We start from the raw sequence: 57,671 nt of genomic DNA on the forward strand, positions 1-57,671 counted from the left end.
TTTATTGACGTCAATCGCTCTGATCTTCGTTGCGGCTGCGTTTTTCTTTATGGATAAGCAGCCGGTCGAAGTCGACAATAGCTTCTATACCGACATCACTCCCTATATCTGGAAAAACAACGGCAAAGTTCCCAAGCTAAAACAACGACCCAACGATTGGTTCTACGCCCAGCGCTCGCTCCCCTACGCCACAATACCGCCTGGCAAGCAGCTGGCCGCGGTGGAGGCAACCCAGGCAGCCAGAAAACTCGTGCAAAGCGAGGATAAGGTCATCTCCTGGACCGAAGCGGGACCGACCAATGTGGCCGGTCGCATTACTGACATCGCCGTACATCCATCGGAACCGAACACTGTCTATGTGGGTGCTGCAGCCGGCGGAGTTTTCAAGTCGTTTAATGGTGGCGTTAGCTGGACACCGATTTTCGATGATGTCGGTACGCCTTCAATCGGCGCCATCGCCATCAATCCCAGTGACGCCGGCACCATCTATGTCGGAACCGGCGAAGCCAATGCCGCAGCCGACACCTATGAAGGCACCGGCATATACAAGTCCACCGACTCCGGGCAGACATGGACCCAGATGGGATTGGATTCAAGCTACCACATCGGACGAATCGTCATCGACCCGCTACGGCCGGAAACCCTGTTCGTGGCCGTGGCCGGAAAACACTTCGGCGCAACAAATCCCGACCGCGGACTTTACCGCTCACAAGACGGCGGCGCCACCTGGGAACAGGTGTTGTATGTCTCGGATTCCACCAGTTGCATCGATGTTGTCTACGATGCGCCGTCGGGCACAGTGGTGGCGGCCATGTGGGAGAAAGTGCGCTATGTGGACATATACAAAATCTACGGCGGTATTACCAGCGGGATATATAGGTCGACCAATCACGGCGACAGTTGGACGATGCTGGATACCGACGACGGTCTGCCCGGTCCGATCGACAGTTGTGGCAGGATTGGTCTCACCATGGAGCCTAACAGCGGCACCTGCTATGCCATGTACAATAATCTAAACGGTTACGATTTGCTGGGGATGTATCGGAGCGATGACGTGGGCGCCAACTGGTACCAGGTCAATGACGGCTCATTGTATGGGACCTATGGCGGTTTCGGCTGGTATTTCGGCCAGGTGCGGGTTGCGCCGGGAAATCCCAACACTGTGTTTTCGCTGGGTGTACAGATGATGCGAAGCACTAACGGCGGCCTGAGTTGGTCGGAAGTTACCGGCGCCACTCATGTCGACCATCATGCCATGTGGATCAATCCGACCGACCCCAATCATATCTACAACGGTTGCGACGGCGGTGTGAATGTCAGCACCAACTCAGGCAACTCCTGGACGGTGCTTGAGAACATGCCCAACACGCAGTTCTATGCTATTACCATCGATCCCAACAACCCCGAACGGCTCTACGGCGGTACCCAGGACAACGGCACCAACCGCACCCTGACCGGAGCGCTCAACGACTGGGATCATATTTTCGGCGGCGACGGTTTCTACGTGGTGATTGACCCGCGCAATTCCGATGTCATGTTCTGCGAGTACCAGTGGGGCAACATGTACCGGTCCAGCGACGGCGGTTACAACTGGGAGTCGGCCATGAACGGGATTGACTATTCCAGTGATCGCCACAACTGGAATACGCCGATTGTAATGAACCCGGTCAACGCCGACTACGTGTACTACGGCTCCAACCGTCTGTGGGAATCAATCGACAACGGCCTATCCTGGCATGTTATCAGTGGCGACCTCAGTGGAGGACCTTATCCCGATAAACCGAGTTATGGAACCATCACTACTATATCGGTATCGGCCTACGACCCCGATGTAATCTGGGTCGGGACCGACGACGGCAAGGTTCAATATACCGACGCCGGTGGCGAGGACTGGTTCGATGTCAGCGCTTCGCTCCCCAATCGATGGGTGACCAGGGTTGTCGCCGATCCCTCCAATGACAATATCGCATACGTTTGCATTTCAGGATATCAATGGTCCGAACCTCTGCCGCGCATCTATCGGACAACCAACAAGGGCGCCAACTGGACGCCCATCCACGGTGACCTGCCCGATGTTCCAGTCAACGATCTGATTCTCGACCCGCATATTGTGGATCGGATATATATCGGTACCGACGTCGGCGTCTGGGCCACCGATAATCTCGGCACCAACTGGTACCCGATCGACAACGGCGCACCAATCGCCACCGTGCATGATCTGGATTTCCACCGGGGTACCCGCAAGCTGGTGGCCGGGACGCATGGTCGTTCGATGTTCATGACCACCATTGAGTGTCCCGATGTTACCGATTCCGACCTGGACGGCATTATGGACCTGTGCGACAATTGCCCGTCGACGAGCAACCCGGATCAGGCCGACGCCGATTATGACCAGGTCGGCGACCTCTGCGACGACTGTACCGACACCGACCAGGATAACTACGGTAATCCCGGATACGCCAACAACACCTGCCCCGACGATAACTGTCCGTATGCCTTCAACCCCCTTCAGGAAGACACCGACGACGACGGCGTGGGTGATGCCTGCGACTACCGCGTACCCGAGTGGGACACCGTGACCAGTTGCGGCACGCAGTTGATAGTCGGCGTCAACGGCAATTTCGGCAAACAGGGTCAGTGGGGCGCTAATCTGGACTATGCCAACTTTGGTGACTGCGAACCGTGGCAGGGCATCTATGTGTACGACGGCTCGCCGGTCGTCTGTCGGGACACCGGCGGCGTGGTGGCCGGTTGGGCCATATTCGGCGACAACCGATTCAGTCTGGTCGACGATCAGAAACTGCCGGTACCAACGGTTACAACTTCCGATTACGATATCTACGAAAGCGGTACTTTCATCACCCAGGATTCAGCTTTAGCTTTGGAGAAAACCTGGTGGGCGCCAAGGCAGGGACCCGACTGCAATTTTGTAATCCAACAGTTACGCCTCTACTCATATAATGGTCAAACCCACACCGGACTGGCCATAGGTGAAGCCATCGACTGGGATATCCCATCGGATAACGGCGCCGACAACACCGGCGCCTTTCACTACGACGGGCTTGATCGGCTGGTCTACCTCAGGGGAACCGACGACGGCTCCGGTTGTCAACTGGGCACCGACCGATACGGCGGACAGGCCTGGCTCGGTTCATACACTACCGATACTTGCGGTTTTTCCACCGACGGACCCTACGGCGCTTACACCGACCGCAACTCTGTGTGGGTCTGGCCCAACGGTAACTTCGTACCATCCGAGTTGTACAGCAACATGCAGCAGGCCGGATTCGCCGCTGAGCCGGCGGCTACCGATCAACACACCGTCATGACGTTCTTTGCCAACCACACTCTTGACGCTCAAGACACTCTAACTGTTTTCACGGCCTTGATCACCGTTCATGAGGGAGACTCGACCGATCTCTTTGCCAGTCTTGATGCCGCCCAGGCCTGGTTCGGTTCGCAAATCCAACCGAATTGCGGATGCTGCATGCCGCCGATTCGGGGCAACGTCGACTATGATCCCGGCGATATCATGGACATTTCCGATTTGGTGTACCTGGTCGACTACATGTTTACCGCCGGGCCGGATCTGCCGTGCTGGGCGGAGGGCAATGTCAACGGAGAGGGACCGGACTCCAGCGCCGGTATCGACATCTCCGATCTGGTGCATTTGGTCGATTACATGTTTACCGGCGGTCCACCCCCGGCCGATTGTCCGTAGGGAAATAGTAGGGCGTCCGCCGCCGCGGATTAGAGGTTCCGCCAACGGTGAGTGGCAGCCGTAGGTCGAAACCCCTGTTTTGTGCGTGGTGTACGTCCTCGTGCGCCACGTTAATCGATGTTGGATCAAGAGGTCGGCTTCTTCTTCGCCAGGAGCATCAATTTGGGGCTGAACAGCGAACTCTCGATAAAGCCGCCTTTGAAGAAAGTATATAACACCGCATCATGTACTTCCTGAAAGCGCATGAGCAGGTTCATGAGAAAGGTCTTGATCTTGCTCTTTTTGGGTCCGTAGATCAAACCGCAGTTCCAGGTGCCGATGAACTTGCACACGAGCACCTCAAATTGATCGGACGGACAACAACTGAGCATATTCTTCTTCTTCATAATATTAAGATTGTGCGCCTCAATTGCATGAGGAGCAAAAAACTTAATCATCAGATAATTCAACCATCGAAAATTCGGCACTGTCAATAACAGATAGCCATCAGGTTTCAATAGGTCGGTGTGAGCACGTATGACGTCGTCCATCTCGGTGAAGTGTTCGATTAGACCGTGCGACATGACAACATCAAACTGTTCTGAGTATTCACGCTGGAATTCCCTATCGAAAACATCGGAGTGAATTACGTGGCTTTCATCAAACCCGTGTGCGGCGAAATTGCGCCGGTTCAGGGCCGCGCCGGACTCGGTGTATTCCACGCCGTATGGGATATAGCCGAATCTACGATGCATGGCCAGCAGTTCGTTGCCGGGCGAACTGCCGACCTCCAGCACTTTGAGGGGACCTTCGGGCAGGTATTTGCCGCACTGAACATCGTACAGCAAGTACTTGACATAGCCGTCTTTGATTTTTCCGAAGAAGCGATCAGCCAACCCGGCTTTGAGACCGGACCGGGCGCCACTGGTAACCTCATCGGCGCCGGATTCGACCTCAACTTCCCAGTAGTCTTTTTCCGTCAGCTTCTTCTTGGACATCATCAATCCAGTTTAACAGTATCTGAGAGTATAGCCGGCCAATGCTTGACTGTCAAGCGGCTATCTTGCATGTACTCTCTGTCGGCAGTCAGGCCTGTTTCTTGCGCTTGGCAGTGATGAATCAGCCATAAATGGCTAACTTGCGCTTCGCGCGCCTTTGCTCCATGTTATGTCTCACCTGGGGTGGCCGTCTCAAGTCTTGTTTGGTGCGCTTACCAAGATTCACCCCCAAACCGGGTTTGAGGGTGCCACCCAGCCGGATCAAGTCCGGCATGACGAATGCATGAGATTGCCGCGCTCCCCCGCGAAACGCGGGATCGCTCGCAATGACTCAACGTGGAATTTCCTCTACAAATCCTCCGCATCTCTGCTGTGGCCAAGTCGACCGATACTCATCTTTAGTTTGCCTGTAAGCGACCGGCCGCTTTCTTTGCTGGTTGATCTTGAATCGTCGGCCGATTTGTTTGACAAACGGGAAAGTCCGAAAGATGCCGTCAGTAATCAGACTACTTATCAGAAATGTGTTCACCTCCTGGATGGGCATGGTGATCGCGCTGGTCATCACGTTCTTTTTCACACCTTATTTGATTGCGCAACTGGGCAAGAGCCAATACGGCGTGTGGTCGCTGGTGTTTTCTTTGGTTGCCTACATGCGGCTGGCCGACGTCGGCATGAATCAGGCGGTGACGAGATTCTTCTCCAGGTTTTACGCTCTGTCCGACTGGAAACAACTCAACGAGGTGGTCAGTTCGTCGGCTCGCATCTACCTCATAGTCTCGCTGGCCATAGTGGCGGCCACGGCATCGATTGCCTACGGCCTGCTGCACTATTTTCAGATCGACGCGGAACTGCTCCGGGTAGCACGCATCACCTTGGTGGTAATCGGCCTCAATCAGGCAGTTACCTACCTGATGATACCGTTCGCCGCATTGCTGCCGTTTCATCGCGCCGACATCGTCAACTACTTCGAGATCGGTACCCTGATTGTCCAGACGGCGGTGATCGTGCTACTGTTGGAACTCGGCTACGGTTTGGTGGCCATGTCGCTGTTGATTCTGGGCTTGAACATCCTCTCGCACCTGTGGCGCTATTCGATTCGTTCAAAGTTGTTCCCCCAAGTTCAGTTTTCCAGGGCGGGCATCTCGACCGAGAAGACCAAAGAACTGTTGAGCTACGGTGGTACTTCGTTGCTCATCGTGGCGGCATGGATTGTTATTTTTCAGACGGACAATATCGTGATCGGACGGTTCATTTCGATGGAAGCAGTGGCCGTGTACACGGTGCCGGCCATGATCGTGACACAGTTGCGCAATTCGATCAGCGCCATCTCCACACCGATCATTCCAACTATCAGCCACATCGAAGCTGAGTCCGACGAGACCCAGGTCATGCAAATCTACCTCAAGTCGACGCGCTATCTATATTATCTGTCCGGTTTCATCTGCATCGGCGTGCTACTCTACGGCGGACCGTTCATCCTGTTGTGGGTCAAGGAAGGATTCGCCGATTCAATCGACATTCTCTACATTCTCATCATACCGGCTTCGATCTACCTGCCGCAAATGATCGCCAACTCTGTGCTGTTCGGCGTTTCCAAACACAAGGTGCTGTTCTATATTCTGGCGGCCGAAGGGATCTCCAACATCGCCTTGTCGCTGGCCCTGGTCGGTCGTTATGGTATCATCGGAGTCGCCCTGGGGACAGCCATACCGCAGGCAATCATCTATCTGTTCATCTACCCGTATGTGTTTCATCGCGTCATGTCGGCCAAAGTTTCGGCCTTCTACCTTACCGCAGCAAGGTCGATCATCTGCGCCGTGGTTTTTACCTTGCCCGTGGCCTGGTTTAGCGTCAGAATATTGTCGCCCGATAGCTGGCCGCGACTGATCGGTGGCTGCCTGCTGGTATCAGTCGCCATGCTGATCGGTTTCTCAGGCTTTGTTCTTGAAACCGATGACCGCCGCAGGATTCTCGGGAGTTTGAAGGCTAAGCTGGGTAGAGGGTGAAGTAAAATGAAACAAAGATACCTCCGAAACTGGTAAACCTGTCGTGGGCGCCATGGGAAGACAGTACGTATCGGCACGATCGCTCTTGTTGGCGGCCTTAGTGTTTATATCGGTGGCCGGCGGCATCGGTGTCATCTTCCCACCGCACATATATCCGCTGGCGGTCGTGGTCGGGCTGATTGCGCTCGGCTTGATGATCTACAGCCCGATCTCGGCCCTGGTTCTCTACCTGGTTTTCTTTTTGGCCTGGCCACAAGAGTGGGCTCCCTATTTCAACCACTTGCCACCTTTCACCGAGCGAATCATCGGCTTCATGGCTATCGGCAGTATGTTGATATCGTTCATAATGAAGCAGCGCTCAAAATTCTACCTTGGTCGTGTCGGCTTCGGCCTGGTGGCTTTTATCGCAGCTCTGTGCCTGACGGTCTTCACTGCCTACTGGCTCACCGAGGTCAAGAACACTTTGGTGGACATGTTGCGCTTCCTGACCGTCTTCGTGCTGATTGTCCAAATCTGTGAAACACCCAAGAAACTGAAAGCGGTAGTACTCTTGTACTTCATCCTGACCGGCATTATGGCCACTTTGTCGGTAGTCAATTATTACAACGGGATATTCCAGTACACTATGGGCATCCAACGCGCGTTGGGACACGGGCTCAGCTACGCCGATCCTAATTCACACGCCGCCAACCTGGCCTACTGTCTGCCGGTCATGCTTTACTACCTGAAAGAAACCAAGGGCAAATGGGACCGAGCCCTGATAATTCTCATCGGCCTGATATGCGTATGGAACATCGTCCTCACTGGCTCCCGAACGAGCATGATTGGCACACTTTTCCTGGCTGGTGTGGTGGTGGTGCGCTCCAAGCGACGACTTGCGTATGGTTTTCTGGCCATAATTATGTTGCTGCTGCTGATCAACATAATGCCGGGACAGTACAAAGATCGCTTTATGACGGCCACCGAGGTCGTCACCGATGAGGGTCCGGACCAATCGGCCAAAGGACGCATCGAAGGACTGCGCGACGGCTTTTTGTTGTTCCTGAAAAGCCCAATCACCGGCGTGGGGGCCGGTTGCTACAAGGTGGCCAGAGGAGAAGAGTTCGGCGAGTGGGTTTCGTCACACTTCATGCTGGGCGAACTGATCGCCGACGGCGGCATCATCGGAATCGGCACCTTTGTGTTCTTCATCTATGCAATGTTCTGGTCCATAGGGCAAGCCCGGCGTTATCTGAAAAACCGACGAACCAGCAGCGACAACCGCTTTCTTATGGGTCTGGTGGAGGGTATCCTCGTTTCACTGTGGATTCTGTTCCTGCAAGGCATGGGTACCCACAACCTGTACCGCTTCAACTGGTACTTTTTCGCCGCCCTGGTGGCGGTGGCCCATCGTCTGACAGTGATCGCTCAGACGGCCGAGGAAACAGACGAGGCCGACCCACCGCCTGAGAAACTGGCTATTCAAGAGTCTTCCGGACCGTAGCACCGGTGAACTCGACCCACACATACAAACTTGACAAGCTTATCACATCACATAACCTTGGCAACAGTTTGAGCAGGCCCCTGATCGATAGTATTCTGCCAGTTCGTCATGGAGGTCGGTGGTCAGGAAGGTTGGTAACGGATTATGTCTAATCGCACGGTCTTTGTCGCCGGATTAATTCTGGCTATGCTGATGCTGGGAGTTTTGGTCGGACATTTCTACAGCTTCACGGTTGATGATGCTTATATAAGTTTTCGCTACGCCTCAAACCTGGCCGCCGGGGATGGTCTGGTTTTTAACCTCGGTGAGAGAGTGGAAGGATATACAAACTTCCTGTGGACGATGCTTCTGGGGCTGCTGATTCGTTTCGGAAGTGATCCGGAACTGGTTTCCAAAGTCCTGGGCATCCTCTTCGCCTTTGCCACCTTAGTGCTGATCGGAGACACCTCGCGCAAACTCATGCCCGATCGACCCTGGTTCAATACTATCACGGCGCTTCTGTTGGTGACCAGCCCTTCGTTCGCCATCTACGCCGTGTCCGGCCTTGAGACTGCGATGTTCGCCTGCTTGCTGGTATTGGCTATCCGACTCTTCCTTCACGAAGAGTCTTCACCGAATGGTATGCAGTGGTCCTGGTTGGTGCTCTTTCTTCTGACTTTGACAAGACCTGAGGGGTTGCTGTTTTTTGGGCTCTTTGCAGCCGCCAAATTCCTCCCGGAGCGCAAAGCTCGCCGATTAGCGGCATGGGCGCTGCCGTATCTGGCTCTTTTGGTAGCTTATCTGGCCTGGAAGTATGTCTACTTCGGTAACCTGCTGCCTAATACGTTTTATGCCAAGACCGGACGCGGGCTCTACCAGTTCATGGGCGGGCTTTTCTACACATATTCCTATTTCAAAAGCTACGGCGGCGTCATGACCATCATTCTGGTGTTGCTTCCCCTGGCCGCATGGCGCCACCTGAAACCGATGCAAAAGAAAGCAACGGGGCTTTTGTTGGTGTCGTTCGTTGCCTGGGTTGCATACAGCGTCTACAAAGGGCATGACCCCCTCCCTTCATTTCGTTTCTTTGTGCTGGTGTTGCCGGTGACGCTGCTGTTGATGACCCACGGCCTGGCCGTGCTGCAAGAAGCAATAGGAAAACTGAACAACGGTAACAGGTGGGGTAACTGGGCGGCCAGAGTGATGACGGTGTTGATAGTCGGGCTGCTGGTGTTTCAGAACCTGGTCGTGACCTACCTTTCGACTGCCGGCAAACCGCAGATGCGCGAGTACCAGATCCAAATCGCAGGCATGGATGCCCGGCACGAGTTTATTCCGATGGGTCGGGCCCTTGCCCAACTGGCCCCGGCCGATGCCCGGATTGCCGTGATTGATGCCGGCGCTATACCATACTACTCAAAACTATACACGATTGACCGCTGGGGACTGATCGACCCGCACATAGCGCGACGAAAAGGTGGCGGCAAAGTAGGTGAGAAGTTCGATGCGCCCTACGTGCTGTCCAAAAGACCGGAATTCATCCAGACCAAGATGTATCGGAGCGGCTACAGGAGATTAATGCAGCGAACGAGCGTCCACCTCGACGATTTCGACTGGCCCGGTGATATGTACCTGTTCCTCGACTCCGGCTTTACAGCCGACTACCAAATGTGCGACGAACCGGTTCTGGATGGGTTCTTCATCAGGAAGGATGTTCTCCCACCGTCAACCGACATCGACACGGTCCACAATGAGGAACCATAGCATCACCAGACTCACGGAGCCCGCATGGACCTGATCAGATTTCTGGCTCAACGTCTGTTCCTGCCACTTTCGCGACGACGCGAAGGATTCGACAGTTCGTCCATCGTGCGACAGTTGGAGAAATCGCAGTATCTGTCGCTGGAAGAAATCCGTGGCAGGCAGTTCCAACGTCTCAAGACATTGTTGGAAAACGCCTACGATCATGTCCCGTACTACCGGGCGCTGTTCGATGAACGCTGCATCGTCCCGGATGATATATCCTCATTCGACGATTTTGAGAAGCTGCCGCCCTTGACCAAGTCTGACGTCCGGGATAATCAGGAGCAACTGTTGTCGTCAAAGGACGATCGCTCGACCCTGATACCCAAGAAGACCGGTGGTTCCACAGGAGTTCCCTTGCATTTGTACTGGAGCCGGGATGCGACCGCTTTCAAACAAGCGGCCACACAACGTCACGACGCCTGGTCCGGCTATGCACCGGGTGAAAAACTGGCCCAACTGTGGGGCGCCGATGCAGGCCATGACACGCTACGAGCCCGGCTGTACAACTACCTGGTGACACGCCGCTTGCTTTTGGATACGCTTGAAATGTCTGAAAAAAACTCACTCGCTTTCGTTGAAAAAATCAGGCGCTACCGCCCGCCATACTTGCTGGGCCACGCCCACTCGGTGTATGTCCTGGCGCTTTTTCTGGAAGAGCATGGTATCGTCGACCTCGGTATTAGCAGTGTCATTTGCACGGCAGAAGTTCTGACCGACGGCGAACGACACAAGATCGAACAGGTGTTTTCGGCCGAAGTGTTCAACCGTTATGGCTGCGAGGAACTCTCGGTGGTCGCATCGGAATGCGAACAGCACGAGGGTCTTCATATCAACTCAGAAGGCCTCTATGTCGAGGTGATCGGCGGCGACGAAGAAAAGCCCGGCGAGCTGGTCATCACCGACCTGGTCAATGACGCTATGCCGTTCATTCGTTACCAGATCGAAGATACGGCTACAATCTATACGACACCATGCGCTTGCGGACGGGGGCTGCCGCGTTTGAAAAAACTGTACGGTCGCTCCTCCGACTTTCTCTACACGCCAGACGGCCGGATGCTCTCCGGGATTTCCATCATGGATCATTTCGCCATAGACATCCCCGGCGTGTGGCAGGTTCAACTTGTACAGGATGCGTTGGATCATTTATTTGTCAAAATAGTGCGCACCGGACAGTTCGGTGAGCCGAGTCTGGCCAAACTGGCTCAGACGGTTCCAGCGTTTTTTGGAAAGGCCATGCGCTACGATGTCGAGTATGTCAAGGAACTGCCGATGACGGCGCGAGGAAAGTATCAGTTTGCAGTATCCAAAATCGACAAACCTAATTGAACAACCATGAACGTCTTGATCCTCGACGAAGAATTCCCCCATCCGCTTAACACCGGGAAGCGGATTCGTACATTCAATCTGTTCAGCCGACTTGCGCTGCGTCATAGACTCACCTACCTGGCCTACGGCGACAGGGGATCGGATGCATATCAGGCAATTCATGACGCCGGTTTGAACACGCTGGCCGTGGCCCGCTCACCCCGTCCGAAACGAGGGGCCGGGCTGTACCTCAGACTTATGCCGAATCTCTTTTCAGCGCAACCCTACTCGGTATCGAGTCATTGGACCAATGCGTATGAAGACACTCTGGCCAGGGAACTGGCCACGACCGATTACGATCTGGTTGTTTGCGAATGGACCCCTTACGCCCAGTTCATGCGAGGACGACCCGACGTAAAGACGCTGGTCGTGGCGCACAATATCGAGTATCAGATATGGCAGCGTTATGTTGAGAATGAAACTCAGTTCGTGGTCAAAAAGTACATGGCCATGCAAGCCGGACGGATGCGCCGCTTTGAAGAGAACACGTTCAAGTCGGTTGCCGCCGCAACGGCTGTTTCAAATGCGGACGCCGAGGTGATTCGTTCGATCAACCCCGATCTTCCCGTTGAAGTAGTAGACAACGGTGTCGATCTCGAATACTTCAGGGATTATGGTCAGCCGACGGCTGACGATGCGCCCGGTCTGGTTTTTACGGGCTCGATGGATTGGCGGCCCAATCAGGACAGTGTCGAGTATTTCGTGCGTGAGATTCTGCCGCTGGTTAGGCGCACTCATCCCGATATAAAAACGGTGCTGGTCGGTCGCAACCCCCCGGCCAGGATACTCGAACTGGGCAACCATGAAGGCGTCACGGTGACCGGCACGGTCGACGACGTGCGACCGTACATCAAGCGAGCCAGTCTGTTTATCGTGCCGCTTCGTATCGGCGGCGGGTCGCGGTTGAAAATCCTGGAAGCAATGGCTATGAAAAAACCGGTCGTGTCGACCTCGGTCGGCGCCGAAGGTCTGGATGTTACCGACGGTCGCGAACTTCTTCTGGCCGACAGGCCTGAGGATTTTGCCAAACAGATCGACGTGCTCTTGTCCGACGCGGCAACAGCCCACCAACTGGGTGAGGCCGGACGCTCTTTGGTGGAGCGACGTTACGGATGGGATGCGCTTTCGACCAAGCTCGAACAATTCATGCAACGATTGGTGGCCGACCGATGACCATCCTTCATTTGCGCGCATCCAATTTCTACGGCGGACCGGAGCGGCAGCTCTTTCATCACGCTCAAGTGATGGGTGGGAGCCGACATCGCGTGGTCATCGCATCGTATAAAGAGCATGGTCGAAATCCTGAGCTGCTCGATGTGGCCGAGATGGCCGGGATCGACAACCTGCTCATCGACGTTAGCTCTGCCTATGACTTCACGGCTGTAGGCAAAATCAGGAAGGCGCTTTTGAAGGAACGTGTCGACCTCCTGTGCACACACGACTATCGTTCGCACTTGTTGGGACATGCGGTTTGTCGCAAATCCAAAGCCAAACACATTTGCTTCGTGCGCGGCGCCACCAAAGATGATTTGAAAGTCCGGCTGTACCAGTGGCTGGACAAGATGACTTTGCCATGGGCCAACCACGCAGTCACTGTTTCCGATCAACAACGCCGGACCATGACTGACTCGGGATACCCCCAGGCACGCATTTCGGTCGTGCACAACGCGGTCAGTTTGAGCGACCTCTCAGAGATAGAGCCGGTCGATCTCAGGACGGTTTTTGAACTGCCGCCCGACGCCGTGGTCGTCATGGCCGCAGGTCGCTTTAGCCGGGAGAAAGGGCAGCGTTTATTGGTCGAAACAGCGGCGCGAATTATCGAGCAGGATCGTAGACTGCACTTTGTACTGTACGGAGATGGTCCGGACCTGGGACCAGTGAAGAGACAGGTTGCCGGCTGCTCCTATCCGACACAGATAAGGCTGCCCGGATTCAGTGCGATGGTGATAAGCTATCTCAAGTCTGCCGACATCCTGGTCAACCCATCGTACTCGGAAGGTCTGCCCAATGTTGTGCTGGAAGCGATGGCTGTGGGGACGCCGGTGGTGGCGACGGCTGTCGGGGGCGTACCGGAGTTGATCGTGAACCGGCAGTCCGGGCTGTTAGTCCCGGCCGGCGACTCAAACGGACTGGGTGAGGCCATCCTGCTGTTGGCTGAAGACCTGCCCATCCGAAAACGACTGGCCGAAAACGGGCAGCAGGTGGTCCGGCAGAGATTCACTTTTGAGCAACAGGCAAAGAAACTGACTGAAGTCTATGAGGAGGTGGCGGCGTGATAAACATAGCTTTTGTCATCGACACCATCGAATCCCCCTACGCCGGAACCGAGAAACAACTCCTGGCGGTCATCAAACACCTGGATCGCTCCCGCTTCCGCCCCCACCTGGTTTGCCTGCGTTCGAGCCAATGGCTGAAAACCGCCGAGCCGGGATGCAAGGTGAGCGTGATGAACTTCGGATCGTTCTTCTCGATGAGTTTTTTTCACGGTCGCCGACGTTTCGTAGAGTTCTGTCGGGAGCACAAGATCGACATGGTCCAGACATTTTTCCGAGATGGTAATCACGCCGGTACTTTGTGGGCGCATAAGGCCCGAGTCGCGGTCATTATAGGCAGCCGACGTAACGTGGGCAGCGGCTACTGGCACAATCGCCGTGAGATAGCTATCCTAAAGTTTCTGAAACGCTACACCACTCACTATATTACGAATTCGGAAGCGGCCGCCGCGGAAGCGCGAGAGGTCGAGGGCGTGGACCCTGCTCACATCTCGGTTGTGCGCAACGGTCTGGACATGAATGCCTACCCACAGCCGAGTGCCGAGATGGCGGTTGAGGTTAAAAAATCCTGGGGCTTCTCAGAAGATTCCACGGTGATCGGCGTTGTGGCCAACCTGCGACCGGTTAAGAACCTGGAGTTTCTCATTCGTAGAGCGAAAACGATTATTGAGCAGCGTCCCCAAACAAGGTTTGTGGTTCTGGGTGAAGGCCACTTTCGCACAGAGTTGGAGCAAATGATCGTGGACTATGATCTGACCGGAAAGTTCTTGTTGCCGGGACGGTCGGATAATGTGGCCCGTGATCTGGCCGGGTTTGATGTTGCGGTTCTCTGTTCGCACCGGGAGAGTCTGTCGAACTCGCTGATGGAATACATGGCCACCGGCCGCGCAGTGATAGCTTCCGACGTCGGCGGCAATCGGGAACTGATCTCGCAGTCTGACTTGGGATACCTCTACCCTGCCGACGACAGCGGGCAGTTTGAACGTCAGGTTCTCGGACTCCTGGACGATCCCGAATTGCGCAATCGCATGGGAGCTGCCGCGCGTGAGAAAGCAAGCAACTCCTTCTCATACGAAGCGATGATCGGCCAACTCGAAACCGTATATGAATCGCTGATGCCGACCCATCACACCCATCGCGAGGAACGAGCGGAACAGTCATGAGTTTTGTATCGAGAACGAAATTCAGACTCAAGGACTTCGCCCGTTTTAACCCGACCTGTCGGCTGATCGCCTCAACGATTATCGAGTGGCGCGACCGGATGTCGCCCCCGCACGAGGCTGTTGGAATTGCTCGTTCGGTGATCAACCTGGCCAAAGCTGCCCGTATCTGCCCATCACCGGGAAGACTGCGCAGACTTGAAAGCAAACTCAGGCAACGTATCGATCGGATGGACCCATCGCAACTCGAGTGGGATCAGATCTTTCCCCACAGCAGTCCGCGCCAGATTCGCAAAGGAGTCATCCTCAAAAGGCCGGTGTCGGACCGAGAAAAGGGTGTGTTGTTCATTGCCTTCGAGGACCACTGGCTCAGACTCCTGCGCTATGCCGACCTGAAGGCCCTGCATCGTAAGTACCACTTGGTGCTGGCCCCGACCTGGTCACCACCCCATGATCTGCCGATGACGCTGGCGGCAAAAATGTGGCCGGGTACCCTGTTCAACATTATGAGCGCCGTTGTCGATCATGAAGCCTTTGCCCGCCTGGCCGACAACCTCGTGAGCATCCCTTTGATATCATCCAACTGGGTCAACCCGGACGTTTTTGCCGGGGACGACGATGTACCGAAAGAGTTCGACATCGTCATGCTGGCCAATTTTGCCGTGTACAAACGGCACTGGCTCATGTTCGATGTCCTGTCCAGGCTACCGCCGACCACGAAACTGCTCCTGTTGGGACGTGGTTGGGAGGGTCGTTCGGCTGAAACGATTATGGCCGAAGCACGCGCTTTCGGGAGTGAAGATAAAGTCATCATGAAAGAAGGGCTGTCCGACGCCGATATGGTGCGGGCCATCAAGTCGGCCAAAGTCAGTCTGATTTTCTCCGGAAACGAAGGGGCCTGCGTGGCGGTGGTCGAGGCGATGTTCTCAGGAGTCCCGGTGGGACTCTTTGCCGACGCCATCATAGGTTCCAAGGCGTATGTGAACGAACAGACCGGTTGCCTGTTTACCCGTTCAAACGTCGTTCGAAAACTGAGCGAATTCATCCAAAACTATCGGCAATACCAACCACGAAAATGGGTACTTGAGAACGGGGTATCATACGTCGAGAGCACCAGGATTCTGAACGAGGCCATCCGCTCAGCAGCGTTGGACATGGGTGAACAATGGACGTTGGACATTCATGAGCACCAATGGCGGCCCAACCCGACCTATCTCTCAGATGACATCTGCCGGGAGATGCGCCCCCACTACGACAGCTTCGAAAGTGCGTTCGGGATACCTCTGATCACGGCTGGCGTAAATGACGACGATCCCGCCCCAAACAAGGTTTGAGGCGGCCACCCAGCGGACGACGACTCGTAGGGCAGGACCCCTGTGGTCATGACAAGAGTCGGGACCCACAAGGGGGTTCCGACCTACGGGGCTACGGTGCTGGCTGATGATGAGTTGGCGGGTCCACGCCGCGGCGCGCAGGCGAAGACGGGGCTACCCTACGATTCTTCGCCCGTTTGCAACCTCACCCTGAGCGGAGTCGAAGGGTGAACCCTACCCTAGTCAAGGTTTGAGGCGGCCATCCGCCAGTTAGTCGTGTCGGGTGCCGTCAGGTGACTCGCCTGACGGCCTTTGAGCAGCGCTGTAGGTGTCGGGCGAGGTCGCCCTACACCACCTCAACCCTTGAACCCATACCCATAGTAGGTCAGGACCCTTGTGGTCCTGACAATTGCGTCAGGTCCATAAAGGACCTGACCCACAAGACTGGCTGATGATGAATTGGCGGATCCACGCTGTGGCGGGCAGGCGAAGACGGGGCTACCCTACCGAAATCCGTCCATGGCGGAACCGCTAAGAGGGTACCGCTTTGGTGTTCTTGGGTAGACGCGAAGGGCGAGAAACACGGCTTGACCGTGCTGTTCAAAAAGTAACTCCGATCAAAACTTGAACAATCGGCCAATCGATTGAATCAATGTTGGTTACCGGAAATCCGGCTGGGATAGCATCTTTTGTCACCATAAGACATGCCATAACGTCTACCGAGGACTCCCTGTACTCACAGATCAAGCCGCCGGGTCCCTTGACCTTAGCAAAACTGTGCAAAGAGGCCTCTTTGGGAACGGTTTTTGTTTGTTTGGGGGCGGTTAAGATAGTATAAAGTCAGGCAGAGTGCCGATACTTAGGGTTTAAGGGGCACTCGTGCGGAGCGCCTCAAGAGGCGAATTAGGAAGAGGATAATCGATGGACAAAAGGTACCACAAGTCACTCAACGGATGCATGGCATGGATCTTCGCGGCGATGGCTATGACAATCATCAGCACCGGACTAGTCGGGGTGGCGGTCGGACAGGACCTGACCCCCAGTGTCAATTACTTCAATTTTGATTACGGCGCTGTGCCGACGTCCGATGAAATCGATTCAATCGTGGCCGGACGCTATGAAGCTTTGGTTACGGACATGTCCTACGGTTGGGGTTACGTCGACAAGTACAACGATTACGTTTTATATGATCCTGATCTGGAGTTCTACGTCTACCTCGACTTTGCCAATGTTCAGACAGCATCAGCCGCAATGGGGCGGGTCAACGAGGTTGTCGGCCCGTTGATGCAATCCGAAGGTCAGAACCCGGAGAATATGTATTGGCATTCGCGGGACTATACGCCGACCGGATGGGGCGCCTACGACGGTTACAACTCCAACATAGAGGGATCGCGGCTTCGCACCTACGGCGGTACGCGGCCACTGACCAATAACACCAACGCCAGTTTCCGTCGGCACTTCGTTGACGCCTATGTGGCCGGCATCAAGAACAAACATGCCGCTACGCGAAACTTCGACCTCACCGGGCTATGGTTCGACAACATGGGCATACCCCAGGACTGCGGTGTATCGAGCCACGCTTCGGGTCGCTATATGTATGAGAACACACTGGGCGTCAACGCACAATTCGGTGGTGAGAACTGGTCCAGTTGGCACGGTGCCTACCGCGACACTGTGCTGTTGAAATACATGTCGCTTCTGGCCGATAGTATGATTGCTCGCACCGGAATGAAGTTGAACATCAACTCCATTGGCTGGGGTCACGGCATGGGCACCGAGTATGCCTATGGCTACCGTCCGGAGTACTTTGATCCTTCCATTAGCGGACCGGTCTCGCGCGAACACGAGTACGCCGGCACCCCGTATATGGGTTCGGTCTGCTTCTACCCCGGTCCCAACAACGGCGCTACAAGTATCGATAGCGCCTCGGCGGCGGCCGATTATTACCCCGGCACGATGTACAAAGGCATGGTGGCATGTTCGGAGGCCGAGGTGGAACACTGGTTCAATCCTTCCCACGGCAGCGATCCTTACGGTTTTACGAAATGGCATTACGACGGACTGGCTCTGTACTACCTGTGGCGAAGCGGCACCACTTATCTCAGTTTCGCCAACGATCCGGGCAACAATGGTTCGCTAAACTGGATCGACGGTGGTGGATCGGGCGGCCGATGTGTCCACGCCGGAATGCCGAACGACAGTTGTTATTGGCTTGATGCTCTCGGTGAACGAGTGGGCCGCGACGGTGCCAGTAAGGCCTGGGATCAAGATACCGTGCGCTGGTATGCGGCCAGTGTCACCTGCGATGATTGCATGATCGCCGAAGGCGCCGGCAAAGACAATGCCGGACAAAACTGGGTAGTGTTCATGCGTCGCTGGATGGGTGATGACGCCTTCCAGTACATGGTTCTCTCCCGCCCCATGTCCACCTGGCAGACGACTTTCGCCGGTAGTAACGCTCCGGCCATCGAACTGATCGACGGACCCTGGCAGAAGATGGATCACGACGGCAACTGGGGTTCGCCGATCTCGACCGATGCCTTTCGTAACGGCGAGGGCGGCATTTATCGCAAGGCTATGATCGGCGGCTGCACCTCACCGCCTGCCACGCCAACCCTGGCCGCTCCGGGCGACGGTGCCCCGGCTGGATCGTATCGTCCAAGCTTGTGCGTTTACAACCCGCCGCCGGTGTCCGGATGCAACAATCCGGTGATCTACACGTTCGAGCTGTACCTTGACCCCGACCTGACGGTCAGCGCCATGGCTCCTGTCACGGTGGCTGAACAATCCGTTTCCACCTGTTGGACACCGCTGTCGAATCTGGAAGCAGGCCGTGTTTACTACTGGCGGGCGCGTGCCTACAATGGCATGTTCAACTCGCCGTGGGCAGGGCCGTTCTCATTCTCGACGCCCAACACTCCTCCCCCGCCGCCGACTATATTCAACCCGGCCGACGGTGATACGGTCGGAACCCTGCAACCGCTGTTGAGCATAAACCAGAGTGTTGATCCAAATGGGACACCGGTGGTGTGCGAGTTTGTAATCTCCAAGTTCGAGGACTTCTCCACTCCTACGGCCACCGGATTGGTGCTTCGTGGTACCAGCCAGGTCGATTGGTCGGTGCCGGTGACGCTTGAAAACGGTGTCGCGTACTACTGGCGAGCGCGTTCCTCAGACTACATCGCCAACTCTGACTGGTGCGAGACCTGCCTATTCCTGATCGACGTGGCCGGAAACAATCCACCGTCGGCGCCCACGGTCATCAGTCCGGCCAGCGGCGACACCACCACGCAGGTCAATCCGCTCCTTACCGTACAGAATGGTTCCGACCCGGAGGGAGATCCATTGACCTATAGTTTCGAAGTGTACGACGCCGGTATGACCGTTCTCCTGTCATCGACAAATAATGTATCCTCTGGCGCTCAGACTACCTCCTGGACAGTATCGCAGAGTCTGGCCGCCGATCAAAACTATCTGTGGCGGGCGCGTTGCTTCGACGGCGTCGGCTATTCGAGTTGGAGCGCGTCGGCCGCTTTCACCATCGCATCGGGTCAAGGGGCCAACCATCCCCCGACCATCCCGGTGCATCTGCTTCCGACCGACGGCGTTTCGGTGAGCGGCGAATCGATCCAAATGGTCATCGAAAACTCGACCGACATTGACGGCGATTCGCTCTTCTACGATTTTTTCATCTACCTCCACCAGTCGGCCGATGGCCTTGTCGGGTCGGTCCGAAATCTGCCCGAAACTCCGGGGCAAACCAGCGCCGAACTGCCGTTTACACCGGTCAACGGTCAAACCTACTGGTGGCGAGTGGGCGCCAATGATCGGGTCCACTGGACCGAGTTCACAGAGCCCACATCTTTCCGTTGGGTCAGTTTGGCCACTGATGCCGACGAGTACATCGCCGGGGCCGACCAACCACCGCCCGGTGCCACGGTGGGTTCGCGCAAGCCTACTTTGCGCGCTCGCAACATCACCGACCCGGGCCCTCATCAGTATCACTTTGATGTGTCTGTCGATTCCTCATTCGTCTCATCGGCAGCGTCCTCTCGTCCTATCGACGAAGGTAGTGACGGCTATACCGAATGGAAAGTCGATGAGCGGTTGGAACCGGGAGAGACATACTTCTGGCGCGTGAGAGCCGACAACAATGCCTACTCGGCGCTCTCCAGTTTCACTGTCGCCACCAAGGTCTTTGCCTCGCCAAACCCGGTCTCGTTTCGCAAAGGCCAGGTGGTCACCTTTCACCTGCCGGCCAAACCGGTCGACTTGTTGATTCAATCGGTCTCCGGTGAGGCGGTGATTATCAGGGAGAGCATATCCGGAGAGTGGGTATGGGATGGCCGTAACGCATCCGGCAACAGTATAGCATCGGGTGTGTATTCCTGGTTCATTCGAGGCTACGATGCAGACGGAAAACTTGTGGTGAAACCATAACAATGTAGACTGCGATTCTATTGCGACCCTGTCCGAACAGCCGTCTGCGACCTGCGGACGGCTGTTTTTTTGAGGCTTGTACAAACGTCCTTACACAGTAGGTCAGGAGCCCTGTGCTCCTGACAATATCACGCACTGCTATCTGCGCAGGGCAGAACCGCTACTGGTCCGGCCGATATTCGTGGGCTGCGGGGTGGAAGCCACTTGTGGCCGTCCTCGTCTGCCTGTGACAATGGCGGGTTCACGCCACGGCGCGCAGGCGAAGACGGACCCGCCCTACTGAAGATGACGCGGGGGCATTAGATTCATGCCTCGACTCCGCTCGGCATGACATGAATACGCGCGAGGCACGAAAAACAGGCTTGCCTGTGTCCGTCATGCTGGCGCAGGCCAGCATCCAGTCTTTGAACACCGACCTGGATTCCGGCCTTCGCCGGAATGACGTGCACTGAATCTTTCGCCATTGGGCGGGCAAACCACCTCTAGCCGCCCTAGTCTGCCGCTTCACAATGGCGGAACCGCTAAGAGGGTTCCGCCCTACTATTGACAGCAGCGGCACTCCGTCAGTCCCCCATACTTGCATGGCCCACGAAGACGCACACCGTGCACGGTTTGGTCCGCTTGGATATATAAACCACTTTCAACTTGAAAACGACATCGATCGTACAGATATTAGTGACAACTATGAAAGCACTGTTTCATGTTTGGTGATGACTTAATCCAACGTGCCATTCTGGCCACCCCGGCTATTCTGTTTGCACTGACTGTGCATGAGTACTTCCACGCCTGGACGGCGCTTCGATATGGCGACAGCACGGCCAGCGACATGGGACGCCTGACATTAAACCCGCTGTCCCATCTCGATCTTATGGGGACGGCGGTCTTCTTTATTTCTCAGTTCACTTTTGGCTGGGCCAAACCAGTCCCGGTGAATCTGTTGAACGTGCGTGGCAATGTGCGTGTGGCGGACTTTTGGATTTCGGCTGCCGGGCCGATCTCTAACATGGGGCTGGCACTTATTTTCGGAATCCTGTACCGGCTCGCCGACGGATTTGGATTCGCCGAGACGGGAGGAGCCATGAAGTTGCTTTTTGAATGCGTGAGGATCAATGTAGCGTTGGCCTTCTTCAATCTCATTCCAATGTATCCGTTGGACGGCTCACATATACTCAGAAATGTCCTACCGGTAGAGTACGAAGAGTCCATCATGAAATTCGAACGAATTGCACCCATACTCTTGCTGTTGATGGTTGTCACCGGAATGTTTGGGTATATACTCGTTCCTATAATCTGGCCCATTATTTACCTCTTCACGGGTTATTGACGTGGCCGGCTGTAGAACCTTCAAACAGACCTTCGCTATAGCTGCCGGTGCCGTGTTTCTCCTGTCGAACTGCGGACCGAAGTTTACAACCGAGCCGAGCGTGGATGCATACCAAGCCAAGGGACCCGGCAAAAAGGTGCGAGTGGAAGCCTATCTGTTCGATGCAAAAATCCGTTTGGACGGCAAGCCGACGTCGCTGCGACTTGAGTTGTTTCAGACTGACTCGGTGGTTGCGCTGGGCGCGCGGGGATACCTGGGCAAAGGGGCGCTCAAAGGGCGGCTGACATCGGATAGCATCGAAGCCTTCTTCCCCACCAGAAACGAATACTTGCACGAAGCCGTGCGAGACATGCTGTTCAGTTCAAGTTGCACCCATGCGATCGACCCACTGGATTTCCCCGGCCTGTTGCGTACTCTGCCGGATAGGATGGATCTTGGCGCCGGACTGATCGTTCAACGAGAGGACTCAAAAAGCAAACTTCGTCGATATACGCTCACCTGGCCTGAGTGCACCTGGCGCCTTGAGATGACATACGACAAACGTAAAGCGGGCTGGCGACTATCTGAGCTTTTGTTCGACAATGGGACCGATGTTTCTTTCACGGCCAGGCGGCGCGCCCACAAAGCCTCGACCCGAGTAAACAAAAACAAGTTTGAGCTCTCGGTCGACCCCCAGGCGATTCGCATAACTCCCTAACCGCAAGCCGCTTATACGAGTTGACTTAGGGCTGCGTTTGTGGCATATTTAGGTTTATGCACGTTTTTGGTGAAATGACATGACTCTGTACCGACGAACATTCTCGATCCTGCGACCGTACATCGGTCAACTGATCACGGCATCGCTATCGGCGGCCATTCATGCCTTGCTCTCCGGACTCATGGTCTGGATGGCCGGGCCTTTGCTGATGACCTTGTTCCAGGTGCAGACAGTTCCGGGATTAGACCAAACCGATAGTGTCGCACACTCAACGGCACAACCGGGAGAGCAACCGACCGACGACACAGGGCTGCTCAGCGGCGTCTCAAGCTCCATCGAAAAAGTGCGCACATGGATGAAGGGTTGGGTGAACAGTCTGGTAGAGGCCGAAACACGACGGGACACCCTGTTCAATTTCTGCTGGCTGATACTCTTGATCGCTCTGGGAAAGAACCTGTTTAATTACCTGCAGGGCTTCTTCATGGCCTTCGTGCAGCAATCGGTCGTGCGAAGTTTGCGCGACCGCCTCTTCGAGAAGTATCAGCGCTTGTCACTGGCCTACTTCCACCGTCGACGCACCGGACAAATCATGTCGCGCGTTACCAACGACGTCATAGTACTCAACGAATCGGTCGACATCGGATTCAACCACCTGGTCGCCGACACGGTCATGGCCCTGAGCTTCTTCTCGTTTTTGATAATCCTGAGTTGGAAACTGACTCTTCTGGCCATGATAGTACTGCCCGTCGTGTTCGGGTTCATCTGGTTCGTGGGGAAAACTCTCAGACGCTACTCGGAACGTACCCAACAGCGGATGGCCGATGTCAACTCGGTGCTGGAAGAAGCGATCAACAACACCCGGATCGTCAAAGCCTTCTCTATGGAGAAATTCGAAACCAACAAATTCGTCCAGACGACCGCCGACTACTTCAGGTCTTTGTTGCGCATGACCCGAATCCGCCACCTCGCCTCGCCGATCAACGACACATTGATTAGCGTGGCCGGTGTGGTCATTCTCATGTACGCCGGGGCTCGCATTATCGCCGGGACCGGTGAACTCGACGCCGGTGACTTCATGACTTTCATAATCGCCATGTTCGCCATGATCAAACCGGTGAAATCGCTCAGCCAGGTGCATATAAAGCTGCAAGAGGGTATGGCCGCCGCCGAACGAATCTTCAGAGTATTGGAGGCCGACGAAACCATATCCGACCCGGCCCAACCTAAGCATGTCGAGACTTTCCGAGACGTCATAAGGTACCAAAGGATCGACTTCAGTTACAACCCCGGCGAACCGGTGCTGTCCGACGTATCTTTCGACATCCGGTATGGCCAGGTGGTTGCCATTGTTGGACCCTCGGGTGCCGGAAAATCGACCCTCCTTGATTTGTTGCCGCGCTTCTATGATCCGCAAGGTGGTTCGATCACCATCGACGGGATCGCTATCTCCGAACTGTCACTGGCCTCTCTTCGCGGGCTGATGGGCATCGTAACGCAGGAGACTTTTCTGTTCAACGATACCATCTTCAACAATGTCGCCTATGGCCTTACCGATGTTTCACGCGACCGAGTGGTGGAAGCAGCCCGCATGGCGAACGCCGACCGATTCATCCGGGAGTTCGAGAACGGCTACGATACACTGGTGGGCAATCGCGGCGTGATGCTATCGGGGGGCCAACGACAACGTTTGGCCATCGCACGCGCCTTGCTCAAAAACCCCCAGATTCTGATTTTTGACGAAGCTACTTCGGCGCTGGATACCGAATCGGAACTGCTGGTGCAGGAAGCGATCAGTCGGCTTATGAAGAACCGCACCACCCTGGTGGTGGCCCATCGGTTGTCAACTATTGTCAACGCCGATCGTATCGTTGTTCTCAAGGACGGGCGGATCGTGGAGGAAGGTCGTCATGAAGAACTCCTGCAGTCAGAAGGATTGTACCATCGTCTCTACATGATGCAATTCAAAAACGGCGAATCCGACCCGGCATCAGGCTCTCAGAAAACGACGATTGAAAGGGAGGATGCGTAGATGCCCTCCCCTACCGTTAAGAAAACCGAACTTGGTTTCAAGAGATTCTTGCACCATCTGTTTCACTTGATCCTGCCAAGCGGAGACAGCACACGCATACCCGTGCCTGCCGAGGAGGTTGGCTCGATACTGATCCTGCGTCCGGACAAACTGGGAGACATGATTACGACCATCCCGGTCGCTCACGCCTTGAAGAAGATGTTCGGGCATATACGGATTGAAATCATCGCTTCTCCCCTGAACCGTCAACTGGTCGTGGACGATCCCTGTTTCGATGCGGTACATACTTATCGCAAGAACATCCTGAAGGACCTGCCGCTGATTTTCACGCTCAGAAAGAAACGGTATGATATCGTTTTCGATCCTATCTGCCACGACTCCGTAACCGGGCTGCTCTTGTCGCGCTTGATCAGCAACGGGGCGATCAGAGCGGCCGCCCGCAAGCTGGACCTGATGAGTTTCTATGACTACTGTGAACCGTTTCAGCCGGAGGGTGAAGAACACAACATCGACAATAATCTTCTTGTGTTCAATCTGTTCGGCGTTGCGCCCGAGACGGTAGACCCGTTCATGCCGGTTTACCTGCCCGAGGATTGTCAGACCAAGGCCGCCGCCTTTGTTCAAACACTCTCAGAAGATCGCACCTTTCGCGTCGGTATCAATATCTCAGCCGGCAGCCCGACCAGGAACCTGGCCCTGTCCAAGTTCAGTGCTCTTATCGATGGAATTATCGCAGAACATGCCGGTGTGCAGTGCGTAATCGTATGCACCTCGGGTGATCGTGAACGCGGTCGACAACTGGTAGAGAATCGCGAGGGAAAGGCGTACCTGGTTCCCCAGGGTTTGTCTCTTTTGGAAGCGGCTGCGATCATTGAGAAGTTTGATTTGTTTGTCAGTCCGGATACCTCGCTGATTCACATGGCCCGGCTTATGAGAGTCCCTGTTGTCGGTCTCTACAGCGGTCATCTGCGCAACTACCATTTTTGGAAACCGTATCGGCAGGAGCACGGGTCGGTGGTGTCGTCTCATCCGGGACATCTTCACGATATCGAAGTAAGCCGGATTCTGGAAGAGGTCGACAAATTGCTCAAATCGGTCTACCCCGACGGCACGGCCAGGATAACTCCATCGCGATGAGTTGGGAATGGATGCGAAGACGAAGCCAATGAACGATGCTGCAGACAACACTCCGGATACGGCCGAAACGATCTCGGCCGTAATAATCACCAAAAACGAGGAAGCCAATATTGCCCGCTGCCTGAAGGCGCTGTCGTGGGTTGACGAGATTGTCGTGGTCGACTCGGGATCGAACGACGATACTCGCCAGCTAGCCACCGAACTGGGTGCCGCGGTTTTTGAGGCGGACTGGAACGGATTTGGACCAACCAAAGCGTTGGGTGTGGACAAAGCCACCAGTCAGTGGATAATTTCTGTTGACGCCGACGAAGTCGTATCGCCTCAACTGGCGAGTGAGATTCAAAAGGTCCTGATCGACGGCACCGACCACCACGGTTTCGACATGCCACGCAAGACCAATTTCCTCGGTCGCTGGATTCATCATTGCGGCTGGTATCCCGACCGCGTGCTGCGCCTGTTTCTCAAAGCACACGGCAATTTTAACGACGCACCGGTGCATGAGCGAGTCGTTCTCAAGGGCGACATCGGTCATCTCAAAGAGTATCTGCTGCATTACAGTTATCCTTCGCTGGAGCATTACCTGGTGAAGTCCAACCGATACACGACGCTAGGCGCCCAAAAAGCTCTGACTGATGGACGACGGGCTAACTGGTTTGATATTGTCATTCGGCCGACAGTGTCGTTTCTTAGTCATTATATATCTCGTCAAGGTTTTCGTGACGGCCTGGAGGGGTTGTTGATCTCGGTATTGTCGGCGGTCGCCGTTATGATGAAGTACTCAAAGCTGCGTGTATTGCAGAACGAACAGAGAAGAAGAGAAACTTAGGTTTAGTGATGAAAGCACTCGAACTTAAACCCGGGGACCGTATCCTGGTGAGCCGGACCGACCGGCTTGGTGATCTGATCCTGGCCCTGCCGTTTGTGGAGACACTCAAAGGCAGGTATCCCGAATGCCATATCGAGGTAATGTCCTCACTGTATGCTTCACCGATTCTGGAGAACAATGATCGTATTGACGGCATCGTGCGCGTGCTCAACAAACAGTTGGTAAGTGACCGGCTGTACAAAAAGGACCTGCTGCAAAAAATCAAACAGTCCAGCTACCAGGTGGTGGTAGCTCTGTATCCGGAACGCAACATCTGTCAACTGTTTCACAAGTCGGCTATCCCCGACCGCATCGGCACTGCCGGTCGTTTTCATTCCGTTTTCTTCAATCATCGGTTGCTCCATAGTCGGAAGTCCAACAAAAAGCATGAGTGTGAGTACAATCTGGATTTTCTGAAATTCTTCCGCGAAGGTGAAACGGTGACCATGCCGGTCGTCTACCCACGCGAGAAGGAATTGGCCAACGCTCGCCGGATTCTAAAAGAAGCCGGTGTTGAGGGAAGGTTTGTGGTGCTCCATCCCGGTTCGGGCGGTTCGGCGGAACGCTGGCCTCTGGATCGTTTTCTTAAGTTGTATTCCGATCTGGAAACCTCCGGCGTGCAGGTGGTTCTCTCAGGCTCTGAGAAAGAGGGTGAGGTAATCGACAGTCGCTCGCACGAACTGGGTCTCAAAATGCGTCAAATCACCGGCGACACCGATCTCAGAACATTGGCCGCAGCTTTGTCGTTGGCTGATGTCGTGGTCGCAAACTCGACCGGACCGCTCCACCTGGCTGTGGCCGTGGGTACTAAGGTGGTCGGACTTTATCCCGGCAAGGCGGTGATGTCGCCGGCCCGGTGGGGACCCCTGGGACGGCATGACCGGGTGATCGTACCGGCCTCAAAAGAATGCAAATGCCCCCCTAATGAGTGTGTATGTATGCTGACGATAACAATAGAGAAAGTAGCGTCCGAAGTTGCACAACTTTTTGACCAGGCGGAATGACGAGAAACAGAGCTCAATGAATCTGGCCGAGTTCATCATCCAGATAGAATCGCTCAATGCCAATATCAACATCGAGTTGATAAAGAAGGCGTATGAGTTCTCAGACCGAGCGCACGCCGGACAGACACGATCATCCGGTGAGCCGTATGTCGAGCATTGCCTCGAGGTTGCCTTCATTCTGGCCGAACAGCACATGGATTCCACTACCCTGGCGGCCGGGCTGCTTCACGATGTGGTCGAGGATACCGAAACGACGGTAGAACAACTGCGTCGTGAATTCGACGATGAAGTGGCCGAGTTGGTAGACGGCGTCACCAAGCTGTCCGGGATACGGTTCTCCTCACGTGAAGAACAGCAGGTCGAGTATTTTCGCAAGATGCTTTTGACCATGGCCCGGGACATTCGGGTTATCCTGATCAAACTGGCTGACCGGTTGCACAACATGCGAACGCTGGAGCACGTCTCGCCCGAACGTCAGAGACGTATCGCCCAGGAAACGCGCGACGTATACTGTCCGCTGGCCCATCGCTTCGGCATCAATCGGGCCAAGATGGAACTGGAAGACCTTTCTCTCAAATTCCTGGAACCGGACGTTTATGTCGAGCTCAAACGGCGCATCAAGGAGACCCGCGAGGATCGTGAAAAACACATCGCGCGACTGGTAATGCCCATCAAGGAAGAACTGGCCAAGAACCATATCCCGGCTGAGGTCTATGGAAGAGCCAAGCATCTGGACTCTGTTTATCGCAAGACCCGGGTCCGCAAAGTGCCGTTCGGCGAAATCTACGATCTGTTCGCCATCCGTGTCATTACCGACACCGAGCGGGACTGCTACCACACCATGGGCATCCTGCACTCGATGTGGAAGCCTATGCCGAACCGGTTTCATGATTACATGGCCAATCCCAAACCAAACGGCTACCGCTCGCTACACACCACCGTCTTTGGGCCGGATAATCGTCCGGTGGAGATTCAGATTCGGACCCATCAGATGCATCACGTTGCGGAAAACGGTATCGCTGCTCATTGGCTCTACAAAGAGGGTCGACAGCAGATGTCCAGATCAGACCGTCAGATGATCTGGTTGCGCGACGTTCTCGAATGGCAGAAGGACATGACCAATCCGGCCGATTTTCTGGAATACCTCAAGATCGACTTGTACTCCGAGGATATTTTCGTCTTCACACCGCAGCAGAAACTGATCCACCTGCCCAAAGGCTCGACACCGCTTGACTTTGCCTTCCAGATTCACACTGAAGTAGGTATCCACTGCGCCGGCTCCAAAATAAACGGCCGCTTGCAACCCTTGTCGACGCCGATCAAGTCCGGTGACACGGTGGAGATCATCACCAATCCGCGCCGGACACCTTCGCACGATTGGCTGAAACTGGTCAAATCTTCAACGGCCCGAGCCAAGATACGACGCTGGCTCAACCAGGCCGGGTTCGAGCAGTCGGTGATCCTGGGACGCGAAGTGGTGGAACGCAAACTCAAAGAGCTGCGTTTGAAGATGCCGCCCAACGAAGAGATGCAGGGCTACGCCGAGAAGCTGGGCAAGAAGTCGGTCGAGGACCTACTGGCCGCCATAGGTAATGGGTCGATGAACCGCGCACCGCTGGTCAATTTGATTCAACCGGAGAAAGAGAAACCTTCCGCCGGAATTGTCGGTCAGGTGATCGACCGTCTGCGCGGGTCAAAAGGTATCCGTGTCCACGGCATGGCCGACATGATGTTCCGTTTCGCAGGATGCTGCCAGCCGTTGCCGGGTGAAGATATTATCGGCTTCATCACGCGCGGACGGGGCGTTACGGTACATCGAGCCGACTGCGACAGCGCCCGCTACCTGCAAGGTCAGTTTCCGGAACGGCGTATCGATGTCAGTTGGGACGCCGGCAAGAGTGAGTCTTTTGTCGTCGAAGTGGAACTGGTGGTCGAGGATCGCAAGAACATGCTGCGTGACATCACTCAGGCCGTGGCCGACTCCGACACCAACGTTCGCGCCGCCGAGATGCACGCCACCGACACGGCCGCCACCGGAAAGTTCGTCATTGAAGTCACTTCTCTTTCGCATCTGAACCGAATCATCGAAAAAATGCGCAAGGTCAAAGGGGTCATCACCGTCCTTCGCTCCAAAGGACGCGACTTCGAGAAGTAACACCATGGATGTGCCGTTGTGCGACCCCGCGCGACGGCTACACAACCTCACCGTGAGCTCCTTAGTAGGGTGGGTCCGTCTTCGGACCCGCCATTGTCATCAGCAGATGTGGACATCTGCCAGTCACTGAGACTGTCGGCGGAGACAAGCCCCGCCGCTACGCGATAGAGCGCGAGGACGTACACCAGGCACGAAGATGGATTCCCGCCTGCGCGGGAATGACACATGCGGCGCGGGGGTGACAGAGAGGCGGGCGTTGACCACCCTTCGACTCCGGGCAGGGTGAGATCTGAATGGGTTCGTAGACGGCCACCTCATGGTGAGCGGAGTCGAACCATGAACCTCTGGAATCTTATCCGAAGAGAATCCCGCGAGGCGCGGGATGTCGAAACCACAACGGGTTTCGACCTACTGCCTGAAAAGGACAAGAACGAGTCCATTTTGCGGTGCAGGTCAAATGGGCCAATTTCCTTCCTCAAAGTCCCCTCTCGAGAGGGGATTTAGGGGTGTGTTATTCTACTTTTGGCAGACTAGGACGTCTGCCGCCCACAGAAAGAGAAGATGGATGCCGGATCAAGTCCGGCATGACAGATTGTGGACTATCCCTACTCCGAGAACACCACCTGCAAACTCAACGTGTCGACACCACGCACTACTCGTATTTCGGTGGAGTCACCCTTTTTGTATCTGGCCAGCGCGCCCATGTAGTCGTAAATGTCCCCAACGAGCGTAGTGCCCATTTTGATGATAATGTCCTCCGATTGGATACCCGCCCGTTCACCGGGCTGGTCGGCGGCGACACCATCGATTTTCAACCCCTGCACTTCGGCTCCGAAATCAGGCACCACGCCGAGTTTCACAGTATAGTTCCCGCGACCACGTCGACCATCGGACTTGGTTGCCTGAAAAGTGAGCGCTCCCTCCATGCGGTCAAAACGTGTCACCACCTGCCAGACCAGATCGGTCACACCTACGATTCCATCGAGATCGATCTTGTCTACATCGTCGCTCGGTCGGTGGTAGTCATTGTGGGCGCCGGTGAACATGAACAAAGAGGGTATCTGTCGATTGTAAAAGGCGGTGTGGTCGGAGGCACCGATTCCCGTTTCCTGGGAAATGATATTGAAAGCATCAAACTGCAGTGAGTCAAAGTAACTTTTGAACTCGACGGATGAGCCGGTGCCGAACACGACCAGCCCTTCCTGCTCTTTGAGACGACCGACCATATCCATGTTGATCATCATGCGCACGGCGCTTGAGTCAATCGTCATGTTCTTGGCGTAGTGTGTCGAACCCAGAATACCGGCTTCCTCACCGGTAAAAGCAATGAACAACATCGAGTATTGCATTGGGTCCTCGGCCGAGGCCCAACGACGGGCCAATTCCAGCAAAGCCGCCGTGCCGGAACCGTTGTCGTCGGCGCCGTTGTGGATCTTGGGTTCGTCGCCACGATACAGAGAGTTTTCGGCACCCCAACCCAGGTGGTCGTAGTGAGCGCCGATAATGACAGTCGTGTCATTGTCGCCGGGAAGATAGCCCACGACATTGTAGGCAGTGTCGCGTACTTTATGCAGATCGGTCTGTCCTTCGGCGGAACCGATGAAAGGTACATGGAGATTAAGCCCGAGTTTCTTAAGACCTCGGCGATGGAGGTAGATTATCGGAATCTCCTTGGGGTTGATCCGGGAGCTTGAGAACATCGGCAGGGTATCATCCATGTCGGCCGGTGCCATGAGAAAGATACCGGCCGCACCCTTTGCGATTGCCTGGCCGATCTTGCGGTTTATCGGTCCGTGTTGATTGAGCTCAGCCTGAGCGCTGTCACTGGCCTCTGCCTCCGAAAGAACCGGCGTGTATCGTCTGATAAGAACTGCCTCACCGGCAACATCCAGTCCGTCGTAGTCATTGATTTTCAGCGAAGGTTCCTCGGCGTGTATGCCGTAACCCACATCGATAATACGATCAAATTCAAACGACAGACTGGCGGAATGCGGTAATGGCGTGAAGTCGTCACCAAGCTTCAGGGCGGTATCGTTAATGGTCAGATAATTATCGTCGCCCAGTTCGATCCTCTTGGTAAACTCAAACGATTGCAGGTATCCGTCGGTCCCTTTTGGAATGAGTCCGGCTGCGGCAAAAACCGACTGAATATACTCAGCGGCTTTCCACTCCCCCACTTCACCGACCTGACGGCCCTCCAGCGAGTCGTGGGCCAGGACGGCAATGTGCTGATGAATCGAATCGGTCGTTATGCTATACTCAGCCGACACCGGGGTGATAATCATGAAAGATGTCAAAAAGACAATTGTGGACAACACAACAATTGTTGGATTATGTCGCGACACCATAAAGACTCCATGAAATGCAGACCAAGTCCGCGGTAATACTTGTATAGTCCCAGGGCTGCCAATATATCCAACTTTAGTTGGTCTGTCAGGTAAGAAAGCTGTGTTTTGGCGTAAGAATTTCATTGCTCCCACCCCCAAATCCACCGTACTTGTCTCTGCGAAAAGGATGTTAACGTTTTGGAAAGAGGTTCAGTGTGACCAATACTGCACGGTCGACCCATAAAGCCGGTTCAACGGCCATGAAAGACAGTCTGACGATTGGCGGAGTATTACTGGTGATTGTGATCGCCTATTTCGCCTACCAAATGTCACAGGCAACAGATCAGCATGTCCACAACCAGGAAGCCTTCCATCCGGAACTGAGCGGCGGTAACATGGACCAGGCGATGGCTTCGATGGCTAACCTGCCGGAGGATCACGAGACGCTGGTGATGATGGGGAACCAGCACATGGACCAGCAGAAATTCGCGATGGCCGCCGAACTGTACAAGCGCGCGTTGGCCAAGAAAGAAGTCAACGATGTCCGAGTCGACTTCGGCGCTTGTCTGAACGGTATGAATCTGCCGCTGAGAGCGATCCAGGAGTTTCAGACAGTCCTGGCCGTTGATCCCACCCACGGGATCGCGACTTTTAATGTCGGGATAGTCTATTCATCGCAGCAGCAACCGGATTCGGCGCGAGTGTACTTCCAGAGATACCTGGAACTGGACCCGCACGGACCAGCCGCGGCCACCGCCAGAGCCCAACTCCAGAGACTCGGTGGTTAACTTCCAGGAACTGGCCCTCAACTGGGGGGCAGCCACCTGGGAGATGCTTCTGGATTCCGCCCTGCTGCTTTTAATCGGGCTGGGGCTGGCCGGCTTGTTGCGGTTGGTGCTCAGCGAGGGGAGAATCAATCGGTTTCTGGCCGGCGGCGGTCCCGGGCCGGTGTTCAAGGCGGCTCTGTTGGGTATACCGTTGCCCCTTTGCTCTTGCTCGGTGTTGCCGGTGGCGCATCAGCTTAGACAATCGGGTGTAAGCAAAGGGGGCACCGTCGCCTTCCTGATCTCGACACCGGAGTCCGGGATTGACTCTATGATTCTCACCTGGACTCTGATGGACCCAGTCATGACGATTGCCCGTCCGGTTACCGCTTTTCTGACCGCCTTCACGGCCGGTCTGCTGGAGAACCGAAGCGATCCGGAGCCGATCAACAATCCACGCCCATCCGATCCGGAGACGAGCTGTTGCTCCTGCGAATCCGATAAACCCGACGCCACCTCTTCTTTGCCCAACCGAATCTGGACCGGGCTGAAATACGCCTATACCGATCTGCTGGACGATCTGGCCGTCTACCTGGTAGTCGGCTATGTGCTGGCCGGTCTGGTGGCTGTGGTGTGGGGTCCCCAGGCCGGTGGCTTACCGGAGTTTTTGCAAACTGGTTGGGGTGGGTACGTGGGGGCGTTGTTGATCGGCTTACCCTTGTATATTTGCGCCGTTTCGTCAACTCCTTTGGCCGCAGCCCTGCTGGTCACCGGATTCTCCCCCGGCGCTACTTTGCTTTTTCTCATGGTCGGTCCGGCCACCAATCTGGCTTCATTGGTGGTGGTAAGCAAAGTCCTCAAGGGTTGGGCGGTGCTCAGGTATCTCGGATCGATTATCGTCGTATCCCTGGTATGTGCGCTGATCCTGGACATACTCTACCCAATGTTCAAACTCAGCCTTAGTCCCGCGAGTCACTCGGTCTTACACCAGGGCCCGGGCACATGGTGGAACTGGGCGGCAGCGGTCGCCCTCACCGGCGGCGTACTGTGGTTCACCGGAAGAAAACTTCTGAAGCGATTGTTCTGAGACAAAGTGTGCTGCCAGCCGTGACCGGCCGGTCACCGAGGCATCTTATTTTGGTAGGATATTCGAACGCAGTTTAGCATAGATATCCTCATGGTATCGCTTCGAGAAACAGCCAACTCATGCTTGGGCGTGCTCTGGGATTTTGTGTATCCGCCCCTTTGCCTCGGGTGCGGTGGATTCTACGACGGTGAGCACAGCGTTTGCGAACGCTGCTTTGAAACCATCCATCGGTTCGAGGACCCCATTTGCCTAAACTGCCTCTCGGTGCTGGCCGGTGGACCCCGTTGTCCCATCTGCACCGATCTATCTCTACCCTTGTTTGCTTTAGGCGACTATGCCCCGCCGCTCAAGGACATTATATTGCAGTTCAAGTTCAAGGGGATCACCACCCCGGCCCGACTCATGGCTGGGTTATTGTGGCAACAATTCGGAGACCGCCTCACAATGCTAAACCCAACCGTCCTGGTTTCGATCCCGCTGCACCCCGGCCGCGAGAGTCAGCGTGGCTACAATCAGGCCGCACTGCTGACCGACCAACTGGGTTTACTCATGGATGTCCCGGTCAATAATAACCTGCTCACCCGGATTGAAAAACGAAAGCCGCAAGCCTCGCTCAGGCTGAGACAACGGATGAAAAACATCAAGGGTGTCTTTGAAGCCACACCGGCCGAAGGTCCCATGCGCGGGCTGCTTCTCGTTGACGATGTTGTCACCAGTGGCGCCACCGTCCTCGAAGCCACCCGCACCCTAACCGAGGCCGGCTATGAAGTAGTGGCGATAGCCGCCATCGCACATGGGAGATGAGGGACAGACGATGCTCGGGCAATTGGTGGAAGACTATCTTCAGTATCTCAAGCTCGAACGCGGATTGGCAACCAATACATTGACCTCCTACCGTCGGGATTTGCTTGAGTTTGTGGCGTCGCTTAAGGTGCAGGAGCCTTCGAAGTTGACTCCTCGTCTGGCTCAGGATTATGTCTCACGCCTGATCGGATCATCATTGAAACCGGCTACGATTGCTCGAAAGATATCCAGTGTCAAGCAATTCGCCGTTTGGCTGGGTGAGAGTGGTACATTGAAGCAGAATCCGTTTGCCGGATTGTCGGCTCCTCGGATTGCGCGCTATCACCCCCCATATCTTTCACCCGGAGAGGTGGCTCAGATAATCGATGCCATAGACACTAAAACGCCGACCGGTCGGCGCGACCGGACCATGCTGGAATTACTGTACGGGTCCGGGTTGCGGGTGTCGGAACTTTTGAACCTCAGAACTTCAGACATCGAGTTTGAAGCCGGGTTTCTCAGAATCGTCGGCAAAGGCAACAAGCAGCGGCTGGCTCCTCTGGGTGGCCCGGCCGCCTCTGCCCTCCATACCTATCTGGACAATCAGTCAAAACCAGAGGCTGACTCCGGCTACCTGTTCGCCAACCGCCTGGGGCGACCTTTCTCCAGGCCCGGCCTGTGGAAAATCATCAAACGGGCAGTGACCAAAGCCGGGATCGCCAAACCGGTTTCGCCCCATACATTTCGTCATTCTTTTGCCACCCACCTCCTGGAGGGAGGCGCCGACCTGCGGGTAGTGCAAGAAATGCTCGGTCATGCCGATATATCTACAACGCAGATATATACAACTGTTGACCGGGAATACCTGATTGCTGAACACAAAAAGTACCATCCTCGAGAATTGGCCGGGACCAAAGACGGCTGACGACCAACCCCGGACGGTTTACCGTTTTGCCATCAGACAGACCGGGTTTAATCTCGACTTTCATCTGGAACCCATCTATCGCCACGTTGAGACAACTTTTCATCACTTTCAGGATTTCGATGAGTTGGTCACGATCTGCCAACGCTTCGACATCGATGCCATAATCATCGGTGGGCGCGACGATTTTTCTCACGCCATAGAACTGGTCAGGGACATCAAGCAGAACATATTCCTGGCAATCATACCGGTGGTGCTCTATCATCCGGAGCCGGACAACAATACGATTCTGGCTGCCTATGAAAACGGCGCTGAAGAATTCGTCTATGGCGGATGGAACAACCGTTTGATCCAGGTGCGTATCAGGCGTCTTTTGGAGCGGAGCCGACGGGACCTTTCGATCAATCCGTCATCGCATCTACCCGGCCCGAGCATCATCGAAAGTGAGATAGCCAGACAGATCGACAAGCAGATGGAATTCGCGGTCTGCTACGCCGACCTGGACAATTTTAAGGCATTCAACGACTACTATGGCTACTACCGTGGTGATAAAGTTATCAGGCTCACGGCCAAAGTTGTCAAGGACACCGTCTTCGATCTATGTCGGGAGGGCTTTGTCGGGCACATCGCCGGGGACGATTTCATTTACATTATTCCAGCCGATATGATCGAACAGATATGCCGGTCGATAATCAAGACCTTCGACTCATTGATCCCCTACCGATACGAGCCGGAAGATCGTGAGCGCGGATATATCACCACCAAGAGTCGCCGCGGTGATACCGAGCAATTTCCGTTATTGACCATTTCAATCGCGGTTGTGGTGAATAACAACGGGAAATTCGGACATGTCGGGGAGCTATCCAGGATGCTGGCCGACCTGAAATCTGCGACCAAGCTAAAATCCGGCTCCAACTTCATGGTCGAGCGCCGCCGGAAATACTAACCGGCTCGCCTGTGTCACTCCCGCGAAGGCGAGAATCCATCTGCCCAAGCTGGCGATCAAAACCGAAGATGGACCCCCGCCTGCGCGGGGGTGACAGATAAGCTTCAACAACGCGCGAAGCGCAAAAAAAACGGGCTTGCCCGCCGCCCCAAACAAGGTTTGAGGCGGCCACCCAGAGATTGGAAACTCTTTAACAAGTGTCATTCTGGCGAAGGCCAGAATCCAGTCTCCCCAGTGGCCCCTACTGCACCCGGTAGCTTATCAGGTTCCACTGTTGTTCAAAAGCCGGACCGAGACCAAAGGTAGTGTACTCCCGACGTACCATACCGACCCCCGGCACCAGCCAGTCGTCGACTGTCCAATAGTCGTTGAACGCCCCGCCGGACATACGGTAGTGAAAGGCCGACGGGAACTCGCCCGCCAAAGAAGTGACGGCGCCTTTATCGACTATCACCGGAATCGCACCGAAATACTCCATCCCCCAGTGTCGCCCGACTGTAAGAGGGAACTCATAATACCACGAATCGAAATAGAGGATATCGTCGCTGTGCGAAACAAACAATATGTCGTCACTCACACCCATATAAACCGTATCCGTCGCCAACCGTCCACGGCGTTGCCACAACCAGCCCGAGTCGGCCCACGATACCGGCACTTCCGATTTGATCGTCACGGTAACCGTGTCCACAAGGTCAAGACTGGTGTCGATCACCTGATAGACCCACTGCGTACCCACCGAATTCGGAAAACGGCTCAGATAGAAGGTGCTGAGGTCGTATCTCAGTAGCTCCCAGGTTTGATTGACGGAAATCCTGATACTTGATCCATCAGACCACGCACTGAAGAGGTATCGACGCACTGCACCGACATCAGGGGCGAACCAGGTTTGACTCCAACTCCCGCCCCCTTCGAAATCCCGGTTCCAAACTCTCTCTATCAACGCCGCAGAATCAAACCTGCCGGCTTCCACCGTGACGGTTCCAACATCGGTGACGCGGCTGGTGTCGGTACCGCCTGAAACAATCCATTCGGACCCAACCGTGAGCGGTAGTATGAATCGCTCAAGAAACATCGATCCGACGGTAGTGTCGGAAGTTATATCAATCGTATCTCCTTGTATCTTTGCATACCGGTCTACGACGACGTCGGCAACCGTCCAGTTCAGCCGTAATCTCAGACTGGTGGCTCCATCCGAATGGCTGACAGTGTCGGTAACCGATACCCACACGGTGTCGGTCGTCAAAGTCAGACTGTCATACACTTCGTAAATCCAGAGCAGGCCGACCCCATCGGGAGGTGGGTCCCCGTTCGAGCCACCGTTGATTATCTTCTCGTCGTCATCGCAGGAATAAATGCACAGCAGGCTGAGAAGCAAAGTGAACGGCACTAACCGCCATTTGATCATCTGGTCCTCCTCATTTGATGCTCTTGTCTCTGTCCACCGTCGAGATGGTCAGACGCTTGATATTCGTTAATAAGACGTCTATTGTCAACAGATCGTTTAAGCACGGTCTTGCCCGTGTTATTCTGGGGTAGGCCGGAATCCAATCTTCAGTTTCCATGTCATTCCCGCGAAGGCGGGAATCCACTCTTCTCTTAGAGACCTGAAAATTCTATCCGGGTGGATCGAACGCCGCAGGAAGTATCAGCCGAGACATCAGCCACCGCTGATAAGGTTCACCCCTCGACTCCGCTCGGGGTGACAGGGTCAAGCCCTGTTTCTCGCGTTTCGCGCGCGATCCACTAATGGTGAGCGTCGGATGGCACCCTCAAACTCGGTTTGGTGGTGATTCTGTTTTTCTCCGACCCAAACTAGGTCTGAGGCGACCACCCGGAAATCGGAGCCTCTACAACAAATGTCATTCCCGCACTCCCTTTGTCATTCCCGCGAAGGCGGGAATCCATCTTCTTGAAGGTCGAAACCCTGCCCCGAAGGGATCTCCAACACAATCAGAAAGAACACAGACGCGGGAATCAGTTCTCACGATAACCGACTAATAGCATACCACACTGGTGGAGTTCTTGGAGCCACTTTGCCAATTCTGTATAGCGGATTCTCAAGTTGTCTAGAGCAATTTCTCTTTGACCAGGGAATACGACAAAGGGGTGACCTTTTACGGGCTCCCCCCTTTTCAGCCTATCCGCCCGATGTTGAATAGCGTCGCGAAAGTCCCTGACATCATCCTGGACTGCTCCTCTGATTACTGTGAGAGTCCTTGGCAACAAGTCTTTCATCTTCTGCGGTGCGTGCTGGTGCCCTCTGATAACACTTAAACATCTGATGGCGCTATGAAGCCTGTCAATGCAAATCTCACAGTGTCCCGATGCAACTTGAATATCGTGCAGTAGCCCATTGCTGTCCGTTGGCTTACGATTGGCCAACAGATTCCTTGCACTTCGATACTCTCGTATACAATGGTCGAGGATTCGCACGAAGTTAGCTACCAGAGCATGGGCCTGTACGTTGCGTGTTCCGCTGGCTGTGAGAGAGCGGTTAAGCATCAACCGTAAGCTCAGGGCTTTCATCCCTGTCAACTCAGGAAGCTCGAATACAAAATCCTCACTATCGAATAACTCATACAGCGACGTTCTAGCCACCCCCCACCTCCCCATACACTTTCTCCGCAAACCGGTCAGTCATGCCGGCGATGTAATCGGCCGCGACGATCTCAACAGATTCGTCATCAAGCATCTTCTGGAATCGTACCGGCATCAGTAAAGGCTCTTTTACAAGTCGATCAAATATAGCCGTCATTATTTCCGAGGCCCGCTGTGATTTGGAAACCAGTCGCGCGTGATTGTACAATCGATCGCGCAGAAAACTCTTCAACTGCCGAACACGGCTGCGCATGTCCTCCGAATAGGCACATATTTTCTCGGGGGCGGTGCGCACAGTTTCAAGGTCGTGGATATTGAACTGCTTGACGCGCGCAAAGGTCTCGTTGATGACATCGGTGGCCATGCGGTCGACCAGCCGCCGGACCAACTGGTGCCGGATGAAATCATCATCTGATTTCACTCCTCGTAGTGTCTCTCCCCCGACAAGCTCGACAAAGAAGTCGCTTGCGACCAGATCATCGAATGAAATGATACCGGCCGAAAGGCCATCATCGATATCGTGCGAGTTGTAGGCGATCTCGTCGGCAATATCGACCAGGGCCGCTTCGAGTGTCGGCTGACGGTCATCCTCGAAACCGGGCGCGTCGATTCTGGAGCGTGTCTCATGTTTTACGATCCCCTCGCGCACCTCGTAGGACAGATTCAAACCGGGATGGTCGCGATAACGCTGCTCCAGAATATCCACCACCCGGAGTGACTGCCGGTTGTGATTAAAGCCACCCTGCCTCTGCAACAACTCATCCAGAACATCCTCTCCGGCATGACCGAAAGGCGTATGCCCCAGATCATGCACCAGCGCGATGGCCTCGGTCAAGTCTTCGTTGAGCCTGAGGTTGCGGGCCAGCGTGCGGGCCACCTGCGCCACTTCGATGGTATGAGTCAGACGAGTGCGAAAGTGATCTTTCTCGTGCGGGATGAACACTTGTGTTTTGTATTCCAGTCGACGAAAGGCGGCGGAGTGGATGATGCGGTCGCGATCGCGCTGGAAGGCCGTGCGCAAAGGATGTTCATCAAGCGCATAGATGCGTCCACGGCTCTTACATGACAAAGCAGCATACGGCGCCAGATTATCCAGTTCCATTTTTTCGATTTGTGCACGAACAAGCATCATGCGACTATCTTCCCGCTTTCTCATCGCCGAAGCGCACCAACGATAGGGCGACATGATTCGATAACCCCAGCGTTGAGTGATACGAGGCTGCTATTGTTATAAGGTAGCTTCTATAGCTCACCTGGACTCCACCACCGTAGGTACGGGGAGCCGTGGTCACACCCCAGAAAAAACTGCCGCGCGGTGACAGACGGATTTTTTGCCCCAGACCGAACTGCGGCTTCTCCGTTGGCTCCAAGGTGACCCGGCCCGTCACCGAGTATGGCCCCGGACCCAGTAGCTCCAGGTGTAGACCTGAAACGACGTTGATCTCGGGACTACCGGCATGCAGACGCGGCGTGGTCAGGTTTTCGAACATGATAGCTGTCTTCAGTCGCCGAGTCCGGTAGCCACATCCAACACCGACAGTCACACCGCTGAGATTGTCGTAACCATTGCCGAATTCAACAATCATAGCCGATATCGTTGCGCCCAGTGATAGAGAATCGACATTGTATGCCACGGCCAGCCGTCCCAGTTTCTCAGCGTAGAGATTGCTGCGTCCGAACTGCGAGATACCAAGCGCTGTGGTTAGTGGTCCAAACCGGCGGACTGATGCTAAGTAGACTCGATCCAACTCCTTCATCCCGAATTTCCGACTATACCCGCTTTCTAACTTGAAATCGCCGTCGTCGATTCCTCCAACCGGTACCGACAAAAGTTCCAGGGCCGATGGCTGAGCCAAAACGACAGTGTTACCCATCCCATCGGTCATGTCGGCAGCAGGGTCGAAACCGCCCGCACCGAACGCCGAGGCGCAGATGACCAGGCAGAGCAGTATGGGAATTCGGTTGTACATTCTCACCGCGCAATCACTATCGGTTTCTTGACCGACCCGGCGTCGTCGATCCGGCAGTACAGGACATAAATGCCCACCGGCAGGCGGCGACCGGCGTCTGAGCGTCCGTACCAGACGTATTGATCCAGACGGTATCCACCCTGGTCAAACCGTCGCACCACCCGCCCCTGGCGATCGAATACTTTGAGTACGTAACCTTGCGTGTCCGGGCCATCGATGATGATGACAACCGAATCTTCAACGCCGTCCCCATCGGGCGAGAACACTTCCGGTGTCACCAACACTTTCAGGTCACCGCCGACGTAGGAACTTACCACCTCGTTAACTTGACCCGGTGAGCCACCCAGTTCTGCGGACCGCCCCCACCGGCCTTGTTGTCCGTCTTGCTCATCTCGACTCCAGGTATAGTCGCCGTCGAACAGACGGCTGTAGCCAAAGCGATCCGCCTCCAGTCCGAAGTGATCTACCAATAAGACGGTATCAGCGCCGTCGTTCAAGAGCGACCAACTGCTCGGCTCAACCATCAGTCCCGCGAACCCGGGATAGCTATCCACAAACAACGAAGCCGACCTGACCAGCACAACCCGTTGTCCGGACGCCACTATCAGACTCGTGTCCACGGTTGTATTGATCCGTTTGTAATCACCTACCTGCCAACCTGCGAGATCGTATGGTCGGTCGCTTCTGTTGACAATCTCGATCCACTCCGCATCCGACGAACCATCTGGTCGTGGCGCCAGCTCGGTCAGGTGGAAGGCGGGAAACTCTACAGCCGGAGCGGCGAAGTTACGCTTGTTGTTGCGCAGACGATCATCGTCCGGCAGCACAGCCATCAGGTGTGCGTACATGGAGTCGAACTGGAAGTGATCACCGATCTCAAACCACTGCCCTGGTTCCAGCGAGGGTACTGCAAACGATGCGATGGGCTGACCGGTAGTCTCATGCCAGGCGGCGTCGTAATACAAAAGTAACAGTGTCTCGCGGAACGAATCGAGACCACGGTTAACCACGGTGAATTCAAGTCGCGTCCAACCATTTTCGATAGCGGCGTCAACCCCTTCCAGACCCAGGTCGACGCCGACAGGTGTCACCGAGTTGACTACTCCGGGCGTGGAACCGTCGAAGTCAACAGACTGCGCCACCACTTGCGACGAAGGGGTCACACGTTCCCAAGAATAGCCGTCGGCGCCCACCTCGGACCACGACATGGCCGATACCATGACATCCTGACGGTAGATTGCAACCGAGCCACCGGTGTTCACCAACGAGAAAGATGCCACCGGCGGCAATGTCATCGCAGCTTCGTCGGGTGTGTCGCCCCAGATGCCCGAGCCGTCTCCCCATCGAGTTTCAAAAGAGGCGGAACCGTCCGAGGACACCAGTTTTCTGCAGATGATGAGGTACGAATCAGGTTCAAGACGCCAGCCCCTTGGAATTGTGACCAACTCGTCGTCGACCAGCAACTGGTAATCGTCCAGAACAACAACTCCGGTGGAATCCACATAGAGCTCAATCCACTCCAGGCTGGTCGACCGGCCCGGCTCGTTCACCATGAGTTCATTGACGACCAGCTCGGAACGCACCGTGGATGAAGACCCATAGAGAATCAAGATAACAAGGAGTCCAAAAGTCTGGCCGATAGATTTCACCATCGAGCTTTCACCTCAAGCGACAGTTGTGTGCGATGCGTCCGACCGGTATCCCGATTGTAGCTGCGGCTGATCTTGACAGCAGCCATAACGCCTTCCACCAACGGTTGTTCGTTCCTGACAAAGAGATACCAGTACTCCACAGCTCCATGGCGCAAGTCGAGCCGAGAAAGATTGGACCACACCTGCAGTTGACCGAGCGCCGGCGAGTTATAGTCCAGCCGCACGAAAAACGACAGGAAGTCTTCACGATAACTGCTCGTATTGTGTGCAATATAGCTTCTGAGGGCGGTCTGACCAGCGGTAAAACGAATCTCCAGTCGAGTGCGATGACCGGTGAAGTGGGAAACTCCGGCTGTACCGGCACGACGTCGCGACTTCACCAGATGATCAAGACGCCACGACGGGCCGCTATCGCCTTCGTGGATCAAGCCGGACATCAGTTGAAAGTCGGCTGAGTCACGGTGTTGCGCCGAGTAGAGCATGGCGTTCACCAGCTGCATCTGGTCGGTCATCAGGACAATCGTCTTGATCATGCCGCCGGTATGTCCGGAATGTTTGTCGCTCATTTCAAAGTCAACATCCACCAGGTAGTGTCGGCGACGACTGCGCCCGGTCTTGCTTCCTCCGGACAGATCGAGATACCTGTCGGCATAACTCCACCCGGCGTATTTAATCTCGGCCGTCCGGAACCTATGTCGTCCTTCTATCTGTACTCCGCTCCATCCCCTGTCGTGACCAAACTGCAAGCAAGTTTCCAAAGCGGCGTAACCACTTTTGTAACGATATCGCAGCGGCAAAGCAACCTTGACATCGCCAAGCGAAGCATCGGTGTGCCGGTTTCGAATTCGATTAACACCCACTATCAGACCCGAGGTCAGCACTCTGAGATTATAGGTCAGCATACCGGCCGCCGTGCTCAGGGTGTGATCGGCGTCGCGGTTAAACGACGTTAGCAGTTGGACCCCGGCTCGACCCGCGTGGATTGCCGTGTACGCACCGTTGTATCCACCGAAGTCGGGGAACAAAAGAGATTCGTTGTCAATCCGTCCGGTGAAACTCAGAAGCTTGCCGCGATGTCCCAACACAGTTCCCATACCAAGACGCCGGGTAAAGTTGCCGAGACGAATCTCGCGAACGGTTCCGGAAGGATTGCGGTATTCCAGATATCTGTTGATCACCCGTTCGTCGCCGCTTTGCTCTCGATGCAAGGTGCAGTAGGCTGAAACTCTGTCGCGGCCGACGCGCACGCTGCCGAGGTACTGGGATGGTATCTCCTGATCGAGATCATACCGATAGCGATAACGAAGCATTCCGGATAGGCGCCCGCCGGTCACACCCTGTGACTGGAAAGGGTCCAGTTGTTCATCCTGCAAAGCGGTCGACAGCGGCTTTTCCGTCTCCAAAAAGTGCGAGAGATTGGGAATCTCGTCCAGCAGATGATACTGGCGCAACTCGACGCCCTCGATGATGGCCTCCCTTAACACCTCGTACTGCTGATAACTGATCTCCGAGTTGGCCAGCGCCTCGGTCAGTTCATCTTCGGAAGTATACACTTCAGTCGATAGATCCTGCGCCCGAACAGTTACGGCCAAAGTCAGAGCAAGCCCGAGTATTGCTGATCTGCCGAACACAATCAACTCAGTCGATACTTCTTCAGTTTTCGATAAAGCGTGCGCTCACCGATACCCAGTATTGTTGCAGCCTCTTTGCGGTTGCCGTTGGTGCGGACAAGGACGGTGCGGATTAGTTCCTCTTCCATTTCCTCCAGACTGCTCGCCGGACCTCCGGGGGCGGCTTCGTCGTAACTGTCCACCGAGTTATCTCCGGGGAGATGGGCCGTGATGAGATCGCGCAAAATGCGAACTTCGGTGCCCAGCGAAAGAATAGCGTGATAGATCAGTTCATGCCCTGCTTCCTCCACCGTCTTGCCGGTTGCGATGGGTAGGTGTGTGGCACCGGCCTGTTGTTCATCGAGAAAACTCTGGACGTCATCCACCTCGACCAGTCCCTTCCCCTTCAGCGCCAGCATGCGATCGGCGAAATTGCGAAGCTGGCGAATGTTGCCGGGCCAGTCGTACCGGGCCAACAAATCCAAAGCCGAATCCGAGCAGGTTAGCCTGGCGTTGTCGCGCCAAAAATGCTGCAGGAGCGGCAGGATGTCACTCTTGCGTTCCAATAGCGGCGGTAGAACAATTCTGACAACCGCAATCCTGAAGTATAGATCCTCACGGAATCTTCGATCATCAATTGCCTCGGTGAGGTCCCGATTTGTAGCCGACACCACGCGAACGTCGGTCTTGTTGGCCGACGACGAGCCGACGGGATAGTAGGTGCCGTCCTCCAGAACACGCAGTAGCTTCACCTGCATCTGGCCGGATGTTTCGCCGATTTCGTCAAGAAAGAGTGTGCCGCCGTCGGCCTTGCCGAACAACCCCTCTCGCCTGCCCACCGATCCGGTAAAGGCGCCTTTCGCATGACCGAACAGTTCAGACTCAAGCAGTCCCGGAGCCAAAGCACCGCAATTAATAGCTACGTATGGATGCTCGCCGCGGTCCGAGTTGTTGTGAACAGCCTTGGCCACCAACTCTTTGCCGGACCCGGATGGACCCACTATCAGCACCGCCATGTCGGAAGGCGCCACCCGTTCGATGGCCTCAGCCACAGCTTTCATCCGGGCCGACCGGCCGACGATTCCGTAGGTCGCGAGTAGCTGCTTGGTGCGAAGAATCTGAGCTATCTTCTCCTCAATCAGATCGACACCGATATCAGCCAATATCACGCCGTCAACGTGATCCTGAGTTTCCCCAACAGCCTCTTTGTCACCGGCCAACATCCATATCTCGGTCAAACCGTTGACACGACGAATCCGGGCAGCAACGGCCGGCGTGAGATCGGTACGGCTTTCGTCGTAGAGAATCAGATCGATGCGTGTTTCTTTGACCAACTGATAAAGCTGTGGCAACTCCGCGCAGGTGTGCCCCAGCCTGTCCAGGTTGGCATCATCGACACTGTCGGCCGGACCTCGCAGCAGCACCACCTGCTGCACTCTTTCCGGTTCGGAGTTCTTGCCCAATGTCCAAATCCTCCTGCCACTTATCTGCGTTGCTTTCGTTTTTTCGACCGCCCGCCGGGACCGTGCGGAGCCGGTTTCTTGCGAGTCGACAAATCGGCCGGAAACAAGTCTATCTCGTGACGCTCCTTGTCGACTTTCATGACACCCACGCGGACACTGTCGCCCATCCGGAACACCTGCCGCGTCCGTCGACCCACCAGGCGATATTGCTGTTCCTCGAACAGATAGTAATCATCATCGATTGACGATATTCGCACCATTCCCTCGACCCCCAGTTTGTCCAGCCGCACGAAGAAACCAAAACTGGTAACGCCGCTTATAACACCGGTGAATTCATCTCCGACATGTCTGGACATGTACTGCACCTGTTTGATTTTGATGGCGTCACGTTCGGCTGCTTCGGCTACCCGCTCTGTCTCAGAACAGTGTTTGGAAGCATGGTCGATCACAGCCGGGACCCTTTTTGCAAAGGCGGGTGCGTAGCCACCGTTTGAGAGTTGTCTCAACAGGCGATGCACCAGCAAGTCGGGATAGCGCCTGATGGGTGAGGTGAAATGCGTGTAGTGAGTAAAGGCCAACCCGAAGTGACCGATGTTGGATCGTTGGTAGACAGCTTTCTGCATCGAGCGCAGCATTAATTCGTTTATGAAATCCGCTTCCGGGCGGTTCTTGATCTGATCCAGAAACCGCGCAAACTGTACCGGCTTGATGTTTGGCGAAACCGGAAAACGCAGACCAAGCCGGGACATCATGGCCGAGAACTCTTCCATTTTTTCCAGGCTGGGTCGGTCGTGAACCCGATACAGAAACGGCAGGGCGCGACGAAAGACCTCAAGGGCCACCGCCTTGTTGGCCACCAACATGAACTCCTCGACCAACCGATGCGCCTCCAGCCTGACGCGGTTGCCCAGTTCGATCACCTCCCCTGAATCATTAAGAATCAGCTTAGCCTCAGGTAGATCGAAATCAAGCGAACCCTCATTAAATCGTCGCTTGCTCAGAAGATTGGCCAATTCGCGCGCCGTCTTTAGAGAATCAACCACGCGCTTAACCTTGGGGGGATGGTCTGTGGACCCATCGAACAACGCCTGGACCTCTTCGTAGGAAAGGCGCGCCCGCGACTTGATAACGCTGTCGGACAGTTTCCAACTCAGCAGCTTGCCCTTGAGGTCGAACTGCATCGTGCAGGTGTGGGCCAGCCTCTTCCGGTTCGGTTTCAGCGAACAAACATCGTTGGAGAGAACTTCGGGCAGCATCGGCACCACCATGCCGGGAAGATAGACCGAATTGCCGCGCTCGAAAGCCTCACGGTCGAGGCTGCTGCTCGGCTTGACAAAGAACGAAACATCGGCAATGTGCACACCCAGGGTATATCCGGTTTTCGTCCGGACAATATTAATGGCGTCGTCGTGATCCTTGGCATCTTCCGGGTCGATGGTATAGATTATCTCTTTGGTGAGGTCTACCCGGCGCTCGAATTCTTCGTCGAGTGCACGACCGGCCGCCTGCTCCGCTTCGTTGAGAACGTCGTCGGGAAACTCGTCGGCCAGATTGTGATTGCGGATTACCGTCTTGAGGTCAACGCCCGGTTCACCGGGGAAACCGATCCGCTCGACCACTTTGCCTTCCGGATTGAGATTGGGGTTGGCCCAATGGGTCAGACGGGCCACCACTTTCTCGCCGTCCCTGGCTTTCAGACTTTCTCGCGCCGGGATGTAAAGTTCTCGCGGCAGCCGAGCGTTATCCGGCACCAGCGTGCAGAAGTTTTCCCCCCGGCAAAACTTGCCCACTATGTTTCGGTCGGCCCGCTTGAGCACCTTGAAAACCGAGCCCGCTTTTCGCTCACCCCGCTGACCGGTCAGACGGACCATCACCTGGTCGCCATCCATGGCCGTGAGCACCTGAGTCGGCGGGATCATGATGTCCTCAGTTTCACCTTCACGGATCAAAAAACCGGTGCCGCTGCGCGTCATCTGAAATCTTCCGGTGGCGATATTCATCTCATCGGCCAACCCAATGCGACTGCGTTTGAGCTTGACCAACTCACCGGAATCGAGCAACAGCTTGAGCAGATGGCGGAACTTCCGGTAATCCGGCTGGGGAATACTGAGCGCTTTGGCCAGTTCCTTGGCCTTCATCGGGTGATAGGATTTCTCTCTTATGAAATTGAGAATGGTCTTGGAATCGAACTTCATGTGGGCAAGATACATGGGACGCTACAGGCTCGTCAAGCCATTTTTGGCACATTCGCGCCAAAATGGCACCCATAAATGGGTTTTTTACTGCTACGCACCCTGCAACTCTAGCGTGTGCCCGGCAGATGCTGGCGTGTGCCCGACACGGTACCCCACCCAGAGCGTTTCGCGGCGGGTGGGTTTTCCGATGTCACGCTGCCAGCTGCGGCAGGTCACAATCCCCGCCTTCGGCGGGACTCAAGACCTGACACAACTCCGACACGCGGGATCGAAAGACGTCGCTGAAACAGTGCGCGCGGAGCGCGAAAAACAGGCTTGCCTGCTCAACCTGAGCGGAGTCGAAGGATGAAACCGCTCCTGTCTGTCGCAGGTGCTGTCAGGCAGATGGGTGGCACCCTCAAACCCGGTTTGGGGGTGACTCTGCACGTTGCGGCAGGTCTTGCGAATCAGCGTTAGCGGATTTGTGTGACCTGCCGCTCTCTTCTCGTAGGCACATCTGTGTCAGGTCACAATCCCCGCCTTTGGCGTGGCTCAAGACCTGACACAACTCTGACGGTCACCCCGAGCGCAGTCGAGGGGCGATTGTTCCGTGACCGGCAGATGTCCACATCTGCCGCCGTGTCATTAAACACGGTACCCCACCCAGAGCGCTTCGCGCCGGGTGGGTTCTCCGATGTCACACTGCCTGCCAAGTTCGGCGGCATCCCTCCTGCGGCGGACCTTCGGCGCAGGGATGCCGCCCTACTAAGAGAAGATGGATTCCCGCCTGCGCGGGAATGACTAAATGGACATTAGTTAGGTGGGTCCGTCCTCGAACCCGCCGATTACACAACGTTGCGCGGGGTCCTTCTCGCCGCAGGCGGGTGAGACCCTGCGCGCGGAGGACCAGTTGGGTCACACTCCGCCACGGCGGACCAGGACCCAGCTGAATAGAGCGCCAGGGCAAACGACGACATCTGCCGCCCACGGCACATCAATTGACAATCGCGGCCCATAGCCGTTTCTTCCCACAATGGAAGCTGTCAAACTGCTCGCTCTGTTCGTTCTGATTGTCATCGCGCTCAGGTTCAAACTCTCGGTAGGCATTACACTGATCATCGCCGGACTGGCCACGGCGCTATTGTACGCGATACCCATCGGTCAATTGGCCGAAGGTTATTGGCAACTGGTGCAGTCGCCCAAGTTCATTTTCCTGACCTCGGTGGTGCTGTTGATCACGCTCATGGGATCACTTTTGAAAGAAGTTGGATACCTCGACAAACTCTCGTCGGCCGTTCAAGGATTGCACGGTGGGCAACGCACCGGTGCGATGGTCCTGCCGCCGTTGATCGGATTGATGCCGATGCCGGGCGGGTCGCTTTTGTCGGCGCCGCTGGTCGACCGCGTGTTGAATGATCGGCGATACAAACCGGAGTTTCGCACCGTGACGAATTACTGGTTCAGGCATATCGCCGAGTTTGCCTGGCCGCTCTATCCGGGCATTGTGTTGTCCGAAGCGATCACCGGTCTGCCGATTGGCGATGTAGCCTTGCTGCAACTTCCGCTGACCATCATGATGGCCATCATAGGTATCTTCTTCTTCATACGCACGATCCAACCGAGCGCCGCTAACTCGCACGGCACAGGCACGGCACTGATCGGAATTATCGGCGCGCTCTGGCCGATTGCATTGGTCATTCTCATTTACGGCATCGCCCGGATCGAACTGGCCTGGGCGTTGCTGATCTCGATTGCTGTCATGCTGATGGTGACGAGGCCTAAACGCGCGAACCTGTGGCGGGCAACCAAAGAAGGTTTGTCGTACAAACTCATCCTGCTGGTTTTTGGCGCGCTGTCATTTCAGACAACTCTTGAGTTGTCAGGTGCGATTGAGGCTATACCGAGACTCTCCGCCGGGTACAATCTGCCCCCGGAACTGATCATCTTCCTCGTTTGTTTCGCAGCCGGCATTCTCACCGGGATGGTGGCCGCCTATGTCGCAATCGGCTACACAATCCTGGCCGGGTTGCTGTATCAGCACGGCATTGAGCCGGGCTATATCATGCTGGCTTACTTGTCCGGCTACTTTGGCATGATGCTCTCCCCGGCCCATTTGTGCCTGGTGCTCACCAACGAGTATTTCAAAGCCGACTTATCACTGGTTTACCGCCGCCTCGCCCCACCGCTGACCCTTTTGCTTCTGGGCGGCCTTCTGCTCTACTTTTCCGGATGGCCGGAGTTGTTCGGCGATGAATCGCTTTCTCGCGCTTCGCGCCTTTGTATCCTCACCCTGAGCGGAGTCGATGGGTGAATCTACCGTGATGCGACCCGTCCCAAACAAGGCTTGAGACGTCCACCTGTCGAGATTCAAATCAAGAAGGTCAAGTACAGACCCAAACTCTCACCGTCGATCTTCACCGGGGAATCACCAAAACCGTATTCGATCTTCGTAATTCGTCCACTGACACAGAAGCTTTGGTTCCACACATAGCCGATTTCCCCAAAATAGCCCAGCGCGTTGTCAAACTCAAATGTCAGATTATCGAAATCTTCATCAAAGGTCGGATTCATGTGATAGGTAAGACCGGCGCCCAGGCGAAGCTTGTCGCGTTGGTAGAAGAGCGAACCTTCCAATGGATGCCGTGAGAACTTGGAATCCAGATCATCAACATCAGCGGTCCGGTCAACCAACCATCCCAGGGTCAATTGAAGCCTGAGTGGTGTCTTTTTGATTCGGAAGGCTGCACCCAGATAAATATGAGCCCTTCCCCCGGCGGTAACGCTTGCGCTGCCTTCAGTATACCCCGGGACTCCCTGAGTATAGATGTAGGTGCGGTATTTAGCCAGTTTATCGCCACCAGTGGTCAGAGCCCCTCCGAGCACGATTTCGAATGAGCGCGTCTTTTTTGCGTGAGCGTCCTCAGCACAAGGAGCTAAGGTGGCGGTGGCTATGATAAGAAAGTAGACTACGATGACGATGGCTCTCTTTTGCATGAAGCGACCTTTCAAGTTCTGCTATGTCGGGCATGACCAATATAGCACGCTGCAATCTCTTGTCCTCGTACCCCGCTGCAGGGGTTGAATGCAATATAGGGAATGGTTCACGTCGGGGCAAAGTCTTCCTGTCATGGGTAGTGCAAGGATTATTGTGTAAATTGGGGATTGGGGTTTGGTTTGAGTTTTCTAAGTGATTGACAAAGACGACAACAATGGCTATATTAACCCAGTCCCGCATCTGCACACAATGCGGAATCTATGACAGGCAATTGAATAGTACTAGCATGCTAACGCATTGGACTTAAGTACCATCAACCCTCTTGTAAGGAGAGTGAATGTCTAAACCTTGTGACCTCACCATGGTCCCATCCCCGTTTGGACCAATTCTTCCCCGCAAACTTGCCCCACTGATTGTCCTGCTGATGTTGTTCACCGGCGGGGCGCGATCTGCCGGCGAACAGGCTGTTCCATTCAACGCTACCGAGGACCAGCTTGCCGGCGACTCGGAGGAGGCTCAGACAACAGTGCACAATGTCAACCAGCCGCCGGAGTTGTCGCCGCTCTCAAACGTCACTGTCGACGAACTCGCCACCGTTTCATTTGCTGTGGCCGCGACCGACAGCGACGGCCCCCCACCGCTATTGACCAGCTCCGCCCTTCCGGGCAGCGCCACCTTCGATGATCTCGACGGAGACGGCATCTACACTTTTGAGTGGATCACCACCTACGATGATTCCGGCTCCTACGATGTCACCTTTTACGCCACCGACGCCGACTTCCCAGCCGATGTCGACTCGGCCGAGGTAATCATCACGGTGAATGACGTCAACCGAACACCGTGGCTGCTAGCCCTGCCAAACCAACCGGATTCGGTCATGGAGCTTGACACAGTGCATTTTTCGATCCTGGCCTGGGACGATGACGGTTCTATCCCCTATATCACGCTCGAAGTCAACGGCACCGGCGGCATGCTGCCCAACATGGAATTCGATCTAACCTGGGACGGTACGTTCCAAAACGGTCTGCTGACCTTTATCCCCGACTACAGTCAGGGTGACGACAGGCCGACCTTTGTGTGGATGAGATTCTATGTATTCGATGAGTTTGATGTTAACCTTACGGACACCTCGGGAACTCAGACGATTAGGGTATATAACCGCAACCAGCCACCTGTGATAGACCCTGTGGCACCCCAGACGATTGCAGCCGGTCAGTTGTTTCATTTTGCCATATCGGCGACCGATCCTGACAATGATTCTTTATCCCTTACCCTGGATAACATGACCGCGGAGGCTGTCTTTGTGGACAGGGGTTGCGGCGCTGGTAGTTTTGAGTGGGTTCCGAATCCAAGCGACACCGGTCTGCATACTCCTTGGTTCCTTGCCTCTGACGGCATTATGGTAGATACCATGGTTGTTGAGATCACGGTTCAGTACAATGGCTGCTGTATCGGAATCCGCGGTAACGTCGACGACGATGGTGGCGATACTATCGACATTTCTGACTTGGTCTACCTGGTGGACTTTATGTTCATCGGTGGACCGGCGCCGCCTTGTTTTGTGGAGACCGATATGAACGCCAGTGGTATGCACGATATTTCTGATCTTGTGTACCTGGTTGATTTCATGTTCAGTGGAGGTCCAACTCCGGTGGCTTGTCCGTAGGGGTCGGCAAAACCGAAAACTGGATTCTGGCCTTCGCCAGAATGACAGATAGATGTGCTCGTGCTTCGACTGCGCTCAGCATGACATGATTCTGTGGGCGGCAGACGTCCTCGTCTGCCCCTGGTTTGTGCCCGTGTGATCTTCAGATCGCGCGGGAGGGCACTACGGCAAAATGGGTTCGTTTGTGCCCTTTTCAAGTTTGCATAATAGGACTTGTAGCGATTCTGAGCGTTTTTCCATTCGACGCGCACCTCTATCAATTCTATTCTTATCAATATCTGTGTTCATTGGATAGGTCCTTTTACCAACCAGTGTGCACAGGTATCTTGGTGGGTGTTGGTAGGGTATTTGTGGGGGGTTGCCGGGGTTTCTGGTTGTCATTGTGGATCGTTTGAGTTACATTGTGCAAAGTCAGGGTCCCTGTTGTTCGACCTTGAGATCTGGAGGCGAATCTAGGACACTTGGCTGGAACAATAGAAGTGTCTTAGCCCAGTAAATATCAAAGGAACGATTACGGACAGTTGGTGGGACTTAGGTGAACACAGTGGTTTTCGTGGCGGCAAGTTGGCTTTGTACCAAATCACCTGCCCACTTTCCATGGAAAGAAACAACTTCAAACTGGCATTTCACGCGGAGAAGAAGAAAGCCAATTCACAGAAGAAACTGAACTTTGACACCCTAGAGTGTGGCAATTGTACCGCATATGTTCTGGTATTCTGGTCTGCCAGCGAGACTGCCTTTGACGGAGTTCACGATTATCGGGTTCTGCCTTGGCCACTCAAATATGAGAAGTATCCTGAACACTGGCCAGATGAGGTCGGACGATTCTGGCTCCAGGCCAAGAGGAGTATTGGCGATGAGAATTGGGACGCTGCCGCTGTTATGGCAAGAAGCGCGCTGCAAATCGTATTGAGGGGTCACGGAGCTAGCGGAGCTAACCTTAAGCAAGAGATTGAAGATTTAGCCAACAAGGGGGCCTTGCCACCGATTATGAAGGACTGGTCCGAACACGTACGAGACCTCGGTAATGAGTCCGCTCATCCGAAACCAGACGGTCCGCTCACGAGTCCTCAGGATGCCAAAGACATTGTGAGTTTTCTAGATTACCTTCTTGAGTACTTGTATACGTTGCCTCATCGTATAAAAATGTACAGAGAGCGGTCGGGTCATGAAGTTAACAAAGAGCCACGATGACCAAGTGGGCTTAATCCAGTAGTGTGTCCGCACAGGGGTCTTGTCGAAATCCGCCTCAGGCGATCCTCTCGGACGAGGGGTCTCACATGGTGGGGACCGATGTCAAAAAAGTCACATTTTGATTGCACTTTACCGATATGATAGTATAATGAGTGTATCTATTACCCCATCCGCTTCGGCGGTGGGTGCGGGGTCGACCCGAAAGGGCGACCCCTGTGTTTTTGTATGACAAGTCAGCAAGTCATTGTATACATAGACGGGTTTAACCTGTATTACGGTGCGGTCAAAGGAACGCCGTTTCGCTGGCTTAATGTCGATGCGCTTTGCAGGCAGCTCTTAAGACCCACTGACAAACTGAATGCGATCAAGTACTATACTGCTCTGGTTAGTGCTCGGCCAAATGATCCGCAGGCACCAAACAGACAGCAGATGTATCTGAGGGCTCTTGAGACAATCCCTCATCTCTCGATATACTACGGTCACTTCCTCTCACATGCGGTGCGAATGAGGACTGTTTCGAGCTTACAACCGGGACAGACAGCGCAGTATATCGAGGTGATGAAGACTGAAGAAAAGGGCTCGGACGTCAACCTAGCCACACACTTGATTCATGACGCTCATCTAAACAGATTTACTCTGGCTATCGTAATATCCAACGATTCTGACCTGATTGAACCGATTCGGATTATCCGCTAGGAGCTGGGAAAACAGGTCGGTGTTTTTAATCCACAGAAACAAAGAAACCCCAGTGTAGAACTCATGAGGAACGCTGATTTTGTTAAGAACATTCGGACGGGAGTTTTGCGACTCTGCCAATTTCCCGAAGTACTAACTGACTCGGTAGGTTCGTTCCATAAGCCGTCGGCTTGGTAATCCAACGCCGTAAGACGCTGCCCCGCAATCACTTAACATTTATCTTGCGCTGAGAAATCCTGGAACTAAATTGTAGTTGTCGGGTACTAAGAGATAAGAACCGATCAAAGAAGGTATAGATGGCAAAGAAAACCGAAAAAGAAATCGACTTTGAACTGATCAGAGCAATCCAGAACGGCGATATGGTAGCCTTCAACGGTATGGTCGAGCGGTACAAAGACCGCTTGATGAATGTCATCGGGCGCATGCTGTCATCAACTGAAGAAGCCGAAGATATCGTTCAGGAAACCTTTATCAGAGTCTATCAGCACCGTCAATCGTTCAATTTCCAGCACTGTTTCTCAACCTGGATTTATACGATTGCGCTGAACTTAGCCCGCAACGAACTGCGCAAACGCAAGAAATTCAAGTTCCTGGACATTTTCGACATGCAAGGCTCCGAAGCCGAATTTGCCGTCGATCCGGAACTGCCCAGTCGATTGCCACAGGTTTTGGAAGCAGCCGTAAAAGCGCTACCGGAAAAGTACCGGACAGCTTTCCTGCTCAGAGATGTTCAGGAAATGTCTTATGAAGAAGTGGCCAAGATTCTTGGTGTCCCCCTGGGCACCGTTAAGTCGCGGGTCAACCGGGCTCGCATGATACTCAGAGAAAAACTTCAACCCAGAATGGAGGAATACAATGCGTTGTCGAAAGGTACGCTCCTTCCTGTCAGCTTATTGTCGTGACGAACTGGAAGGTCGTCAGCGGCGTCAGGTGAGCGATCATCTTTTGGCTTGCCGCAGTTGTCGCACTCAGGAAACGTTTTATAGTAGCCTGAGCACGGCGTCGACTGAGATATCCTCCCTGAAAGTCTCGAACGATTTCAACCAGAAGCTTTTGCAGCGGGTAGCCAAGGAACGGTTCGCCGAGACCCGCACCAAAGCCTTCCTGGCCCGGGAAGCACCGCTGGTTATGTGGCGCAAGGTAGTGCCTGTGGCCGCTACTGCCTGTGTTGCCGTACTTGCCTTTATTGCCACCATGTCTCCGGTTTTTGACTCCGGCACACCCGAGTATGCCAACATCAACAACCAGACCGGTGAAGATTACATGACGGTGCAACCGACAGCCAACCCGAACCTGGCTGTCCAGCTCAAGGATGACTGGTCGCTTGAAAACCAATTGGCCAAGGCGGAGCGGTTTCACCGTATCAGCAATAGTGTGATCCCGGCGTCCGGTTTCACGCAGCCGGGGTACTCAGGCGGGTTGAACAGTCTCACCTCCTCCGGTAAACGTCCGGCTCCGTTTGTGGCCAATTACTTTCGAGTACGTCCGGTGGTGAGGATCTATGTAGTTCCTCAGCCATCGACCGTTAAGGAGGGCTCGCACGCTTACTAACTTGATAAAGTTGTTACCTCTAACCGCCGGACGGACCGTTGTGTGTCTTCTGGCGGTCTTTTTTGCCGGGTCCTCCCATGCCGCCGACAGCTCCCTGGTCTCGCTGGAGAGCAGCCTGAGTGATCTGATCAGAGACATATCTCGTTCAGTAGTGACAGTCGAGAGTTCCCGATCGGTCCCCGGAGATATGCTTGAAGGGGCGGCCGATGAAGCTGTGCACCGCCTGATTTCGTCCGGAACGATAATCGACAGCGCCGGACATATCCTGGTAGCGGCATCGACGGTGGCCGGGTATGATCGGATTTTAGTCAATTTCGAAGATCAACAACTGCCGGCGCGATTGGTAGGTATCGACTACCACACCGGGCTGGCCCTATTGTCCCTGGATAGGCCGATAGGAGAACCGTCGAGGTTCACCGACCGTCATACCTGTGTCGGCCAAATGGTCGTGGCCGTCGGCAACGCCTATGGTTTGCACGCCTGCGCTACGCTCGGCTTCTGCGCCGGTTCGCGACCTGACGGTTCTATGCAATTCTCGGCGGCAATAACACCCGGCACGGTCGGAGGTGGCGTGTTTGATTTGAGAGGACGTCTGCTGGGTGTGGTGATCGGCGGATTCGGTCAGGGAAGGCTCTCCGAAACCGGGCTGGCTGTCCCGGCTCACCAACTTCCCTCCACCGTCTACGAACTTCTCACCGGCGGCGATCGACGGGCCGGCTATATCGGTATCACCACAGCTGATATCGAGATTTCACCGGGGATCGCTTTGTCGGCACCCTACCAACTGGCCTCATCCGGGGCTCATCGGCAAGTGATCGTAGACAGAGGCACAATCGTCACGCAAGTAGTGGGGAAGTCACCGGCCGCCGCTTCGGGCTTGCGCAAAGGGGACCTGTTGTTCTCTATCGACAAAACGCCGATCAACTCTGCTTTTGAACTCATGGATCGGGTTAGGCTCTGTCCGCCGGGCGGTGCTATCGAACTGGGTTTCATCCGGCATCAGCGGGCTTACTATGTCAAGTTGAACGTCGGACAACGCGAACTGGCGACAGTGGGGGATTTCGCCGTTGGCCGTCAGGTCGACGCTACCAATGGACTGAGCCGAGAAGAACTCTACCGTGAAGTTCAACGCTTGAAACGTTCCATGATGCTGCTTGAAAAGCAGTTGGAGCGCCTCGGACCGTAATTCAATATTGCCATACGACTCTCCCTTGACTAACTTACAAGGGATGAATAATACCGTTTATCCGGAGAAGTTTCTTAGCTGGGCAGCTTCGTTTCGTACCGGGGAGGATGCTGTCTCAAGATCGCTGGCCGGATACGCCGCAGCCATCGCCTTGGCCGATGAGCCGTGCCTTGATAGGGCCGTGCGGTTGGGCCGGGATCACTCGGTCGGCCACAGTGGATTCTATGAGATTGTTTTGCAGTCGTACCTCTTTCTCGGTTTCCCCCGAATGCTGCTGGCTGCCGAACACCTGGCCGGCTGCTTTTCAGACGTTTGCATGCCCCCGCAAACCAAAGCGGTGACTACAGACGAGT

The 57,671-nt window shown here is 54.9% G+C and carries 40 protein-coding genes (2 of these 40 cut by a window edge); 29 read left to right on the plus strand and 11 right to left on the minus strand.

Annotated features, from left to right (window positions below):
* Nucleotides 1-3,721: the 3' portion of a hypothetical protein gene (locus tag OEV49_11860; GenBank protein MDH3891770.1), read on the plus strand. The gene continues 14 nt to the left of window position 1, outside the view; the window shows 3,721 of its 3,735 coding nt (coding positions 15-3,735); its start codon lies beyond the left edge, outside the window; its stop codon occupies nucleotides 3,719-3,721.
* 125 nt (nucleotides 3,722-3,846) lie between these two features.
* Here OEV49_11860 and OEV49_11865 read toward each other — a convergent pair whose 3' ends face one another.
* Nucleotides 3,847-4,698 carry a class I SAM-dependent methyltransferase gene (locus OEV49_11865; protein MDH3891771.1) on the minus strand — a complete coding sequence of 284 codons (852 nt, stop codon included), beginning with the start codon at nucleotides 4,696-4,698 and terminating at the stop codon, nucleotides 3,847-3,849.
* 488 nt (nucleotides 4,699-5,186) lie between these two features.
* Here OEV49_11865 and OEV49_11870 point away from each other — a divergent pair, with 488 nt between their 5' ends.
* The 8 genes from OEV49_11870 (at nucleotide 5,187) to OEV49_11905 (ending at nucleotide 16,104) form a co-directional block, all read left to right on the plus strand.
* Nucleotides 5,187-6,704: an oligosaccharide flippase family protein gene (locus tag OEV49_11870; GenBank protein ID MDH3891772.1), complete on the plus strand. Its 1,518-nt coding sequence runs from the start codon at nucleotides 5,187-5,189 to the stop codon at nucleotides 6,702-6,704.
* 52 nt (nucleotides 6,705-6,756) lie between these two features.
* On the plus strand, nucleotides 6,757-8,187 hold the full coding sequence (locus tag OEV49_11875; GenBank protein MDH3891773.1) for an O-antigen ligase family protein: 1,431 nt from the start codon (nucleotides 6,757-6,759) through the stop codon (nucleotides 8,185-8,187).
* A 144-nt stretch (nucleotides 8,188-8,331) separates the two neighbouring features.
* Nucleotides 8,332-9,930, plus strand: a complete 1,599-nt coding sequence (locus OEV49_11880) for a hypothetical protein (protein MDH3891774.1) — start codon at nucleotides 8,332-8,334, stop codon at nucleotides 9,928-9,930.
* A 24-nt stretch (nucleotides 9,931-9,954) separates the two neighbouring features.
* Nucleotides 9,955-11,298 (plus strand): phenylacetate--CoA ligase family protein, encoded by a 1,344-nt coding sequence (locus OEV49_11885; GenBank protein MDH3891775.1) that lies wholly within the window; start codon nucleotides 9,955-9,957, stop codon nucleotides 11,296-11,298.
* Between the two features lie 6 nt (nucleotides 11,299-11,304).
* On the plus strand, nucleotides 11,305-12,510 hold the full coding sequence (locus tag OEV49_11890; GenBank protein ID MDH3891776.1) for a glycosyltransferase: 1,206 nt from the start codon (nucleotides 11,305-11,307) through the stop codon (nucleotides 12,508-12,510).
* A complete protein-coding gene (locus tag OEV49_11895; protein MDH3891777.1) occupies nucleotides 12,507-13,613 on the plus strand; it encodes a glycosyltransferase family 4 protein in 1,107 nt (368 codons plus the stop codon). The genes OEV49_11890 and OEV49_11895 overlap by 4 nt, the downstream gene beginning before the upstream one ends.
* Nucleotides 13,610-14,773: a glycosyltransferase gene (locus OEV49_11900; protein ID MDH3891778.1), complete on the plus strand. Its 1,164-nt coding sequence runs from the start codon at nucleotides 13,610-13,612 to the stop codon at nucleotides 14,771-14,773. Before OEV49_11895 ends, OEV49_11900 begins: the two co-directional genes overlap by 4 nt.
* Nucleotides 14,770-16,104: a glycosyltransferase gene (locus tag OEV49_11905; protein MDH3891779.1), complete on the plus strand. Its 1,335-nt coding sequence runs from the start codon at nucleotides 14,770-14,772 to the stop codon at nucleotides 16,102-16,104. The genes OEV49_11900 and OEV49_11905 overlap by 4 nt, the downstream gene beginning before the upstream one ends.
* 579 nt (nucleotides 16,105-16,683) lie before the next feature.
* On the opposite strand, the gene OEV49_11910 is transcribed toward OEV49_11905, so the two are convergent.
* Complete coding sequence (locus OEV49_11910) at nucleotides 16,684-16,866, minus strand: hypothetical protein (GenBank protein ID MDH3891780.1); 183 nt, start codon at nucleotides 16,864-16,866, stop codon at nucleotides 16,684-16,686.
* 138 nt (nucleotides 16,867-17,004) lie between these two features.
* On the opposite strand from OEV49_11910, the gene OEV49_11915 reads away from it, so the two are divergent.
* The 8 genes from OEV49_11915 (at nucleotide 17,005) to OEV49_11950 (ending at nucleotide 29,734) form a co-directional block, all read left to right on the plus strand.
* A complete protein-coding gene (locus OEV49_11915; GenBank protein MDH3891781.1) occupies nucleotides 17,005-20,523 on the plus strand; it encodes a hypothetical protein in 3,519 nt (1,172 codons plus the stop codon).
* 700 nt (nucleotides 20,524-21,223) lie between these two features.
* A complete protein-coding gene (locus OEV49_11920; protein ID MDH3891782.1) occupies nucleotides 21,224-21,847 on the plus strand; it encodes a site-2 protease family protein in 624 nt (207 codons plus the stop codon).
* 1 nt (nucleotide 21,848) lies between these two features.
* On the plus strand, nucleotides 21,849-22,544 hold the full coding sequence (locus tag OEV49_11925; GenBank protein MDH3891783.1) for a hypothetical protein: 696 nt from the start codon (nucleotides 21,849-21,851) through the stop codon (nucleotides 22,542-22,544).
* 79 nt (nucleotides 22,545-22,623) lie between these two features.
* Complete coding sequence (locus OEV49_11930; GenBank protein MDH3891784.1) at nucleotides 22,624-24,573, plus strand: ABC transporter ATP-binding protein/permease; 1,950 nt, start codon at nucleotides 22,624-22,626, stop codon at nucleotides 24,571-24,573.
* The gene (locus OEV49_11935; GenBank protein MDH3891785.1) at nucleotides 24,574-25,710 is read left to right on the plus strand and encodes a glycosyltransferase family 9 protein; all 1,137 of its coding nucleotides are present in this window, start codon (nucleotides 24,574-24,576) and stop codon (nucleotides 25,708-25,710) included.
* Between the two features lie 28 nt (nucleotides 25,711-25,738).
* The gene (locus tag OEV49_11940) at nucleotides 25,739-26,536 is read left to right on the plus strand and encodes a glycosyltransferase family 2 protein (GenBank protein MDH3891786.1); all 798 of its coding nucleotides are present in this window, start codon (nucleotides 25,739-25,741) and stop codon (nucleotides 26,534-26,536) included.
* Between the two features lie 8 nt (nucleotides 26,537-26,544).
* Nucleotides 26,545-27,579: a glycosyltransferase family 9 protein gene (locus tag OEV49_11945; GenBank protein MDH3891787.1), complete on the plus strand. Its 1,035-nt coding sequence runs from the start codon at nucleotides 26,545-26,547 to the stop codon at nucleotides 27,577-27,579.
* Nucleotides 27,580-27,595: 16 nt separating this feature from the next.
* Complete coding sequence (locus tag OEV49_11950) at nucleotides 27,596-29,734, plus strand: bifunctional (p)ppGpp synthetase/guanosine-3',5'-bis(diphosphate) 3'-pyrophosphohydrolase (GenBank protein MDH3891788.1); 2,139 nt, start codon at nucleotides 27,596-27,598, stop codon at nucleotides 29,732-29,734.
* 605 nt (nucleotides 29,735-30,339) lie between these two features.
* Here OEV49_11950 and OEV49_11955 read toward each other — a convergent pair.
* Entirely contained in the window at nucleotides 30,340-32,082 is a 1,743-nt protein-coding gene (locus OEV49_11955; protein ID MDH3891789.1) for a M28 family peptidase, read from the minus strand.
* A gap of 194 nt (nucleotides 32,083-32,276) precedes the next feature.
* Between OEV49_11955 and OEV49_11960 the strand changes: the two genes are divergently transcribed.
* The 5 genes from OEV49_11960 (at nucleotide 32,277) to OEV49_11980 (ending at nucleotide 36,563) form a co-directional block, all read left to right on the plus strand.
* Complete coding sequence (locus OEV49_11960) at nucleotides 32,277-32,849, plus strand: tetratricopeptide repeat protein (GenBank protein MDH3891790.1); 573 nt, start codon at nucleotides 32,277-32,279, stop codon at nucleotides 32,847-32,849.
* Nucleotides 32,842-33,912: an SO_0444 family Cu/Zn efflux transporter gene (locus OEV49_11965; GenBank protein MDH3891791.1), complete on the plus strand. Its 1,071-nt coding sequence runs from the start codon at nucleotides 32,842-32,844 to the stop codon at nucleotides 33,910-33,912. Before OEV49_11960 ends, OEV49_11965 begins: the two co-directional genes overlap by 8 nt.
* Nucleotides 33,913-34,002: 90 nt before the next feature.
* A complete protein-coding gene (locus OEV49_11970; GenBank protein ID MDH3891792.1) occupies nucleotides 34,003-34,716 on the plus strand; it encodes a ComF family protein in 714 nt (237 codons plus the stop codon).
* Nucleotides 34,717-34,726: 10 nt separating this feature from the next.
* Nucleotides 34,727-35,620 carry a tyrosine recombinase XerD gene (locus OEV49_11975; GenBank protein MDH3891793.1) on the plus strand — a complete coding sequence of 298 codons (894 nt, stop codon included), beginning with the start codon at nucleotides 34,727-34,729 and terminating at the stop codon, nucleotides 35,618-35,620.
* Nucleotides 35,565-36,563, plus strand: coding sequence for a diguanylate cyclase (locus OEV49_11980; GenBank protein MDH3891794.1), 999 nt, complete (start codon nucleotides 35,565-35,567; stop codon nucleotides 36,561-36,563). The genes OEV49_11975 and OEV49_11980 overlap by 56 nt, the downstream gene beginning before the upstream one ends.
* 241 nt (nucleotides 36,564-36,804) lie before the next feature.
* Here the strand turns inward: OEV49_11980 and OEV49_11985 are convergent, their stop codons facing one another.
* The 7 genes from OEV49_11985 to rnr form a co-directional block, all read right to left on the minus strand.
* Complete coding sequence (locus OEV49_11985) at nucleotides 36,805-37,968, minus strand: hypothetical protein (protein MDH3891795.1); 1,164 nt, start codon at nucleotides 37,966-37,968, stop codon at nucleotides 36,805-36,807.
* A gap of 1,185 nt (nucleotides 37,969-39,153) precedes the next feature.
* Nucleotides 39,154-40,293 carry a deoxyguanosinetriphosphate triphosphohydrolase gene (locus OEV49_11990; GenBank protein ID MDH3891796.1) on the minus strand — a complete coding sequence of 380 codons (1,140 nt, stop codon included), beginning with the start codon at nucleotides 40,291-40,293 and terminating at the stop codon, nucleotides 39,154-39,156.
* Nucleotides 40,294-40,297: 4 nt separating this feature from the next.
* Complete coding sequence (locus OEV49_11995) at nucleotides 40,298-41,131, minus strand: hypothetical protein (GenBank protein ID MDH3891797.1); 834 nt, start codon at nucleotides 41,129-41,131, stop codon at nucleotides 40,298-40,300.
* Between the two features lie 2 nt (nucleotides 41,132-41,133).
* Nucleotides 41,134-42,783 (minus strand): lamin tail domain-containing protein, encoded by a 1,650-nt coding sequence (locus OEV49_12000; protein MDH3891798.1) that lies wholly within the window; start codon nucleotides 42,781-42,783, stop codon nucleotides 41,134-41,136.
* Nucleotides 42,777-44,414 carry a hypothetical protein gene (locus OEV49_12005; GenBank protein MDH3891799.1) on the minus strand — a complete coding sequence of 546 codons (1,638 nt, stop codon included), beginning with the start codon at nucleotides 44,412-44,414 and terminating at the stop codon, nucleotides 42,777-42,779. Before OEV49_12005 ends, OEV49_12000 begins: the two co-directional genes overlap by 7 nt.
* 2 nt (nucleotides 44,415-44,416) lie before the next feature.
* Nucleotides 44,417-45,856, minus strand: coding sequence for a sigma-54 dependent transcriptional regulator (locus OEV49_12010; GenBank protein MDH3891800.1), 1,440 nt, complete (start codon nucleotides 45,854-45,856; stop codon nucleotides 44,417-44,419).
* Between the two features lie 20 nt (nucleotides 45,857-45,876).
* Complete coding sequence (gene rnr / locus OEV49_12015) at nucleotides 45,877-48,066, minus strand: ribonuclease R (protein MDH3891801.1); 2,190 nt, start codon at nucleotides 48,064-48,066, stop codon at nucleotides 45,877-45,879.
* 997 nt (nucleotides 48,067-49,063) lie between these two features.
* Here rnr and OEV49_12020 point away from each other — a divergent pair.
* On the plus strand, nucleotides 49,064-50,341 hold the full coding sequence (locus tag OEV49_12020; protein ID MDH3891802.1) for a DUF401 family protein: 1,278 nt from the start codon (nucleotides 49,064-49,066) through the stop codon (nucleotides 50,339-50,341).
* 56 nt (nucleotides 50,342-50,397) lie between these two features.
* Here the strand turns inward: OEV49_12020 and OEV49_12025 are convergent, their stop codons facing one another.
* A complete protein-coding gene (locus OEV49_12025) occupies nucleotides 50,398-51,024 on the minus strand; it encodes a hypothetical protein (protein MDH3891803.1) in 627 nt (208 codons plus the stop codon).
* A 338-nt stretch (nucleotides 51,025-51,362) separates the two neighbouring features.
* Here OEV49_12025 and OEV49_12030 point away from each other — a divergent pair, with 338 nt between their 5' ends.
* The 6 genes from OEV49_12030 to OEV49_12055 all read left to right on the plus strand — a co-directional run.
* Nucleotides 51,363-52,691, plus strand: coding sequence for a cadherin repeat domain-containing protein (locus tag OEV49_12030; GenBank protein MDH3891804.1), 1,329 nt, complete (start codon nucleotides 51,363-51,365; stop codon nucleotides 52,689-52,691).
* 1,419 nt (nucleotides 52,692-54,110) lie between these two features.
* On the plus strand, nucleotides 54,111-54,581 hold the full coding sequence (locus OEV49_12035; GenBank protein ID MDH3891805.1) for an NYN domain-containing protein: 471 nt from the start codon (nucleotides 54,111-54,113) through the stop codon (nucleotides 54,579-54,581).
* 296 nt (nucleotides 54,582-54,877) lie between these two features.
* Nucleotides 54,878-55,483, plus strand: coding sequence for a sigma-70 family RNA polymerase sigma factor (locus tag OEV49_12040; protein MDH3891806.1), 606 nt, complete (start codon nucleotides 54,878-54,880; stop codon nucleotides 55,481-55,483).
* Nucleotides 55,437-56,132 carry a zf-HC2 domain-containing protein gene (locus tag OEV49_12045; protein ID MDH3891807.1) on the plus strand — a complete coding sequence of 232 codons (696 nt, stop codon included), beginning with the start codon at nucleotides 55,437-55,439 and terminating at the stop codon, nucleotides 56,130-56,132. Before OEV49_12040 ends, OEV49_12045 begins: the two co-directional genes overlap by 47 nt.
* 40 nt (nucleotides 56,133-56,172) lie before the next feature.
* Nucleotides 56,173-57,318: a S1C family serine protease gene (locus OEV49_12050; protein ID MDH3891808.1), complete on the plus strand. Its 1,146-nt coding sequence runs from the start codon at nucleotides 56,173-56,175 to the stop codon at nucleotides 57,316-57,318.
* Nucleotides 57,319-57,343: 25 nt separating this feature from the next.
* Nucleotides 57,344-57,671 carry the 5' end (the start) of a carboxymuconolactone decarboxylase family protein gene (locus OEV49_12055; GenBank protein MDH3891809.1) on the plus strand. It continues 362 nt past the right edge of the window, so the window shows 328 of its 690 coding nt (coding positions 1-328); its start codon is at nucleotides 57,344-57,346; its stop codon lies off the right edge, out of view.

Source organism: Candidatus Zixiibacteriota bacterium (assembly GCA_029860345.1).
In the GTDB taxonomy this organism is placed as follows: domain Bacteria; phylum Zixibacteria; class MSB-5A5; order GN15; family FEB-12; genus JAJRTA01.

Excerpts from the sequence above, each read along its gene's own strand:
- OEV49_11865 (MDH3891771.1), bottom strand. The coding sequence starts at position 4,698 with ATGTCCAAGAAGAAGCTGACGGAAAAAGACTACTGGGAAGTTGAGGTC.
- OEV49_11870 (MDH3891772.1), top strand. The coding sequence starts at position 5,187 with ATGCCGTCAGTAATCAGACTACTTATCAGAAATGTGTTCACCTCCTGG.
- OEV49_11875 (MDH3891773.1), top strand. The coding sequence starts at position 6,757 with ATGGGAAGACAGTACGTATCGGCACGATCGCTCTTGTTGGCGGCCTTA.
- OEV49_11880 (MDH3891774.1), top strand. The coding sequence starts at position 8,332 with ATGTCTAATCGCACGGTCTTTGTCGCCGGATTAATTCTGGCTATGCTG.
- OEV49_11885 (MDH3891775.1), top strand. The coding sequence starts at position 9,955 with ATGGACCTGATCAGATTTCTGGCTCAACGTCTGTTCCTGCCACTTTCG.
- OEV49_11890 (MDH3891776.1), top strand. The coding sequence starts at position 11,305 with ATGAACGTCTTGATCCTCGACGAAGAATTCCCCCATCCGCTTAACACC.
- OEV49_11895 (MDH3891777.1), top strand. The coding sequence starts at position 12,507 with ATGACCATCCTTCATTTGCGCGCATCCAATTTCTACGGCGGACCGGAG.
- OEV49_11905 (MDH3891779.1), top strand. The coding sequence starts at position 14,770 with ATGAGTTTTGTATCGAGAACGAAATTCAGACTCAAGGACTTCGCCCGT.
- OEV49_11915 (MDH3891781.1), top strand. The coding sequence starts at position 17,005 with ATGGACAAAAGGTACCACAAGTCACTCAACGGATGCATGGCATGGATC.
- OEV49_11920 (MDH3891782.1), top strand. The coding sequence starts at position 21,224 with ATGTTTGGTGATGACTTAATCCAACGTGCCATTCTGGCCACCCCGGCT.
- OEV49_11930 (MDH3891784.1), top strand. The coding sequence starts at position 22,624 with ATGACTCTGTACCGACGAACATTCTCGATCCTGCGACCGTACATCGGT.
- OEV49_11935 (MDH3891785.1), top strand. The coding sequence starts at position 24,574 with ATGCCCTCCCCTACCGTTAAGAAAACCGAACTTGGTTTCAAGAGATTC.
- OEV49_11940 (MDH3891786.1), top strand. The coding sequence starts at position 25,739 with ATGAACGATGCTGCAGACAACACTCCGGATACGGCCGAAACGATCTCG.
- OEV49_11945 (MDH3891787.1), top strand. The coding sequence starts at position 26,545 with ATGAAAGCACTCGAACTTAAACCCGGGGACCGTATCCTGGTGAGCCGG.
- OEV49_11950 (MDH3891788.1), top strand. The coding sequence starts at position 27,596 with ATGAATCTGGCCGAGTTCATCATCCAGATAGAATCGCTCAATGCCAAT.
- OEV49_11955 (MDH3891789.1), bottom strand. The coding sequence starts at position 32,082 with ATGGTGTCGCGACATAATCCAACAATTGTTGTGTTGTCCACAATTGTC.
- OEV49_11970 (MDH3891792.1), top strand. The coding sequence starts at position 34,003 with ATGGTATCGCTTCGAGAAACAGCCAACTCATGCTTGGGCGTGCTCTGG.
- OEV49_11975 (MDH3891793.1), top strand. The coding sequence starts at position 34,727 with ATGCTCGGGCAATTGGTGGAAGACTATCTTCAGTATCTCAAGCTCGAA.
- OEV49_11985 (MDH3891795.1), bottom strand. The coding sequence starts at position 37,968 with ATGATCAAATGGCGGTTAGTGCCGTTCACTTTGCTTCTCAGCCTGCTG.
- OEV49_11990 (MDH3891796.1), bottom strand. The coding sequence starts at position 40,293 with ATGATGCTTGTTCGTGCACAAATCGAAAAAATGGAACTGGATAATCTG.
- OEV49_11995 (MDH3891797.1), bottom strand. The coding sequence starts at position 41,131 with ATGTACAACCGAATTCCCATACTGCTCTGCCTGGTCATCTGCGCCTCG.
- OEV49_12000 (MDH3891798.1), bottom strand. The coding sequence starts at position 42,783 with ATGGTGAAATCTATCGGCCAGACTTTTGGACTCCTTGTTATCTTGATT.
- rnr (MDH3891801.1), bottom strand. The coding sequence starts at position 48,066 with ATGTATCTTGCCCACATGAAGTTCGATTCCAAGACCATTCTCAATTTC.
- OEV49_12020 (MDH3891802.1), top strand. The coding sequence starts at position 49,064 with ATGGAAGCTGTCAAACTGCTCGCTCTGTTCGTTCTGATTGTCATCGCG.
- OEV49_12025 (MDH3891803.1), bottom strand. The coding sequence starts at position 51,024 with ATGCAAAAGAGAGCCATCGTCATCGTAGTCTACTTTCTTATCATAGCC.
- OEV49_12030 (MDH3891804.1), top strand. The coding sequence starts at position 51,363 with ATGTCTAAACCTTGTGACCTCACCATGGTCCCATCCCCGTTTGGACCA.
- OEV49_12035 (MDH3891805.1), top strand. The coding sequence starts at position 54,111 with ATGACAAGTCAGCAAGTCATTGTATACATAGACGGGTTTAACCTGTAT.
- OEV49_12040 (MDH3891806.1), top strand. The coding sequence starts at position 54,878 with ATGGCAAAGAAAACCGAAAAAGAAATCGACTTTGAACTGATCAGAGCA.
- OEV49_12045 (MDH3891807.1), top strand. The coding sequence starts at position 55,437 with ATGCGTTGTCGAAAGGTACGCTCCTTCCTGTCAGCTTATTGTCGTGAC.